At 74.9% G+C, this 57,671-nt stretch carries 18 protein-coding genes (2 of these 18 cut by a window edge); 7 read left to right on the forward strand and 11 right to left on the reverse strand.

From position 1 onward, the window contains the following. The 5 genes from ABTZ03_RS16160 to ABTZ03_RS16180 all read left to right on the forward strand — a co-directional run. A protein-coding gene (locus ABTZ03_RS16160) for a type I polyketide synthase (protein WP_350513591.1) crosses the window boundary here: on the forward strand, positions 1-6,491 show its 3' portion. It extends 9,835 nt beyond the left edge of the window; only the last 6,491 of its 16,326 coding nucleotides appear in the window; its start codon lies beyond the left edge, outside the window; the stop codon is at positions 6,489-6,491. An 81-nt stretch (positions 6,492-6,572) separates the two neighbouring features. Beyond that, positions 6,573-37,088, forward strand: coding sequence for an SDR family NAD(P)-dependent oxidoreductase (locus ABTZ03_RS16165; protein WP_350513592.1), 30,516 nt, complete (start codon positions 6,573-6,575; stop codon positions 37,086-37,088). A gap of 131 nt (positions 37,089-37,219) precedes the next feature. Continuing rightward, on the forward strand, positions 37,220-37,930 hold the full coding sequence (locus tag ABTZ03_RS16170) for a DUF6193 family natural product biosynthesis protein (RefSeq protein WP_350513593.1): 711 nt from the start codon (positions 37,220-37,222) through the stop codon (positions 37,928-37,930). Positions 37,931-38,041: 111 nt separating this feature from the next. Beyond that, entirely contained in the window at positions 38,042-38,749 is a 708-nt protein-coding gene (locus ABTZ03_RS16175; RefSeq protein WP_350513594.1) for a DUF6193 family natural product biosynthesis protein, read from the forward strand. 108 nt (positions 38,750-38,857) lie between these two features. Next, positions 38,858-39,727 (forward strand): N5-glutamine methyltransferase family protein, encoded by an 870-nt coding sequence (locus ABTZ03_RS16180; RefSeq protein WP_350513595.1) that lies wholly within the window; start codon positions 38,858-38,860, stop codon positions 39,725-39,727. A 36-nt stretch (positions 39,728-39,763) separates the two neighbouring features. On the opposite strand, the gene ABTZ03_RS16185 is transcribed toward ABTZ03_RS16180, so the two are convergent. Then, complete coding sequence (locus tag ABTZ03_RS16185; RefSeq protein ID WP_350513596.1) at positions 39,764-40,207, reverse strand: tetratricopeptide repeat protein; 444 nt, start codon at positions 40,205-40,207, stop codon at positions 39,764-39,766. 105 nt (positions 40,208-40,312) lie between these two features. Between ABTZ03_RS16185 and ABTZ03_RS16190 the strand changes: the two genes are divergently transcribed. Next, positions 40,313-40,996 carry a hypothetical protein gene (locus ABTZ03_RS16190; RefSeq protein ID WP_350513597.1) on the forward strand — a complete coding sequence of 228 codons (684 nt, stop codon included), beginning with the start codon at positions 40,313-40,315 and terminating at the stop codon, positions 40,994-40,996. Between the two features lie 27 nt (positions 40,997-41,023). Here the strand turns inward: ABTZ03_RS16190 and ABTZ03_RS16195 are convergent, their stop codons facing one another. The 10 genes from ABTZ03_RS16195 to ABTZ03_RS16240 all read right to left on the reverse strand — a co-directional run bounded on the left by ABTZ03_RS16195 (position 41,024) and on the right by ABTZ03_RS16240 (position 56,823). Further along, positions 41,024-41,410, reverse strand: coding sequence for a GNAT family N-acetyltransferase (locus tag ABTZ03_RS16195; RefSeq protein ID WP_350513598.1), 387 nt, complete (start codon positions 41,408-41,410; stop codon positions 41,024-41,026). 924 nt (positions 41,411-42,334) lie between these two features. Beyond that, the gene (locus ABTZ03_RS16200) at positions 42,335-43,192 is read right to left on the reverse strand and encodes an ABC transporter permease (protein WP_350513599.1); all 858 of its coding nucleotides are present in this window, start codon (positions 43,190-43,192) and stop codon (positions 42,335-42,337) included. Then, complete coding sequence (locus tag ABTZ03_RS16205) at positions 43,189-44,184, reverse strand: ATP-binding cassette domain-containing protein (protein ID WP_350513600.1); 996 nt, start codon at positions 44,182-44,184, stop codon at positions 43,189-43,191. The genes ABTZ03_RS16200 and ABTZ03_RS16205 overlap by 4 nt, the downstream gene beginning before the upstream one ends. A 47-nt stretch (positions 44,185-44,231) precedes the next feature. Then, positions 44,232-49,487, reverse strand: a complete 5,256-nt coding sequence (locus ABTZ03_RS16210; RefSeq protein ID WP_350513601.1) for a type I polyketide synthase — start codon at positions 49,485-49,487, stop codon at positions 44,232-44,234. A 33-nt stretch (positions 49,488-49,520) separates the two neighbouring features. Further along, entirely contained in the window at positions 49,521-51,800 is a 2,280-nt protein-coding gene (gene pabB, locus ABTZ03_RS16215; RefSeq protein ID WP_350513602.1) for an aminodeoxychorismate synthase component I, read from the reverse strand. 58 nt (positions 51,801-51,858) lie between these two features. Next, entirely contained in the window at positions 51,859-52,608 is a 750-nt protein-coding gene (locus ABTZ03_RS16220; protein ID WP_350513603.1) for a thioesterase II family protein, read from the reverse strand. Between the two features lie 97 nt (positions 52,609-52,705). Further along, a complete protein-coding gene (locus tag ABTZ03_RS16225) occupies positions 52,706-52,900 on the reverse strand; it encodes a ferredoxin (protein WP_350513604.1) in 195 nt (64 codons plus the stop codon). A gap of 47 nt (positions 52,901-52,947) precedes the next feature. Continuing rightward, a complete protein-coding gene (locus ABTZ03_RS16230) occupies positions 52,948-54,126 on the reverse strand; it encodes a cytochrome P450 (protein WP_350513605.1) in 1,179 nt (392 codons plus the stop codon). A gap of 70 nt (positions 54,127-54,196) precedes the next feature. Then, entirely contained in the window at positions 54,197-55,255 is a 1,059-nt protein-coding gene (locus ABTZ03_RS16235) for a DegT/DnrJ/EryC1/StrS family aminotransferase (protein ID WP_350513606.1), read from the reverse strand. Positions 55,256-55,419: 164 nt separating this feature from the next. After that, positions 55,420-56,823, reverse strand: a complete 1,404-nt coding sequence (locus tag ABTZ03_RS16240; protein ID WP_350513607.1) for a glycosyltransferase — start codon at positions 56,821-56,823, stop codon at positions 55,420-55,422. A gap of 806 nt (positions 56,824-57,629) precedes the next feature. On the opposite strand from ABTZ03_RS16240, the gene ABTZ03_RS16245 reads away from it, so the two are divergent. Then, on the forward strand, positions 57,630-57,671 hold the 5' end (the start) of the coding sequence (locus ABTZ03_RS16245; RefSeq protein WP_350513608.1) for a LuxR C-terminal-related transcriptional regulator. 654 nt of this gene lie beyond the right edge of the window; only the first 42 of its 696 coding nucleotides appear in the window; the start codon lies at positions 57,630-57,632; its stop codon lies beyond the right edge, outside the window.

The raw sequence follows: 57,671 nt of genomic DNA on the forward strand, positions 1-57,671 counted from the left end.
ACCTGGTCACCCGGCACGGCGTGCGGCACCTGCTGTTGGTCGGCCGTCGAGGCCTCCAGGCGCCCGGGGCGGGGGAGTTGAGCGCGGAACTGACCGCCCTCGGGGCCCGGGTCACGGTCGCCGGCTGCGACACCGCCGACCGCGCCGCACTCGCCGCCCTGCTCGCCGCCGTGCCCGCCGAGCACCCGCTGACCGCCGTGGTGCACGCCGCCGGCGTCCTCGACGACGGCGTGGTGGACGGCCTCACCCCCGACCGGCTCGCCGCCGTGCTGCGGCCCAAGGTCGACGCGGCCCACCACCTGCACGAGCTCACCCGCGGCCTCGACCTCGCCGACTTCGTGCTGTTCTCCTCCGCCGCTAACGTGTTCGGCTCACCCGGCCAGGGCGCGTACGCGGCCGCCAACGCCTGGCTCGACGCCCTCGCCCAGCACCGCCGGGTCGACGGACTGCCCGCCACCTCGCTGGCCTGGGGCCTGTGGGCCCAGGCCAGCACCATGACCGCCCACCTCGGCGCGACCGACCGCGCCCGCGCCCGGCAGTCCGGCGCGCTCACCCTCGGCACCCCCGACGGCCTCGCCCTGTTCGACGCCGCCCTCGCCGCCCGGCGCGCCCTGCTGGTGCCCGTCCGCCTGGACACCGCCGCGCTGCGCGGCCGCGGACCGGCCGAACTCCCGGCGCTGCTGCGCGAACTGGTCCGCACCCGGGTGCGCCGCACCGCCCAGAGCGGTCCGGCCGCCGACGGGCTGCCCGCCCGGCTGGCGGCGCTCGCCCCGGCCGACCGCCACGCGGCGCTGCTCGATCTGGTGAGCGGCTGCACCGCGGCCGTCCTCGGCCACAGCTCGGCCGAACAGGTCGACGCCGCACGGCCGTTCCGGGACCTCGGCCTGGACTCGCTGACCGCCGTCGAACTGCGCAACCGCCTCAACACCGCGACCGGCCTGCGGCTGCCCGCCACCCTGGTCTTCGACCACCCCACCCCCGGGGCGCTCGCCGAGCACCTGGCCGAGGGCCTCGGCGCCGGGAACGCCGCCGGCCCGGCGGCCGGCGCCGCGCCGGTCGGCACCGACGAGCCGATCGCGATCGTCGGGATGGCCTGCCGCTTCCCCGGCGCCGTCAGCTCCCCCGAGGAGCTGTGGACCCTGCTGGCCACCGGCACCGACGCCGTCGCCGACTTCCCCGCCGACCGCGGCTGGGACCTCGACCGGCTCTACGACGGCATCCCCGACCACCCCGACTCCTCGCGCACCCGCGAGGGCGGCTTCCTGGACGGCGTCGCCGGGTTCGACGCCGACTTCTTCGGCATCAGCCCCAACGAGGCCCTCGCCATGGACCCGCAGCAACGCCTGCTGCTGGAGACCTCCTGGGAGGCGATCGAACGCGCCGGCATCGACCCCGGCACCCTGCGCGGCAGCCGCACCGGGGTGTTCGCCGGCCTGTCCTCCGGCGACTACCTCGACCGGGTTGCCCGCGTCCCCGAGGAGGCCGCCCCGTACATCAGCACCGGCAACGCCTTCAGCGTCGTCTCCGGCCGGGTCGCCTACACCCTCGGCCTGGAGGGCCCTGCGGTCACCGTGGACACCGCCTGCTCCTCCTCGCTGGTCGCACTGCACCTGGCCGTGCGCGCGCTGCGCGGCGGCGAGTGCACCCTCGCCCTCGCCGGCGGCGTCACGGTGATGTCCACCCCGATGATCCCGGTCGACTTCGCCCGCCAGCGCGGGCTGGCCGCCGACGGCCGCTGCAAGCCCTTCGCCGAGGCCGCCGACGGCACCGGCTTCTCCGAGGGCGTCGGCGTGCTGCTGGTCGAACGGCTCTCCGACGCCCGCCGCAACGGGCACCCGGTGCTCGCGGTGGTGCGCGGCTCGGCCGTCAACCAGGACGGCGCCTCCAACGGGCTCAGCGCCCCCAACGGCCCAGCCCAGCAGCGCGTCATCCGGGCCGCCCTGGCCGACGCCGGACTGACGCCCGCCGAGGTGGACGCCGTCGAGGCGCACGGCACCGGGACGAGGCTGGGCGACCCGATCGAGGCCCAGGCGCTGCTGGCCGTCTACGGGCAGCAGCGTGAACTCCCGCTGCTGCTGGGCTCGGTGAAGTCCAACCTGGGCCACACCCAGGCCGCCGCCGGGGTCGCCGGGGTGATCCGGACGGTCCTGGCGCTGCGGCACGGCGAACTCCCGCCGAGCCTGCACATCGACCGGCCCACCAGCCATGTGGACTGGTCGCAGGGCGCGGTGGAACTGCTCACCGAGGCGCGCCGCTGGCCGGAGACCGGACGGCCGCGCCGGGCCGGCGTCTCCTCCTTCGGGCTCAGCGGCACCAACGCCCATGTGCTGCTCGAAGCGGCCGCCGAGCCGTCCGTCCCCGGGACCTCCGTTCCCGAGCGGTCCGTCCCCGGGACCTCCGTTCCCGAGCCGGTCGCCGACGCGCCGGTGACGCCGCCCTGGCTGCTCTCCGCCCGCAGCGCCCAGGCGCTGCGCGGCCAGGCCCGCGCCCTGCTCGACCACCTGGACCGCCTCGGGCACCCCGACGCCGCCGGCGCCCCCGCGCCGCTCGACCTCGCCCACTCGCTCGCCACCCGGCGCGCCCTGCTGGAGCACCGCGCCGCCGTGATCGGCACCGGCCCCGAGGAGCTGCGGGCCGCCCTGGCCGCCCTGGCTGAGGGCACCCCCGCCCCGGGCGTGGTCACCGGCCGGCACGCCGCCGGGCGGGACCGCCGGGCCGTCCTGCTGTTCCCCGGCCAGGGCTCCCAGTGGATCGGCATGGGCGCCGAACTCCTCGACAGCTCGCCGGAGTTCGCCGACGCCGTGACCGCCTGCGAACAGGCCCTGGCACCCTGGACGGACTGGTCGCTGAGCGCCGTCCTGCGCGGCGCACCCGACGCCCCGGCACTGGACCGGGTCGACGTCGCCCAACCCGCGCTCTGGGCCACCATGATCGCGCTGGCCGCCTGCTGGCAGGCCCACGGCGTCACCCCCGCCGCCGTCCTCGGCCACTCCCAGGGCGAGATCGCCGCCGCCTGCGTGGCCGGCGCGCTCTCCCTGGCGGACGGCGCCAAGGTGGTCGCCCTGCGCAGCCAGGCCATCGCCCGCGAACTCTCCGGCCACGGCGGCATGGTGTCCGTGCCGCAGGCCCACACCGAGGTGCTGGCCCGGATCGAGCCGTACGGCGGCCGGATCTCGGTCGCCGCCGCCAACGGCCCCGCCGGAGTCGTCGTCTCCGGCGAACCCGAGGCCCTCGACGACCTGCTGGCCGACTGCGAGCGCGACGGCGTACGGGCCAAGCGGATCCCGGTCGACTACGCCTCGCACTCCGCCCAGGTCGAGCGGATCGAGCGGACCCTGCTCACCGAACTCGACGGGATCACCACCCGGGCCGCCCGGATCCCGTTCTTCTCCACCGTCACCGCCGACTGGCTCGGCGACACCCCGCTGGACGCCGCCTACTGGTACCGCAACCTGCGCCGGACCGTCCGGCTGGAGGAGTCCGTGCGCGCCCTGCTCGCCCAGGGCCACGACGCCTTCCTCGAATGCAGCCCGCACCCCGTGCTGGCCATGGCCGTCGAGGACACCGCCGCCGACGCCGGCGCCCGGGCCGTGGTGCTCGGCACCGTCCGGCGCGAGGACGGCGGCTCCGCCCGGCTGCTCACCTCGCTCGCCGAGGCGCACGTGCACGGGGTGCGGATCGACTGGAGCCCCGCCCTGGCCGGCGGCCGCCCGGTGGACCTGCCCACCTACGCCTTCCAGCGCCGCCGCTACTGGCTCGACCGGTCCACCGCCGTCGCCGGGGCGAGCGACCCGTCCGGGCTCGACCGCGCCGTCCACCTCGCGGGCGGCGACACCGTGCTGCTCACCGGCCGGATCGGCACCGCGACCCACCCGTGGACCGCCGACCACCGGGTCCGCGGCGCCGCCGTCGTCCCCGCCACGGCCCTGCTGGACTGGGCCGTCCGGGCCGGCGACGAGGTCGGCTGCCCGACCGTCGCCGAACTCACCGCGCACGACCCGCTGGTCCTGCCCGAGCACGGCACCCTCGACCTCCAGCTCACCGTCGACCCGGCCGACGGCGAGGGCCGACGGCCGCTCACCGTCCACGCCCGCCCGACGGACGCGCCCGCCGACACCCCGTGGACCCGGCACGCCACCGGCACCCTCACGACCGGCAGGGTCGCCGGCACGCCGCTGGGCGACTGGCCGTCCGAGGACGCCCTGCCGCTGGACGTCGAGCCGGCGGACCACGGCGAGCGCTTCCGCACCGTCCGGGCGCTCCGGCAGCACGGCGACGAGCTGTACGCCGAGGTCGCCCTGCCCGAGGAGCACCGGGCCGAGGCGGTTGGCTTCCGCCTCCACCCCGCCCTGCTCCAGGGCCTGTTGGCCGCCACCCGGGACGGCGCCGCGGCCACCGCGGACTGGCGCGGCGTCACCCTGCACGCCACCGGCGCCGCCCTGCTCCGGGTCCGGCTCACCCCGGGCCCCGACGGCAGCCACGCGCTCAGCGCCGTCGACGCCGACGGCGCCCCCGTGCTCACCGCCGAGGCCGTCACCGTCCGCCCGATCGCCGCCGACGACCTCGGCCCGGCGACCGACCCCCTGTACGCGGTCGAGTGGCTCCCCGTGACCCCCGGCGCACCGCAGGGGAGCGTCGCGGTCCTGGGACCGGACGACGTGCCGGGCTTCCCCCGCTACGCCGACCTGGCCGCCCTCACCGCCGCCCTGGACGCCGGCGAGCCCGCCCCCGACACCGTCCTCACCCGCCTCACCGCCGTCGACGGCGACGACCCCGTCACCGCCACCCACCAGGCCGTCCGGGCCGCCCACCGCCTCGCCCGCGACTGGCTCGCCGAACCCCGGCTGGCCGGCTCCCGGCTCGCCCTGCTCACCCGGGGCGCCGAAGCCACCACCCCCGACGAGGACGTCACCGCGCTCGCCCAGGCCGCCGTGCACGGACTGATCCGCTCCGCCCAGTCCGAGGAGCCCGGCCGCTTCCTGCTGCTCGACCTCGACGACGACCCGGCCTCCGCGGCCGCCCTGCCCGCCGCCCTGGCCGTCCCCGACGAGCCCCGGCTCGCCCTCCGGCGCGGCGAACCGACCGCCCCCCGGCTGCGCCCGCTGCCGGTGTCCTCCGAGCTCCCCGTGTGGTCCTGGACCCCGGACGGCACCGTCCTGATCACCGGCGGCACCGGCACCCTCGGCGCCCTGGTCGCCCGCCACCTGGTCACCGCACACGGCGTCCGCCACCTGCTGCTCACCAGCCGGCGCGGCGACCAGGCCCCCGGGGCACGGGAGTTGAGCGAGCAGCTCACCGCCCTCGGCGCCACCGTCACCCTCGCCGCCTGCGACACCGCCGACCCGGCCGCCCTGACCGCCCTGCTCGCCACCGTCCCGGCCGAGCACCCGCTCACCGGGGTCGTGCACGCCGCAGGCGTCCTGCACGACGGCCTGCTCGCCAACCTGACCGACCGGCAGCTCACCGACGTGCTGCGCCCCAAGGCCGACGCGGCCTGGCACCTGCACCGGGCGACCGCCCACCTGGACCTGTCCGCCTTCGTGCTGTTCTCCTCCTTCGCCGCCACCGCCGGCGGACCGGCCCAGGCCAACTACGCCGCCGCCAACGCCTTCCTGGACGCCCTGGCCCACCGCCGCCGAGCCGAGGGCCGGCCGGCCGTCTCGCTCGGCTGGGGATACTGGGGAGAATCGAGTGCGATGACGTCCACCCTGGACGCCGTGGACATCGCCCGCTTCGCCCGCTCCGGCATGCTGCCGCTCCCGGCCGCCCAGGGCCTCGCCCTGCTCGACGCCGCGAGCACCGTGCCCCGCCCGCACCTGGCGGCCGTCCGGCTCGACCGGCACGCCCTGGCCACGGCCGGCGCACCGCCGCTCTTCGCCGACCTGCTGCCCCGGCGCGCCACCGTCCGGCGCACGGCCGCCGCCACCGCGGCGGCCACCGGCGAGCGGGGCGTCCTGGACCGGCTCGCCGGGCTCGGCGCCGCCCAGCAGGAGCAGCTGCTCCAGGGCCTGGTCGTCGGCCACCTGGCCGCCGTCCTCGGCCACGCCACCCCCGAGGCGGTCGAACCGGAACGGGGCTTCCTCGACCACGGGATGTCCTCGCTGGCCGCCGTCGAACTGCGCAACCGGCTGAACGCCGAACTCGGGCTGCGGCTGCCCACCACCACGATCTTCGACCACCCGTCACCCGTCGCCCTGGCCGGCCGGCTGCGCGAACTGCTCGGCGCACCGACCGGTGCACCGGCCGGCGCCACGGCACCGGAGCGGCCCGTCTTCGCCGAACTGGACGGCTTGGAGGCCGCGCTCTCCGCCGCCGAGCTCGACCCGGACTCCCGCGCCCGGCTGCTCAGCCGCCTCAAGAGCCTCCAGTGGCGGCTCGACGACGGCGCGGCGGAACCGGCCGACGCCGCCGCCGACCCGGACACCGGACTCGACGGCACCACCGACGACGAGATGTTCGACCTGATCGACCGCGAACTCGGACTCGCCTGACCGGCGCGGCAGCACCCGCCCCGCCCCGCGCCACCGGCCGCCGACCCGTACCACCCTTCCGAACTGCGAGGTTTCCCACCCATGGCCAGCACCTCCGAGGACAGGCTCCGCGACTACCTCAAGAAGGTCACCGCGGACCTGCGGCGCACCAGGCTGCGGCTGGAGTCCGTCGAGGCCAGGGACGCCGAGCCGATCGCGATCATCGGGATGGCTTGCCGCTACCCCGGCGGCGTGCGCACCCCGGAGGACCTGTGGCGGCTGGTCGCCGACGGCGCCGACGCCATCGGCGAACTCCCCGCCGACCGCGGCTGGGACACCGAGGCGCTCTACGACCCCACCCCCGGCACCCCCGGCAAGAGCTATGTGCGGCACGGCGGATTCCTCGACGGCGTGGCCGACTTCGACGCCGAACTGTTCGGCATCGCCCCGCGCGAGGCCCTCGCCATGGACCCGCAGCAGCGGCTCCTGCTGGAGTCCGCCTGGGAGGCGATCGAACGCGCCCGGATCGCCCCCGCCGCGCTGCGCGGCAGCGACACGGGTGTGTTCATCGGCGGCGCCGACACCGACTACGGCTCGCTGGCCCGGCAGGCCGAGGAGACCGAGGGCCACCTGCTCACCGGCGGAGCCGTCAGCGTGCTCTCCGGCCGGATCTCCTACACCCTCGGCCTGGAGGGCCCGGCCGTCACCGTCGACACCGCCTGCTCCTCCGCCCTGGTCGCCCTCCACCTCGCCGTCCGCGCGCTGCGGGCCGGCGAATGCTCGCTGGCCGTCGCGGGCGGCGTCGCCGTCATGCCCACCACCCGGCTGTTCACCGAGTTCTCCCGGCAACGCGGGCTCGCCCCCGACGGCCGGTGCAAGCCCTTCGCGGAGGCGGCCGACGGCACCTCCTGGGCCGAGGGCGTCGGCGTCCTGCTGGTCGAACGGCTCTCGGACGCCCGACGCCTCGGGCACGAGGTGCTGGCCGTGGTCCGCGGCACCGCCGTCAACCAGGACGGCGCCAGCAGCCGCCTGACCGCCCCCAACGGACCCTCCCAGCAGCGGGTCATCCAGGCCGCCCTGGCCAACGCCCGGCTCACCCCCGACCAGGTCGACGCCGTCGAGGCGCACGGCACCGGCACCACCCTGGGCGACCCGATCGAGGCCCAGGCCCTGCTGGCCACCTACGGCCGGAACCGGCCCGCCGACCGGCCGCTGTACCTCGGCGGCGTCAAGTCCAACCTCGGGCACGCCCAGGCGGCGGCCGGCGTGGCGGGCGTGATCAAGACGGTGATGGCCCTGCGCGCCGGGGTGCTGCCGCGCACCCTGCACGTCGACGAGCCCTCCTCGCACGTGGACTGGACGGAGGGGGCCGTCGAACTGCTGGCCGAGGCCCGGGACTGGCCGGAGACCGGCCGCCCGCGCCGGGCCGGGGTGTCGGCGTTCGGGATCAGCGGGACCAATGCGCACGTGGTGCTGGAACAGGCCGAGGAGGCGGCCGACGTGGCGGCTCCCGAGGACGCGGCACCGGCGCCGGGCGTGCTGCCCTGGGTGCTGAGCGGCCGGACCGGGGACGCGCTGCGCGCCCAGGCGGCACGGCTGCTGGACGCCGGTGCGGCCGGACAGCCGACCGGGGACCTGGCGTGGTCGCTGGCGACCAGCCGGTCGCTGCTCAACCACCGGGCCGTGGTGGTGGGTTCGGGGCGGGAGGAGCTGCTGCGCGGGCTCGGCGCACTCGCGGCGGGTGTGGCGGCGGGTACGGCGGCGGGTACGGGTGCGGCCGGGGTCGTCGAGGGTGTGGTGCGAAGTGGCGGGACGGCGTTCCTGTTCTCCGGTCAGGGCTCGCAACGGCTGGGCATGGGACGGGAGTTGTACGAACGGTTCCCGGTGTTCGCGGCGGCCTTCGACGAGGTGTGTGCCGCGCTGGACCTGCCGGTGCGCGAGGTGGTGTGGGGCGACGACGCGGAACTGCTGAACCGGACCTCCTTCGCCCAGGCGGGGCTGTTCGCGGTGGAGGTGGCGCTGTTCCGGCTGGTCGAATCGCTGGGCGTACGGCCGGAGTTCGTGGCCGGGCATTCGATCGGCGAGGTGGCGGCGGCGCACGTGGCCGGGGTGTTCTCGCTCGCGGACGCCTGCACCCTGGTGGCGGCCCGGGGCCGGTTGATGCAGGCCCTGCCCTCCGGTGGGGCCATGCTCGCCGTGCAGGCCACGGAGGAGGAAGTCCGCCCGCTGCTGGGCGAGTCGGTGTCGATCGCGGCCGTGAACGGCCCTCGGTCCGTCGTCGTCTCCGGCACGGAGGAGGCCGTCGAGGCGATCCGTCAGCACTTCGCCGACCGGAAGACCACCCGGCTGCGCGTCTCGCACGCCTTCCACTCCCCGCTGATGGACCCGATGCTGGACGACTTCCGTACGGTCCTCAACGGCCTGACGTACCAGGCCCCTTCGATCCAGGTCGTCTCCAACCTGACCGGCGGGATCGCCCGCGACCTCCAGTCGCCTGAGTACTGGGTGCGGCACGTCCGCGAGGCCGTCCGCTTCGCCGACGGCATCCGCGCGCTGGAGGCGGCCGGCGTCACCCGCTTCCTGGAACTCGGCCCGGACGGTGTGCTCACCGCGATGGCGGCCGACTCCCTCACCGGCGAAGCCGTGCTGGCCTCCGTCCTCCGCAAGGACCGGCCCGAGGAGCCCGGCGTCCTCACCGCGCTCGCCCGACTGCACGTCACCGGCGCGACCGTCGACTGGGCCGCCCTGTTCACCGGCACCGCCGTCCGCACCGTGGACCTGCCCACCTACGCTTTCCAGCACCGCCGCTACTGGCCCACCCCCGCGCCGACCGGCACCGGCGACCTGGGCGCCGCCGGCCTGGCCGCCGCCGACCACCCGCTGCTCGCCGCCGCCCTCGAACTCTCCGACGACGGCGGCCTGTTGTTCACCTCCCGGCTCTCCCGGCAGACCCACCCCTGGCTCGCCGACCACGTCGTCCGCGGCGAGGTCCTGCTGCCCGGCACCGCCTTCCTCGAACTCGCCGTCCGGGCGGGCGACGAGGCCGGCTGCGACCGCGTCGAGGAACTCACCCTGGCCGCGCCGCTGGTGCTGCCCGAGCACGGCGGCGTCCAGCTGCAACTGCGCGTCGGCGCGGCCGAGGAGAACGGCCGGCGCACCTTCGTGATCGCCTCCCGCTCCGAGGGCGCCGACGGCCGCGGCTGGGACCAGCACGCGACCGGCGCCCTGGCCGTGGGCGACACCCGCACGGCCTTCGACACCTCGACCTGGCCGCCCATGGACGCCGAGGCGGTCGACCTGACCGGCCTGTACGAGGGCATGGCGGACGGCGGGTACGCCTACGGCCCGGCGTTCCAGGGCCTGCGGGCGGCCTGGCGCCGTGGCGACGAGGTTTTCGCCGAGGTCGCGCTGCCGGAGGGCACCGAGGGCGCCGGCTACGGCCTGCACCCGGCGCTGCTGGATGCCGCCCTGCATGTGACGGCCGTCAACGGCATGCCGCACGGCGTGGTGCCCTTCGTCTGGGAGGAGGTGTCGCTGCACGCCTCCGGAGCCTCCGCGGTGCGGGTGCGGGTCACCCGGACCGGTGAGGAGTCCGTCGCGGTGGCGGTCGCCGACACCGAGGGACTGCCGGTGGCCTCGGTCGGGTCGCTGGCCCTGCGGGCGGCGGCCCCGGCCGGGGCGGCGACGGCCGCGGGCCGGGACGCGCTGTTCCGGGTGGACTGGGTGCCGGTGGAGCCGGTCGCGGCGGAGTTCGTGGCGGTGGCCTCGCTGGCGGAGGTGCCGGGGGAGGTGCCGCCGGTGGTGGTCGTGCGACCGGTTGTCGAGGGGGTGCACGAGCGGTCGGCGTGGGCCCTGGAGTTGGTGCAGGGCTGGTTGGCGGAGGAGCGGTTCGCCGGGTCCCGGCTGGTGTTTGTGACGCGTGGCGTGGTGGCTGGTGAGGACCTCGCCGGAGCTGCTGTGTGGGGCCTGGTGCGATCCGCGCAGTCGGAGGAGCCGGGCCGGTTCGGGCTCGTGGACATCGCGGGGGAGGGCGAACTGACGCCTGCCGCCCTCGGGTTGGACGAGCCGCAACTGCTGCTCCGGGACGGCCGGGTGCTGGCCGCCCGGCTGGCGCGTGCCGCCCGCGGCACGGACGAGCCGGTGGCCTGGGCCGGTGCGGGCGCCGTCCTGATCACCGGCGGGACGGGCGGCCTGGGCCGGGTCATCGCCCGGCACCTGGTGGCCGAGCACGGCGTGCGCAGCCTGCTGCTGGTGAGCCGACGCGGCCCGGCCGCCGAGGGTGTCGACGAACTGCTCGCCGAGCTGGCCGAGTCGGGAGCCGAGGCGGCCGTCGAGGCCTGCGACGTGGCCGATCGGACGGCCGTCGCGGAGCTGTTCGCCCGGCACGAGATCCGTGCGGTGGTCCACACGGCCGGGGTCATCGACGACGGCGTGATCGGCTCGCTCACCCCCGACCGGCTGTCGGCCGTGCTGCGCCCGAAGGCGGACGCCGCCTGGAACCTCCACCAGGCCACCGAAGACCGCGAGTTGGCGGCCTTCGTGCTGTTCTCCTCGGTCTCCGGCGTGTTCGGCGGCCCGGGCCAGGCCGCCTATGCGTCGGGCAACGCCTACCTGGACGCCCTGGCCGTGCACCGCCGCTCGCTCGGCCTGCCCGCCGTCTCCCAGGCCTGGGGCCCGTGGACCCGCGACGGCGGCATGACCGCCACCCTCGCCGAGGTCGACCTGCACCGGATCGCCCGCTCGGGCCTGCCGGAACTCACCCCCGCCGAGGGCGCGGCTCTCTTCGACGCCTCGCTCGCGACCGGCGAGCCCGCGATCCTGCCCGTGCGCCTGGACCTCGCCGTGCTGCGGACCCAGGAGCCGGTGCCCGCGCTGCTGCGCGCCCTGGTGCGCGGCCGGGTCCGACGCGCGGTGGTCGCGGGGTCGGCCGGGTCGGCGGCGCTGGCGCAGCGGCTGTCCGCGCTGGGCGGTGACGAGCGGCGCTCGGCGGTGCTGGAGCTGGTGCGTGACCAGATCGCGGTGGTGCTGGGACACGAGGGCGGCGCGGCGGTCGACCCGTCGCGGGCGTTCCAGGACCTCGGCTTCGACTCGCTGACGGCGGTCGAGCTGCGCAACCGGCTGCGATCGGTGACCGGTCTCCAGCTGCCGGCGACGGTGGTGTTCGACTACCCGACGGCGGGCGCGCTGGCCGGCTTCCTGCTGGAGGGCCTGTACGGCGCCGAGACCGTGATGGAGACTCCCCGGGCGGTGCTCGCGCCGTCGGAGGATCCGATCGTGATCGTCGGTATGGCCTGCCGCTACCCGGGCGGGGTGCGCTCGCCCGAGGAGCTGTGGCGGCTGGTGGCGGACGGCGTGGACGCCGTGTCGGAGTTCCCGACGAACCGCGGCTGGGACCTCGACGCGCTGCACAGCGAGGACCGGTCGGCACCGGGCACCTCGTACACCCGGATGGGCTCCTTCCTGCACGACGCCGGGGAGTTCGACCCCGAGTTCTTCGGGATGAGCCCGCGCGAGGCGCTGGCCACGGACGCCCAGCAGCGGCTGCTGCTGGAGACCTCCTGGGAGGCGTTCGAGCGGGCGGGCATCGACCCGGTGTCGCTGCGCGGCAGCCGGACCGGTGTGTTCGCGGGTGTCATGTACACCGACTACCGCGCGCTGCTGGACGGCGAGGAGTTCGAGGGCTTCCGGGGCAACGGCAGCGCCCCGAGCGTCGCCTCCGGGCGGGTCTCCTACATCTTCGGGTTCGAGGGTCCGGCGGTGACGGTGGACACGGCGTGCTCGTCCTCGCTGGTGGCGATGCACCTGGCGGCCCAGGCGCTGCGCGGCGGCGAGTGCTCGTTGGCGCTGGCCGGCGGCGTGACGGTGATGTCGACGCCGGGCACTTTCGTGGAGTTCTCGCGGCAGGGCGGGCTGTCGGCGGACGGGCGGTGCCGGTCGTTCGCGGAGGCGGCGGACGGGGTCGGCTGGGGCGAAGGCGTCGGGGTCGTGGTGCTGGAGCGGCTGTCGGACGCCCGGCGCAACGGGCACCGGGTGCTGGCGGTGCTGCGCGGCTCGGCCGTCAATCAGGACGGTGCGTCCAACGGGCTGACGGCGCCGAACGGGCCTTCGCAGCAGCGGGTGATCCGGCAGGCGTTGGCGAGTGCGGGGCTGTCGACGGCGGACGTCGACGCCGTCGAGGCGCACGGGACCGGGACGACGCTGGGTGATCCGATCGAGGCGCAGGCGCTGCTGGCGACGTACGGGCAGGACCGTGAACTGCCGTTGCTGCTGGGGTCGATCAAGTCGAACATCGGGCACGCCCAGGCGGCGGCCGGTGTGGCGGGCGTGATCAAGATGGTGCTGGCGATGCAGCATGGGACGCTGCCGCGCACGCTGCACGTGGATGCGGCGTCCTCGCACGTGGACTGGACGGCGGGTGCGGTCGAGCTGCTGGCGGAGGGTGCGGCGTGGCCGGCCACCGACCGTCCGCGTCGGGCGGGCGTGTCCTCCTTCGGGATCAGCGGCACCAACGCGCACGTGATCCTGGAGCAGGCCGAATCCGAGGCCGTACCAGACGCTGCGGTCGTGGCGGGATCGATGCCCTGGGTGGTATCGGCGAAGACGCCGGAGGCACTGGAAGCGCAGCTGGTGCGGTTGACTGAGCCTCGTGAACTCCCGGCTGCGGATGTGGCGTTCACCCTGGCGGGGCGGTCGCGGTTCGCGCACCGCGCGGTGCTGGTGGACGGTGTCGAGGTGGCACGGGGGACGGCGGCGGAGGGCAGGAGTGCGTTCCTGTTCTCCGGGCAGGGCTCGCAGCGGCTCGGGATGGGCCGGGAGTTGTACGGCCGGTTCCCGGTGTTCGCGGCGGCCTTCGACGCGGTGTGCGAGCAATTCGAGCTGCCGCTGCGGGAGGTCGTGTGGGGCGAGGACGAGGAGCTGCTGAACCGGACCGACTACGCCCAGGCCGGGCTGTTCGCGGTCGAGGTGGCGTTGTTCCGGTTGGTCGAGTCGCTGGGTGTGCGGCCGGAGTTCGTGGCCGGGCACTCGATCGGCGAGGTCGCGGCGGCGCATGTGGCCGGGGTGTTCTCGCTGGCGGACGCCTGTGCGTTGGTCTCCGCCCGTGGCCGGCTGATGCAGGCGCTGCCGTCCGGTGGGGCGATGCTCGCGGTGCAGGCGACGGAGGAGGAAGTTCGGCCGCTGCTCGGCGAGTTGGTGTCGATAGCGGCCGTGAACGGCCCTCGGTCCGTCGTCGTCTCGGGCACGGAGGAGGCGGTGACCGGGATCGAGGCGCACTTCGCCGACCGGAAGACCACCCGGCTGCGGGTCTCGCACGCGTTCCACTCGCCGCTGATGGACCCGATGCTGGACGACTTCCGGGACGTTCTCAACGGCCTGACATACCAGGCTCCTTCGATCCCGGTCGTCTCCAACCTGACCGGCGGGATTGCTGAGGACCTTCGGGCGCCGGAGTACTGGGTGCGGCACGTCCGCGAGGCCGTCCGCTTCGCCGACGGCGTCCGCGCGCTGGAGGCGGCGGGAGTCACCCGCTTCCTGGAGCTCGGCCCGGACGGTGTGCTCACCGGCATGGCCGCCGGTTCGCTCTCCGGTGACGCCGTACTGGCCACGGCGCTCCGCAAGGGCCGGCCCGAGGACACGACCATCCTGACCGCCCTGGCCCACCTGCACGTCTCCGGCGCGCCCGTCGACTGGTCCGCGCTGTTCACCGGCACCGCCGCCCGGCACGTCGACCTCCCGACGTACGCCTTCCAGCACCGCCCGTACTGGCCGGCGGTCACGCTCACCCGTGGCGGCGACGTCCGGCTCGCGGGCCTCGGTGCGGCCGAGCACCCGCTGCTCGGCGCCGCCGTCGAGCTCGTCCACACCGACGGCTACCTGTTCACCGGCCGCCTGTCGGTGGCGATGCACGGGTGGCTGGCGGACCATGTGGTGCACGGGTCGGTGCTGGTGCCGGGCACAGCGCTGGTGGAGCTGGCGGTGCGGGCCGGCGACGAGGTCGGCTGCGACCTGGTCGAGGAACTGACCCTTGCGGCGCCGCTGGTCCTGCCCGAGCGGGGCGGGGTCCGGGTGCAGGTGTGGGTCGGTGAGCCGGACGCGTCCGGACGGCGCGCCGTCACCGTGCACGCCCGGCCGGACGGCGAGGAGGGGGCCGACTGGACCCTGCACGCGAGTGGTGTGCTGGGGACGGGTGCGGCGCCGGTGGCCTTCGATGCCTCGGTGTGGCCGCCGGTCGGTGCCGAGGCGCTGGACCTGACGGGTCTGTACGAAGGCCTGGCGGAGGCCGGGTTCGGGTACGGTCCGGCGTTCCGGGGTCTGCGGGCGGCCTGGCGTCGTGGGGACGAGGTGTTCGCCGAGGTGGCCCTGCCGGAAGGGGCCGAGGGGGCCGGTTACGGCCTGCACCCGGCGCTGTTCGATGCCTGCCTGCACGGCTTCGCGCTGGCGGACTCGGGCGGGGACGGTGGTGTGCCGTTCGCCTGGGAGGACGTGGCGCTGCACGCCTCGGGGGCTTCGGCGGTCCGGGTGCGGCTGACGCCGACGGCGGGTGGCGGGATGTCGCTGGCGGTCGCCGACACCGAGGGGCGCCCGGTGGCCTCGGTCGGGTCGCTGGTCGTCCGGCCGGTGGCGACGGGTGCGGTGGCGACGGTCGGCCGCAACGACCTGTTCCGGGTGGACTGGGTGCCGGTGGAGCCGGTCGCGGCGGAGTTCGTGGAGGTGGCCTCGCTGGCCGAGGTGCCGGCCGTGGTGCCGCCGGTGGTGGTGGTCCGGTCCGTCGCCGGGGAGGTGCACGAGCGGACGGCCCGGGCGCTGGAGCTGGTGCAGGGCTGGTTGGCGGAGGAGCGTTTCGCCGCCTCCCGGTTGGTTTTCGTGACGGGTGGCGTGGTCGCCGGGGAGGACCTGGCGGGCGCAGCGGTGTGGGGTCTGGTGCGGTCGGCGCAGTCGGAGGAGCCGGGCCGGTTCGGTCTGGTGGACCTGGTCGGCGAGGGCGACCTGTCCTCCGCCCTGGGCCTGGATGAGCAACAACTACTCCTCAGGCAGAGCGAGTTGTCCGCCGCCCGGCTGGTCCGGACGGAACCGGCGACGGAACCGGTGGTGTGGCCGAGCGAGGGCACGGTCCTGATCACCGGCGGCACGGGTGGCCTGGGCCGGTTGGTGGCGCGGCATCTGGCGGGCGAGCACAGCGTGCGCAGCCTGCTGCTGGTAAGCCGACGCGGCCCGGCAGCTGAGGGTGTCGACGAACTGCTGGCCGATCTGGCCGAGTTGGGTGCCGAGGCGGCCGTCGAGGCCTGCGATGTGGCCGATGAGGCCGCCGTGGCGGAGTTGTTCGCCCGGCACGAGATCCGTGGGGTCGTTCACACGGCCGGGGTGCTCGACGATGGTGTGGTCGGTTCGCTGACTCCCGAGCGGTTGTCGGCGGTGCTGCGTCCGAAGGCGGACGCGGCGTGGAACCTGCACCGGGCGGCGGAGAGCGCCGAGGTCTTCGTCCTGTTCTCCTCCATGGCCGGTACCTTCGGCAGCGCGGGTCAGGCCGCCTACGCGGCGGGCAACGCCTACCTGGACGCTCTGGCGGTGCACCGTCGTGCGCAGGGCCGGCCGGCGGTCTCGCTGGCCTGGGGACCGTGGTCCGGCGTGGCCGGGATGACCGGCACCCTCACCGACGCCGAGGCCGAACGGATCGCCCGACTCGGCCTGCCGTCGATCTCCCCGGACCAGGGCGTCGCCCTCTTCGACGCCGCGCTCTCCACCGGCCACCCGGCCGTCCTGCCCGTCCGCCTCGACCCGGCCGCGATGGCCGCGCACGGCGAGGTGCCCGCGCTGCTGCGGGGCCTGGTCCGGGGACGGGTGCGGCGCGCGGTGGTCGCCGGATCGGCCGTGGCGGCGGGCCTGGCGCAGCGCCTGGCCGCCCTCGGTGGCGAGGAGCGGCGCTCGGCGGTGCTGGAGTTGGTGCGCGAGCAGATCGCGGTGGTGCTCGGGCACCAGGGCGGTGCGGCGGTCGACCCGTCGCGGGCGTTCCAGGACCTCGGCTTCGACTCGCTGACGGCGGTGGAACTGCGCAACCGGCTGCGGACCGTGACCGGCCTCCGGCTCCCGGCGACCGTGGTGTTCGACTACCCGACCGCCCTCGCCCTCGCCGGTTTCCTGCTGGACGGCCTGTTCGGCACCGAGAGCGTGGTCGACGTCCCCGAGACGTTGCCGCCCCTGTCGGACGACCCGATCGTGCTCGTGGGGATGGCGTGCCGCTACCCCGGCGGGGTGACCTCGCCCGAGGACCTCTGGCGGCTGGTGGCCGACGGCGTGGACGCGGTGTCCGACTTCCCGACCGACCGCGGCTGGGACGTCGGAGCACTGTACGACCCGAACCCGGACCACACCGGCACGTCGTACACGCGCTCCGGTGGATTCCTGTACACGGCCGGGGAGTTCGACCACGAGTTCTTCGGGATGAGCCCGCGGGAGGCGCTGGCCACGGACGCGCAGCAGCGGCTGCTGCTGGAGACGTCCTGGGAGGCGTTCGAGCGGGCGGGCATCGACCCGGTGTCGCTGCGCGGCAGCAAGACCGGTGTGTTCGCGGGCGTGATGTACGCCGACTACGCGAGCCTGCTCGGCGGTGGCGAGTTCGAGGGGTACCAGGGCAGCGGCAGTGCGGGGAGCGTGGCCTCGGGCCGGGTGTCGTACACGCTGGGCCTGGAGGGCCCGGCGGTGACGGTCGACACCGCCTGCTCGTCCTCGCTGGTGGCGATGCACCTGGCCGCCCAGGCCCTGCGCAGTGGTGAGTGCTCGTTGGCGCTGGCCGGCGGTGTGACGGTGATGTCCACCCCGAACACCTTCGTGGAGTTCTCGCGGCAGGGCGGGTTGTCGGCGGACGGGCGGTGCCGGTCGTTCGCGGAGGCGGCGGACGGGGTCGGCTGGGGCGAGGGCGTCGGCATGGTCGTGCTGGAGTGCCTCTCGGACGCCCGGCGCAACGGGCATCGCGTACTGGCCGTTCTGCGTGGCAGTGCGGTCAACCAGGACGGCGCGTCGAACGGTCTGACCGCGCCGAACGGGCCCTCGCAGCAGCGGGTGATCCGGCAGGCGCTGGCCAGTGGCGGACTCTCACCGGCCGATGTCGACGCCGTCGAGGCGCACGGGACCGGGACGACGCTGGGCGACCCGATCGAGGCACAGGCGCTCCTCGCGACCTATGGCCAGGACCGTGAACTGCCCCTGCTCCTCGGCTCGATCAAGTCGAACATCGGGCACGCCCAGGCGGCGGCCGGTGTGGCCGGCGTGATCAAGATGATCCTCGCCATGCAGCACGGGACTCTTCCCCGCACCCTGCACGTGGACGCGCCGTCCTCGCACGTGGACTGGACGGCGGGCGCGGTGGAACTGCTGACCGAGGGCACCGCGTGGCCGGCCACCGACCGTCCGCGTCGGGCGGGCGTCTCCTCCTTCGGGATCAGCGGCACCAACGCCCACGTGATCCTGGAGCAGGCCGAACCCGAGGCCGCGCAGGAGGCTTCGGTCGCCCCGGCGGCGATGCCCTGGGTGGTCTCGGCCAAGTCCGAGGCCGCACTCGACGGCCAGGCCGCGCAACTCGCGGAGCTCGACGGCGTGTCGGCTCTGGACGTGGGTCTGACGCTCGCCGGTCGGTCGCGCTTCGTGCACCGCGCGGTGCTGGTGGACGGTGTCGAGGTGGCTCGGGGTGCGGCTACGGAGGGTCGTAGCGCAGTCCTCTTCTCCGGGCAGGGATCGCAACGGCTCGGGATGGGACGGGAGTTGTACGCTCGCTTCCCGGTGTTCGCGGCGGCCTTCGACGCGGTGTGCGAGCAGTTCGAGCTGCCGCTGCGGGAGGCGATGTGGGGTGCGGACGAGGAGCTGCTGAACCGGACGGACTACGCCCAGGCCGGGCTGTTCGCCGTCGAGGTGGCGCTGTTCCGACTCGTCGAATCGCTGGGGGTGCGGCCGGAGTTCGTGGCCGGTCACTCGATCGGCGAGATCGCGGCCGCACACGTCGCCGGGGTGTTCTCGCTGGCGGACGCCTGCGCGCTGGTCGCGGCTCGTGGCCGCCTGATGCAGGCGCTGCCGTCCGGCGGCGCGATGCTCGCCGTACAGGCCACGGAGGACGAAGTCCGGCCGCTGCTGGGTGACTTGGTGTCGATTGCGGCCGTCAACGGTTCTCTGGCCGTCGTCGTCTCGGGCGCGGAGGAGTCCGTCGCCGCGATCGAGACGCACTTCGCCGATCGTCGGACGACCCGCCTGCGGGTCTCGCACGCCTTCCACTCGCCGCTGATGGACCCGATGCTCGACGACTTCCGCGCAGTCCTCAACGGCCTGACGTTCCAGGCGCCTTCGATCCCCGTCGTCTCCAACCTCACCGGCGGCATCGCCGAGGACCTCCAGTCGCCCGAGTACTGGGTGCGCCACGTCCGCGAGGCCGTCCGCTTCGCCGACGGCATCCGCACCCTCCACGATCACGGCGTCCGCCGCTTCCTGGAGCTCGGCCCCGACGCCGTCCTCACCGCCCTCACCGCGAGCGCGCTGCCAGACGGCGAGGCCGACGACGCCGTCACCGCCCCGGCCCTGCGCCGGAACCGCCCCGAGGAACACACCCTCGTGGAGGCCCTCGCCCACCTCTACGTTGACGGCACGAAGGTCGACTGGGCCGCCCTGTTCGCCGACACCGGCGCCCGGCGCGTCGACCTCCCGACCTACGCGTTCCAGCGCCGCCGCTTCTGGCCCGCCCCGCGACCCGCCCACGGCGGCGACGTCCGCGCCGCCGGCCTTGCGGCCAGCACGCACCCGCTGTTCGGCGCTGCGGTCGACCTGGCCGACGAGGACGGATTGGTGCTCACCGGCCGCCTGTCGACGGCCTCCTTCCCGTGGCTGGCCGACCACGTCGTCCAGGGCCGGGTCCTGCTGCCCGGCGCCGGCCTGCTGGAACTCGCGCTGCGCGCCGCCGCCGAGGTCGGCTGCGAGCTGGTGGAGGAACTGACCCTGGCCGCGCCGCTGCTGCTGCCCGAGCAGGGCGCCGTCCAACTGCAACTGCGGGTCGGTGGACCGGATGCGGCCGGTCGGCGGGAGTTGGGTATCCACTCCCGGCCGGACAGTGATCCGGACGCCGGGTGGGTGCAGCACGCGGCGGGTTCGCTGGCCGAATCCGCAGTCGGGACGGGGGAGTTCGACGCCTCGGTCTGGCCGCCGACCGGTGCGGAGACCCTGCCGCTGGAGGGCGCGTACGAGCGGATGGCCGAGGCCGGGTTCGGCTACGGCCCCGCCTTCCAGGGGCTCCGCGCGGCCTGGCGTCGTGGGAACGAGCTGTTCGCGGACGTCGAACTCCCCGACGGCGTCGGCTCGGAGGGCTTCGGCGTGCACCCCGCCCTCCTCGACGCGGCCCTGCACGTCGCCATCGTGGACGCCGGGAGCGACGACACCGTGGTCCCGTTCGCCTGGACGGGCGCGGCGCTCCGCGCCGTCGGTGCCTCAGCGGTCCGGGTGCGGATCGTCCGGCTCGACGGTGGCGGGCTGCGGCTCGACCTCGCCGACCCGGCGGGCGCTCCCGTGCTGACGGTGGACGCCGTACAGGGCCGCGCCGTGTCGGCGGAGCAGCTGGGCTCGGCCGATCCGCTCTACGCGGTCGACTGGTCCGAGCTGCCGGCCGCCCCGGAGCCGGCCACGGCGTGGACCGCCTGGAATGATCTGCCCACCGAGGGCCCGGCGCCCGCCACGGTCGTCCTGGACTGCTCGACCGTGACCGTATCTGCGGACGATGTCCCTGCCGCCGTCCGCGAGGTGACGGACCGCGTCCTGCGCGTGGTGCAGAGCTGGCTGGTGGAGGAGCGGTTCGCGGCCTCCCGGTTGGTCGTGGTGACGCGTGGCGCGGTGGCGGTGCGCGAAGGCGAGCCGGTGGATGTGGTGCAGGCGCCGGTGTGGGGTCTGCTGCGGTCGGCGCTGGCCGAGAACCCGGGTCGTTTCGCGCTGCTGGACACGGACGGCGAGGTGGTGGTCACCGCCGAGCCGGAGTCCGCCGTCCGTGCCGGTGAGGTCCTCGTGCCGCGCCTGACCCAGCTCCCCACGCAGGACGGTCCGTTGTCCGTCGGTGCGGAGGACACGGTGCTGATCACCGGCGGCACCGGCGGCCTGGGCGCCGTCGTGGCCTGTTACCTGGCCACCGAGCGTGGCGTGCGGAGTCTGGTGCTGACGAGCCGCCGGGGCCTGGAGGCTCCGGGTGCGGCGGAGTTGGTCGCGGAGTTGTCCGCGCTCGGCGCGTCCGTTGAGGTCCGTGCTTGTGACATGGCTGACCGAGAGGCCGTCGCGGCGCTGGTCGACGCGATCCCGGCACTGTCGGCCGTGGTGCACGCCGCCGGTGTCGGTGACAACGGTCTGGTCGGGGCGCTGACGCCCGAGCGGATGGACGCCGTCCTCGCCCCGAAGGCCGACGGCGCCTGGTACCTGCACGAGCTGACGCAGGACCGCCGCCTCAACGCCTTCGTCCTCTTCTCCTCCGCCGGCGGTCTCGTCCTGACCGCCGGCCAGGGCAACTACGCGGCCGCGAACGTCTTCCTCGACGCCCTCGCCGCCCACCGCCACGCGCTCGGCCTGCCCGCCACCTCCCTCGCCTACGGCCTGTGGGACGTCGGCGCCGGCCTCGGCCGCGACCTCGCCGAGGTCGACCGCCACCGGATGGCCGTCCAGGGCGTCCCCGTCCTCGACCACGACGCCGGTCTGGACCTGTTCGCCGCCGCCCTGCGCACCGAGCGCGCCGCCGTCGCCGCGATCCGGGTCGACCGGGCCGCCCTGCGCGCCCGCACCGACGAGCTGCCCGCCCTGCTGCGCGGCCTCGCCGCCCCGCGCCGCCGGCCCGCGCTCCCCGCGAGCGGCCGCGCCGCCGGGACCGGTCTCGCCCAGCGCCTCGCCGGGCTGGGGGAGAGCGAGCGCCGCCGCCTGGCGCTGGACCTCGTGCGGACGGAGGTCGCGGCCGTGCTCGGCCACGCCTCCGCCGAGGAGGTCACGCCCGAGCGCGCGTTCCAGGAGCTCGGCTTCGACTCCCTCGCCGCCACCGACCTGCGCAACCGCCTCAACCAGCGCACCGGACTGCGGCTGCCCGCCACCCTCGCCTTCGACCACCCCAACGCCCGGGCCGTGGCGGCCCACCTCCTCGACCTGGCCGGGGCGGGCGAGGAACCGGCGCCGACGGACGGGACACACCCCCGGCCGGACACCTCCGACGACCCGATCGCGATCGTCGGCATGGCCTGCCGCTACCCCGGCGGCGCGGCCTCGCCCGAGGCGCTGTGGCAGCTCCTGACGGACGGCGTCGACACGGTGACCGAGCTGCCGACCGACCGCGGCTGGGACCTCGGGAGCCTCTACGACCCCGAGCCCGGCAAGGAGGGCCGCAGCTACACCCGCCACGGCAGCTTCCTGCACGACGCCGGCGACTTCGACCCCGGCCTGTTCGGGATCTCCCCGCGCGAGGCCCTCTACATGGACCCGCAGCAGCGGCTCCTGCTGGAGACCTCGTGGGAGGCGCTGGAGCGGGCGGGCATCGACCCGCTGTCGCTGCGGGGCAGCCGGACCGGCGTCTTCGCCGGCCTGATGTACCACGACTACGCGCTCAACACGAACCCCTCGGGCACCAGCGGCGGCAGCGTGGTCTCGGGCCGGGTCTCGTACACGCTGGGCCTGGAGGGCCCGGCGGTGACGGTCGACACGGCCTGCTCCTCCTCGCTGGTCGCCCTGCACCTGGCCGTCCAGGCGCTGCGCAGCGGCGAGTGCTCGCTGGCCCTCGCGGGCGGCGCCACGGTGATGGCGACGCCGGGCATGTTCATCGAGTTCTCCCGGCAGCGCGGCCTGTCGGCGGACGGCCGGTGCAAGGCCTTCGCCGGTGCGGCGGACGGCGTGGGCTGGTCCGAGGGCGTCGGCGTGCTGCTCGTGGAGCGGCTCTCCGACGCGCGGCGGAACGGCCACCGGGTGCTGGCGGTGATCCGTGGCACGGCCGTCAACCAGGACGGCGCGAGCAACGGGTTCTCGGCGCCGAACGGGCCGTCGCAGCAGCGGGTGATCCGGCAGGCGCTGGCGAGTGCCGGACTGTCGACGGCGGACGTCGACGCGGTCGAGGCGCACGGCACCGGGACGACGCTGGGCGACCCGATCGAGGCGCAGGCGCTGATCGCGACGTACGGCCAGGACCGTGAACTGCCGTTGCTACTCGGCTCGATCAAGTCGAACCTCGGGCACGCCCAGGCGGCGGCCGGGGTGGCCGGCGTGATCAAGATGGTGCTGGCGATGCAGCACGGCGTCCTGCCGAAGTCCCTGCACATCGACCGGCCCTCGCCGCACGTGGACTGGTCCGAGGGCGCGGTCGAGCTACTCGCCGAGGCCCGGGACTGGCCGGAGACCGGCCGGCCCCGGCGGGCGGGTGTGTCCGCGTTCGGGATCAGCGGGACCAACGCCCATGTGATCGTCGAGCAGGCACCCGAGGCGGCGCCCGCACCCGCGCCCGAAGCGACCGCCGACCGGCCGGAGTCGGGCACCCTGCCCTGGCTGCTCGCCGCGGCGACACCGGACGCCCTCCGGGCACAGGCCGGGCGGCTCGCCGCCTTCCTCGGCGCGCGCCCGGAACTCGACGCCCTCGACGTCGCGCACTCCCTGGCGGCCACCCGCTCCGCGCTGGAGCACCGGGCGGTGCTGCTCGGTACGGACCGGGCGGAGCTGCTGGCCGGGCTGGACGCGCTGAGCCGCGGTGAACTCCTCCCCGGCACGGCCGTCTCGTCGGCCCGGGCGGGCGGGGCGACAGCGTTCCTGTTCTCCGGGCAGGGGTCGCAACGGCTGGGGATGGGGCGGGAGTTGTACGGCCGGTTCCCGGTGTTCGCGGCGGCCTTCGACGAGGTGTGTGCCGCGCTGGAGGTTCCGGTGCGGGAGGTCGTCTGGGGGACGGACCAAGAGCTGCTGAACCGGACGGAGTTCGCCCAGGCCGGGTTGTTAGCGGTCGAGGTGGCGTTGTTCCGGCTGGTCGAATCGCTGGGTGTGCGGCCGGAGTTCGTGGCCGGGCACTCGATCGGCGAGGTCGCGGCCGCGTACGTGGCCGGGGTGTTCTCGCTGGCGGACGCGTGTGCACTGGTGGCGGCCCGTGGCCGGTTGATGCAGGCCCTGCCGGAGGGCGGGGCGATGCTCGCGGTGCAGGCCACGGAGGAGGAAGTCCGGCCCCTGGTCGGTGAGTTGGTGTCGATCGCGGCCGTCAACGGACCGACGTCCGTGGTCGTCTCGGGTGCGGAGGAGGCTGTCGCGTCCATCGAGGCGCACTTCGCCGATCGTCGGACGACCCGGCTGCGGGTCTCGCACGCCTTCCACTCCCCGCTGATGGACCCGATGCTGGACGACTTCCGCGCGGTCCTCAACGGCCTGACGTACCAAGCCCCTTCGATCCCGGTCGTCTCCAACCTGACCGGCGGGATCGCCCACGACCTCCAAGCCCCCGACTACTGGGTGCGGCACGTCCGCGAGGCCGTCCGCTTCGCCGACGGCATCCGCACGCTGCACGAGGCAGGGGTTCGCCGGTACCTGGAGCTCGGCCCCGACGCCGTCCTCACCAACCTGGTGCAGGGCGTCCTCGACGACCCGACCGCCGCCGGCACCTGCGTCGTCGCCGCCCTGCGCGGCGCGGACCGGGACGAGCCGGCCGGCCTGGTCGCCGCGCTCGGCCGGCTGCACACGGCCGGGGCGGTGGTGGACTGGTCCGGCCTCTTCGCCGGTCGCGGCGCCCGGACGGTCGAGCTGCCCACCTACGCCTTCCAGCACCGCCGCTACTGGCTCGACGCGACGACCCCGCTCGGTGACCCGGGCGCGGTGGGCGTCGACACCGTGACGCACCCGCTGCTCGGCGCCTCCGTCGACCTGTCGCACACGGACGGCTTCCTGCTCACCGGCCGGGTGTCGCTGGACTCGCACCCGTGGCTGGCGGACCACGAGGTCCTGGACACCGTGCTGGTACCGGGTGCGGCCCTGGTCGAGCTCGCGCTGCGCGCCGCCGCCGAGGCCGGGTGCGAACTGCTGGAGGAACTGACCCTGGCCGCGCCGCTGCTGCTGCCCGAGCAGGGCGCCGTCCAACTGCACGTACGGGTCGGTGGGCCGGATGCCGCCGGTCGGCGGGAGTTGGGGATCCACTCCCGGCCGGACGGTGATCCGGAGGCCGGGTGGGTGCGGCACGCGGCGGGTTCGCTGGCCGAATCCGCCATCGGGACGGGGTCGTTCGACGCGTCCGTCTGGCCGCCGGTCGGTGCGGAAGCCCTGCCGATGGACGGCGCGTACGAGCGCCTGGCGGAGGCCGGGTTCGGCTACGGTCCGGTCTTCCGGGGGCTCCGCGCGGCCTGGCGGCGCGGGGACGAGCTGTTCGCCGAGGTCGCGCTGCCGGAGGACGTCGAGGCCGACGGCTTCGGCGTGCACCCGGCGCTGCTGGACGCGGCGATGCACGCCGCGATCCTGGCCGGCGGCGAGCGGGAGACCATGATCCCGTTCGCCTGGACCGGGGTGTCGCTGTCCGCCGCCGGTGCCTCGGCGGTCCGGGTGCGGATCGTCCGGCTCGACGGTGGCGGGCTGCGGCTCGACCTCGTCGACCCGGCCGGCGGCCCGGTGCTCGCCGTGGACTCGATGGTGGGCCGGGCGGTGTCGGCGGAGCGGCTGGGCTCGACCGACCCGCTGTACGGGGTCGAGTGGTCGGAGCTGCCGAACTCGGCTGCGGTGGAAGGCTCCTGGGCGTGCTGGGAGGACGTCTCCGGCTCCTCGGAGCCCGCGCCGGCCGTCGTCGTCCTCGACTGCGGCGACCTCGCGGTGTCCACGGACGTCCCGACGGCGGTCCGCACGTACGTCCACACCGTGTTGGGTGTCGTCCAGGACTGGCTGGCGGAGGAGCGGTTCGCGGCTTCGCGGTTGGTCGTGGTGACGCGTGGCGCGGTGGCGGTGCGGGAGGGTGAGCCGGTGGAGGTGGCGCAGGCTCCGGTGTGGGGTCTGCTGCGCTCGGCGGAGGCCGAGAACCCGGGCCGTTTCGCGCTGCTGGATCTGGACGCCGATGGCGAGGTGGTGGTGACCGCCGAGCCGGAGTCGGCCGTACGCGCCGGTGCGGTCTTCGTGCCGCGACTGGCTCAACTCGCGCCTTCGGAGCGGCCGTTGCCGGTCGGTGCCGAGGACACGGTGCTGATCACCGGCGGTACGGGCGGCTTGGGTGCGGTGGTGGCCCGGTACCTGGTCGCCGACTGCGGTGTGCGGAGCCTGGTGCTGACCAGCCGTCGTGGCCCGGAGGCCCCGGGTGCCGTCGAGTTGGTGGCGGAGCTGTCCGCGCTGGGCGCGGTCGCCGAGGTCCGTGCGTGCGACCTGTCCGACCGTGCGGCCGTGGCGGCCCTGGTCGAGGCGATCCCGGCCCTGTCGGCGGTCGTCCACGCCGCCGGGGTCGGTGACAACGGTCTGGTCGGCGCGCTGACGCCCGAGCGCATGGACGCCGTCCTCGCTCCGAAGGCCGATGGTGCCTGGTACCTGCACGAGTTGACCCGGGAGCACCGGCTCAACGCCTTCGTCCTGTTCTCCTCCGCCGGCGGGCTGGTCCTGACCGCGGGGCAGGGCAACTACGCGGCCGCGAACGTCTTCCTCGACGCCCTCGCCGCCCACCGCCACGCCCTCGGCCTGCCCGCCACCTCCCTCGCCTACGCGATGTGGGACGTCGGGGCCGGCCTCGGCGAGCACCTGCGGGAGCTCAACCGCAACCGGATGGCCGCCCAGGGCGTCCCGCCGCTCGGCCACGACGCCGGTCTGGCCCTGTTCGCCGCCGCACTGCGCAGCGAGCGAGCCGCGCTGGTGCCGATCCGGGTCGACGGGGCCGCGCTGCGTGCCCGCACCGACCAGGTCCCGGCCCTGCTGCGCGCCCTCGTCCCGACCGCTCGCCGCACGGCGGCCCACACCCCGGCACCGGCCGCGCCGACCGGCGGCCTCGCCGCCCGACTCGCCGGGCTGCCGGAGGCCGACCGGCGACGCACCGTCCTCGACCTCGTCCGGGCCGACGTGGCCGCCCTGCTCGGCCACGAGTCCGGCGACGCGATCGAACCGGACCGCGCGTTCCAGGAACTCGGCTTCGACTCCCTCGCCGCCACCGACCTGCGCAACCAGCTCAACACCCGCACCGGACTGCGGCTGCCCGCCACCCTCGCCTTCGACCACCCCAACGCCGAGGCGGTCACCGACTGCATCCTCGCCGAACTGGCGGCGGTCGCCGGAACCGCGACCGCCGACGGGCTGCGCGCCGAGGCCGAGGTGCGGGCCGCCCTGCAGTCGATCCCGACCCGCCGGCTCCGCGACGCGGGCCTGGTCGACGCCCTGCTCGACCTCGCCGAGGACCGGGTCCGTCCCGCCGTCCAGGTGACGGCGGTGGATGCCGAGGCACCGGCCGCCGTTCACCACGACCCGATCGCGATCGTCGGCATGTCCTGCCGCTACCCGGGCGGGGTGACCACCCCCGAGGAGCTCTGGCGGCTGGTGACCTCCGACGCGGACGCGATCTCGCCCTTCCCCGCCGACCGCGGCTGGGACCTGTCCACGTTCCGCACCGAGGACGGCGCCCACGCCCTGGAGGGCGGATTCCTCGACGGCGCGGCCGAGTTCGACCCCGACTTCTTCGGAATCTCCCCGCGCGAAGCCCTGGCGATGGACCCGCAGCAGCGGCTCACGCTGGAGCTCGCCTGGGAGGCCCTGGAGCGAGCCGGCATCGACCCGACCGGCCTGCGCGGCAGCCGCACCGGCGTCTTCACCGGCGTGATGTACCACGACTACCCGGGCAGCGACGGCAACGGCAGCGTGGTGGCCGGCCGCGTCTCGTACAAGCTCGGACTGGAGGGCCCGGCCGTCGCGGTGGACACCGCCTGCTCCTCCTCCCTGGTCGCCCTGCACCTGGCCGTCCAGGCGCTGCGCCAGGGCGACTGCTCGCTCGCGATCACCGGCGGCGTGACCGTGATGGCCACGCCGGGGGTGTTCGCCGAGTTCGGCCGACAGGGCGCGCTCGCCTCCGACGGGCGGTGCAAGTCCTTCGCCTCCGCCGCCGACGGCACCGGCTTCGCCGAGGGCGCCGGATTCCTGGTCGTCGAACGGCTGTCGGACGCGCTGCGGCACGGGCACCCGGTGCTCGCGGTGGTGCGCGGCAGCGCCGTCAACCAGGACGGCGCCTCCAACGGCCTGACCGCGCCGAACGGTCCCTCGCAGCAGCGGGTGATCCGCCAGGCGCTGGCCAACGCGCGGCTCGGCGCCGACCAGGTCGACGTGGTCGAGGCACACGGCACCGGAACGCGACTGGGCGACCCGATCGAGGCCCAGGCCCTGCTCGCCACCTACGGCCAGGACCGTGAACTGCCCCTGCTGCTGGGCTCGATCAAGTCGAACATCGGCCACACCCAGGCCGCGGCCGGGGTGGCCGGCGTGATCAAGATGGTGCTGGCGATGCACCACGGCGAACTGCCGTCGACGCTGCACGTCGACGAGCCGAGTGCCCAGGTGGACTGGACGGCCGGATCGGTCCGGCTGCTGACCGAGCGCCGGGCCTGGGCGCCGGGCGACCGTCCGCGGCGCGCCGGTGTGTCCTCCTTCGGCATCAGCGGCACCAACGCCCACGTGATCATCGAGGAGGCCCCGGCCGTGCTGCCGGCGGCCGACACCCGCCCGTCGAACCCGGTCGAGCCGGCAGCCGTCCCCTGGCTGCTGTCCGCCGCCACCCCGGAGGCGCTGCGCGCGCAGGCCGAACGGTTGCTGACGGCGGTCGGCGATGCCCGTCCGGTGGACGTCGGGTACTCCCTGGCGACCACCCGCGCCGCGCTCGAACACCGCGCGGCGGTGGTCGGCGACGGGGCGGCGGAACTCCTGTCCGGCCTGCGGGCGATCGCCGACGGCCGGGAGCCGGGCGGTGTCGCCACGGGCGGACGGACCGCGTTCCTGTTCTCCGGGCAGGGGTCGCAACGGCTGGGCATGGGGCGAGAGTTGTACGGCCGGTTCCCGGTGTTCGCCGAGGCCTTCGACGCGGTGTGCGCCGTGCTGGACGTGCCGGTGCGGGAGGTGGTGTGGGGCGAGGACGAGGAGCTGCTGAACCGGACGGAGTTCGCCCAGGCGGGGTTGTTCGCGGTCGAGGTGGCGTTGTTCCGGTTGGTCGAGTCGCTGGGTGTGCGGCCGGAGTTCGTGGCCGGGCACTCGATCGGCGAGATCGCGGCCGCCTACGTGGCCGGGGTGTTCTCGCTGGCCGACGCGTGTGCATTGGTGGCGGCGCGGGGCCGGTTGATGCAGGCGCTGCCCTCCGGCGGGGCGATGCTCGCGGTGCAGGCCACGGAGGAGGAAGTCCGGCCGCTGCTGGACGAGTTGGTGTCGATAGCCGCCGTCAACGGGCCGACCTCCGTGGTCGTCTCCGGTGCGGAGGAGGCCGTCGCGGCGATCGAGGCGCACTTCGCCGACCGGAAGACCACCCGCCTGCGGGTCTCGCACGCCTTCCACTCGCCGCTGATGGACCCGATGCTGGACGACTTCCGCGCGGTCCTCAACGGCCTGACGTTCCAGGCGCCTTCGATCCCCGTCGTCTCCAACCTGACCGGTGGGATCGCCGAGGACCTGCAGTCGCCCGATTACTGGGTGCGCCACGTCCGCGAGGCCGTCCGCTTCGCCGACGGGATCCGCACCTTGCACGCCGCCGGCGTCCGCCGGTTCCTGGAGCTCGGCCCCGACGCCGTTCTCACCGCCCTCACCGCGAGCGCGCTGCCCGACGGCGAGGCCGTCCCGGTCGCGACGCTCCGCCGCGGACACGGCGAGGAGCGGACCTTCGTCGAGGCCCTGGCGCGTCTCCACGTGCTCGGCGCACCGGTGGACTGGTCCGTCCTCCACGCCGGGACGGGCGCGCGCCGGATCACCCTGCCGACCTACGCCTTCCAGCACCGCCGGTTCTGGACGGACGCCCCGGCGTTCCTGCCCTCGGCCGAGTCCGCCGGCCTCCGGGACGCCGGGCACCCGCTGCTCACCGGCTCGCTCGAACTGGCCGACTCCGCCGGCCTGGTGTTCACCGGCCGCCTGTCGGCGGCGATGCACGGGTGGCTGGCGGACCATGTGGTGCAGGGGTCGGTGCTGGTGCCGGGTACGGCGCTGGTGGAACTGGCCGTCCGCGCCGGGGACGAGGCCGGCTGCGACCTGGTCGAGGAACTGACGATGCACGCACCGCTGGTGCTCCCGGCGGATGGCGCGGTCCGCCTCCAGGTACGGCTGGCCGAGCCGGACGAGTCCGGCCGTCGCGCCGTCGGCATCCACTCCACGGCGGACACCGGCCCGGACCCGGTCTGGACCCTGCACGCGAGTGGTGTGCTGGGGACGGGCGCGGTACCGGTGGTGTTCGATGCCTCGGTGTGGCCGCCGGTCGGTGCCGAGGCGCTGGACCTGTCCGGTCTGTACGAGGGGCTGGCGGAGGCCGGGTTCGGGTACGGTCCGGCGTTCCGGGGCCTGCGGGCGGCCTGGCGGCGTGGTGAGGAGCTGTACGCCGAGGTCTCCCTGCCCGAGGGCACCGAGGGCGCGGGTTTTGGTCTGCACCCGGCGCTGTTCGACGCCTGCCTGCACGGCTTCGCGCTGGCCGGGTCGGGCGAGGGGAGCGGCGGAGTGCCGTTCGCCTGGGAGAACGTGGCGCTGCACGCCTCCGGGGCGTCGGCGGTTCGGGTGCGGCTGAGCCGTACGGCCACCGGCGCGTCGGCGCTGTCCGTGGCCGATGCCGAGGGCAGGCCGGTCGCGTCGGTCGGCGCGCTGACGGTGCGGCCGATCGCGGCCGAGCAGCTCGCGGGCGCGCCGCGGGTGGGCCGGGACGAGCTCTTCCGGGTGGACTGGGTGCCGGTGGAGCCGGTGTCCGCCTCGTTCGTGGAGGTGGCTTCGCTGGCGGAGGTGCCGGGGGAGGTGCCGCCGGTGGTGGTGGTCCGATCGGACGCCGGCTCCGGCGTGCACGAGCGGTCGGCGTGGGCCCTGGAGTTGGTGCAGGGCTGGCTGGCGGAGGAGCGGTTCGCCGCCTCCCGGCTGGTCTTCGTGACGCGCGGCGCCGTGGGCGGCGACGACCTCGCCGGAGCCGCTGTGTGGGGGCTGGTGCGGTCGGCGCAGACGGAGGAGCCGGGCCGGTTCGGTCTGGTGGACCTTGCGGGGGAGGGGGACCTGCCCTCCGCCCTGGGCGTTGACGAGCCGCAACTGTTGTTCCATGACGGTGAGTTGCTCACCCCCAGGCTCGCTCGGACGGCCCCCGGTTCCGAGCGTCCGGTGTGGCCGAGCGAGGGCACGGTCCTGGTCACCGGTGGCACGGGCGGCCTGGGCCGGCTGGTGGCGCGGCATCTGGCGGGCGAGCACGGTGTGCGCAGCCTGCTGCTGGTGAGCCGGCGCGGCCCGGCCGCCGAGGGTGTCGACGAACTGCTGGCCGAGCTGGCGGAGTTGGGAGCTGAGGCGGCCGTCGAGGCCTGCGATGTGGCCGATGAGGACGCCGTCGCCGAGGTGTTCGCCCGGCACGAGATCCGTGGGGTCGTGCACACGGCCGGGGTGCTGGACGACGGTGTGGTCGGTTCGCTGACTCCCGAGCGGCTGTCGGCGGTGCTGCGTCCGAAGGCGGACGCGGCGTGGAACCTGCACCGGGCGGCGGAGAGCGCCGAGGTCTTCGTCCTGTTCTCCTCCATGGCCGGCACCTTCGGCAGTGCGGGCCAGGCCGCCTATGCGGCGGGCAACGCCTACCTGGATGCCCTGGCGGCGCACCGTCGTGCGCAGGGCCGGCCGGCGGTCTCGCTGGCCTGGGGCCCGTGGTCCGGGGTCGCCGGGATGACCGGCACCCTCACCGACACCGAGCGGGTCCGGATGACCCGGGCCGGGGTGCCGCCGTTCGACCCGGAGCACGGGTTGGCACTGTTCGACGCGGCGGTCGCCACCGTCGAGCCGGTCGTCCTGCCGGTCCGGCTCGACCTGCCCACCCTGCGTGACCGGGGCGAGGTCCCCGCCCTGCTGCGCGGCCTGGTCCGGACCCCGGTGCGCCGGGCGGCCGCGGCTCCCGCCGCGACCGACCTGACCCGGCGGCTCTCGGGCCTGGGCGCGGAGGAACGTCACGCGGCCGTCCTCGACCTGGTGCGCGACCAGATCGCCCTGGTGCTGGACCACGAGAGCCGGTCGACGGTCGACCCGTCGCGGGCGTTCCAGGACCTCGGCTTCGACTCGCTGACGGCGGTGGAACTGCGCAACCGGCTGCGGTCGGTGACCGGTCTCCAGCTGTCGGCCACGGTGGTGTTCGACTACCCGACCGCCCACGCCCTGGCCGGTTTCCTGCTGGAGGGCATGTTCGGCGCCGAGCGGACGACGGAACTCCCGGCCGTGCTGCCCGTGCCGTCGGACGATCCGATCGTGATCGTCGGCATGGCCTGCCGCTACCCCGGCGGCGTCGCCTCGCCCGAGGACCTCTGGCGCCTGGTGGCCGACGGGGTGGACGCGGTGTCGGACTTCCCGGCGGACCGCGGTTGGGACGTCGAGACGCTGTACGACCCGGACCCCGACCACGCCGGCACCTCCTACACCCGGACCGGCGGGTTCCTGCGCGAGGCGGCCGCGTTCGACGCCGGCTTCTTCGGGATGAGCCCGCGGGAGGCGCTGGCCACGGACGCCCAGCAGCGGCTGCTGTTGGAGACCTCCTGGGAGGCGTTCGAGCGGGCGGGCATCGACCCGGTGTCGCTGCGCGGCAGCCGGACGGGCGTGTTCGCGGGCGTGATGTACGCCGACTACGCCAATCTGCTCGGTGGCGGCGAGTTCGAAGGCCACCAGGGCAGCGGCAGCGCGGGGAGCGTGGCCTCGGGCCGGGTGTCGTACACGCTGGGCCTGGAGGGCCCGGCGGTGACGGTCGACACCGCGTGCTCCTCCTCGCTGGTGGCGATGCACCTGGCTGCTCAGGCCCTGCGCGGCGGCGAGTGCTCGCTGGCGCTGGCCGGCGGTGTCACGGTGATGTCCACCCCGGCGACCTTCGTCGAGTTCTCCCGCCAGCGCGGCCTGGCCGCCGACGGTCGCAGCAAGGCCTTCGCGGAGGCGGCGGACGGGGTGGGCTGGGGTGAGGGTGTCGGCATGGTCGTGCTGGAGCGGCTGTCGGACGCCCGCCGCAACGGGCACCAGGTGCTCGCGGTGCTGCGCGGGTCGGCCGTCAATCAGGACGGCGCGTCGAACGGTCTGACCGCGCCGAACGGGCCCTCGCAGCAGCGGGTGATCCGGCAGGCGCTGGCGAGTGCCGGGCTGTCGACGGCTGACGTCGACGCCGTCGAGGCGCACGGCACCGGGACGACGCTGGGTGACCCGATCGAGGCACAGGCGCTGATCGCCACCTACGGCCAGGACCGTGAACTGCCCCTGTTCCTGGGCTCGATCAAGTCGAACATCGGACACGCCCAGGCGGCGGCCGGTGTGGCGGGCGTGATCAAGATGGTGCTGGCGATGCAGCACGGGACGCTTCCCCGCACACTGCACGTGGACGCGCCGTCCTCGCACGTCGACTGGACGGCGGGCGCGGTCGAGCTGCTGACCGAGGGCGCCGCGTGGCCGGACACCGACCACCCGCGTCGGGCCGGTGTGTCCTCCTTCGGGATCAGCGGCACCAACGCCCACGTGATCCTGGAACAGCCGGAGCCGGTGGCGTCGGCGGAAGCCGCTGCGGTCGACGGCTTGGTGCCGTGGGTGGTGTCCGCCAAGTCGGAGGCGGCGCTCGACCTCCAGCTGGACCGGCTCGCCGAGGCGGCCGAACTCCCCTCCACCGATGTGGCGTTCACGCTGGCCGGGCGCTCGGGCTTCCCGCACCGCGCGGTGCTGGTGGACGGTGTCGAGGTGGCGCGGGGAACGGCGGCCGAGGGCAGGAGTGCGTTCCTGTTCTCCGGCCAGGGCTCGCAACGGCTCGGGATGGGGCGGGAGTTGTACGGCCGGTTCCCGGTGTTCGCCGAGGCCTTCGACGCGGTGTGCGAGCAGTTCGAGCTGCCGCTGCGGGAGGTCATGTGGGGCGAGGACGAGGAACTGCTGAACCGGACCGACTACGCCCAGGCCGGGCTGTTCGCCATCGAGGTCGCGCTGTTCCGACTCGTCGAATCGCTGGGGGTGCGGCCGGAGTTCGTGGCGGGGCACTCGATCGGCGAGATCGCGGCCGCGCACGTGGCCGGGGTGTTTGCCCTGGCCGATGCCTGCGCCCTGGTGGCGGCGCGGGGTCGGCTGATGCAGGCCCTGCCGTCCGGCGGGGCGATGCTTGCGGTGCAGGCCACGGAGGACGAAGTCCTACCGCTGCTCGGCGAGTTCGTCTCGATCGCCGCCGTCAACGGCCCGACCTCCGTCGTCGTCTCCGGCACGGAGGAGGCCGTCGCGTCGATCGAGGCGCACTTCTCGGACCGCCGGACGACCCGCCTTCGGGTCTCCCACGCCTTCCACTCCCCGCTGATGGACCCGATGCTCGACGACTTCCGCACGGTCCTCAACGGCCTGACCTACCACGCCCCGTCGATCCCCGTCGTCTCCAACCTCACCGGCGAGGTCGCTCACGACCTCCGGACACCCGACTACTGGGTGCGCCACGTCCGCGAGGCCGTCCGCTTCGCCGACGGCATCCGCACCCTGCACGAGGCCGGCGTGCGCCGGTACCTCGAACTCGGCCCCGACGCCGTCCTCACCGCCCTCACCGCGAGCGCGCTCCCCGAGGCCGACGACACCGTCACCGTCCCGGCGGCCCGCCGGAACCGGGCCGAGGAACACACCCTCGTGGAAGCCCTCGCCCACCTCCACGTGCACGGCACGACGGTCGACTGGCGCGCGCTGCTCGCCGGAGCCGGTGCCCGGCACCTTCCCGACCTCCCGACCTACGCCTTCGAACACCGGGACTACTGGCCGACCGGGCTGCCCGTCGGCCGGGGAGCCGAGTCCGCCGGCCTCAAGAACGCCGAACACCCGCTGCTCACCGGCTCCTTGGAGCTGGCCGACAGCGACGGCGTGCTGTTCACCGGCCGCCTGTCGACCCGCTCCCACCCCTGGGCCGGGGACCACGTGGTGCTGGGTTCGGTCCTGGTGCCGGGCACGGCGCTGGTCGAGCTGGCCGTCCGGGCCGGGGACGAGGTCGGCTGCGACCGGGTCGAGGAACTGACCCTCGCCGCGCCGCTGGTGCTGCCCGGGACGGGCACCGTACAGCTCCAACTCGCCGTCGGGGCGCCGGACGACGCGGGCCGGCGGCCCGTGACCGTGCACTCCCGCCCGGCCTCGGGCGGCCTGCAGCCGTGGACCCTGCACGCGAGCGGTGTCCTCGGGACGGGCGCGGCACCGGCGGCGTTCGACGCCTCCGTCTGGCCGCCCGCCGGTGCCGAGGCGCTGGACCTGACCGGCCTGTACGAGGGCCTGGCCGAGGCCGGCTTCGGCTACGGACCGGCCTTCCAGGGCCTGCGGGCCGCCTGGCGGCACGGCGAGGAGCTGTACGCCGAGGTCGCCCTGCCCGAGGACGTCGAGGGCGGCGCGTACGGCCTGCACCCGGCCCTGTTCGACGCCTGCCTGCACACGCTCGCCGCGGGCGGCGGGAACGGCGACGGCGGTGGCGCCGGGGTGCCGTTCGCCTGGGAGGACGTCGCACTGCACGCCTCCGGCGCGTCCGCGCTCCGGGTCCGGCTGACGCCGTCCGCGTCCGGGGGACTGGCGCTGGCCGCGGTGGACGCGGACGGGCGCCCGGTGGCCTCGGTGGGCTCGCTCGCGGTCCGGCCGGTCACCGCCGAGCAGCTGGGCGCCGCCGCCCGACCGGCGGGCCACGACGCGCTGTTCCGGGTCGACTGGGTGCCGGTGCAGCCGTCGGACGAGGCGGAGCTCGCCTTCGTCTCCGTCGAGCCGACCGCGCAGGCCTTGACCGAGCTGGCCCTGCAGGCCGCAGGATCCGATCTTCCCGGCGTCGTGGTCGCCGAACTCCCGGTCGGCGGCGCCGAGTCGGTGCACGAGCGGACGGCCGCCGTCCTCGACATGGCGCAGACCTGGCTCGCGCACGACGCGTTCGCCGCCGCCCGGCTGGTCCTCGTCACCCGGGGTGCGGTGTCCGGCGGCGACCTCGCCGGGGCCGCCGCCTGGGGCCTGGTGCGATCGGCGGCCTCGGAGGAGCCGGGCCGGTTCGGCCTGCTCGACCTCGCCCCCGGCGAGACCGGGTTCCGGCCCGCCGTACTCGGTGTCGACGAACCGCAACTCCTGCTCCGTGACGGAGAGTTGTTCGTCGCCCGACTGGTCCGGGAGGAGCTCCCGAGCACCTCCCCGAGCTGGCCGACCGACGGCACGGTGCTGGTCACCGGCGGCACCGGCGGTCTCGGCCGCCTGGTGGCCCGGCACCTGGCCGCCGAGCACGGCGTGCGCAGCCTGCTGCTGGTCAGCCGCAGCGGCGCCGCCGCGGAGGGCGTGGCCGAGCTGGTCGCCGAACTGGCGGGGCTGGGCGCCGAGGCCGTGGTCGAGGCCTGCGACGTGGCCGACGGGGCCGCTGTCGGCGGCCTGTTCGCCCGCCACGACATCCGCGCGGTGGTGCACACCGCGGGCGTCCTGGACGACGCGACGGTCGGCTCCCTCACGCCCGAGCGGATCTCCGGGGTCCTTCGGCCCAAGGCGGACGCCGCATGGCACCTGCACCGCGCCACCGAGGGCCTGGACCTCACCGCCTTCGTGCTGTTCTCCTCGGCGGCCGGCACACTCGGCAACCCGGGCCAGGCCAACTACGCCGCCGCCAACGCGTTCCTGGACGCGCTCGCCCGGCACCGGCGCTCGCTCGGCCTGCCCGCCGTCTCGCTGGCCTGGGGCCCGTGGACCGGCACCGACGGCATGACCGGCGCCCTCACCGCGGCCGAGGCCGAACGACTGGCCCGGGCCGGCCTGCCGCCGCTCACCCCGGACCTGGGGCTGGCGCTGTTCGACGCCACCACGGCGAGCCCCGAGCCCGCCGTACTGCCCCTGCGCCTGGACCCGGCCGCCCTGCGGCAGCGCGGCGAACTGCCGCCGCTGCTGCGCGGACTGGTCCGGATGCCGGTGCGACGCGGTACGGCCGCAGGCGCGGACGGCGTGCCGGGCGGCGGCGCCGCGTTCGTCCGGCAGCTGTCCGAACTGCCGGGCGCCGAACGCGGCGAGGCGCTGCTGGAGGCGGTCCGCCGCCAGGTGGCCGCCGTCCTCGGGCACACCGAGCCGTCAGCGGTCGATCCGCAGCGGGCCTTCCAGGACCTCGGCCTGGACTCGCTGACGGCGGTCGAACTCCGCAACCGCCTCGGGGCGTTGGTGGACCTGCGACTGCCCGCCACCCTGGTCTTCGACCACCCGACGGTCGCGGACCTGGCCGACCACCTCTTCGACCGACTCGGCCTGGCCCCCGAACCGACCGCCGGCCCGGCCGCACTGCTGGCCGAACTCGACCGCCTGGAGCAGGCGTTCGGCGCGAACGGGGTCGACGGCTCGGATGAGGAACTGTTCGACCAGGTGGCCGCCCGGCTGGAGGTACTGCGCGCCAAGTGGCTCGCCGGCCGGGCTGGCGCGGCCGAGGGGGGCTTCGACTTCGACTCGGCCTCGGACGACGAGATGTTCGCCCTCCTGGACAACGAACTGGGCCTGTCCGACTGACCGGCCCGCCGCGTTCCCCGCCCGGCCCCGGCCCCGCCCGCGCGGGACCGGGGCCGGGCCCGTGCCCCGGTCATGTCGAGCACGCGGCGGTCACGGCCGCACGGCGGGAGCGGTTCGGGCAGACTGGGACGATGAACACCGGGGTGGGGCACGGCAAGGTCGACTGGAACGAGGACGGGGCGCTGCGCGCCGCATTGGGGCGCACGGCGGAGGAGCTCGGGCTCGCGCTGCCCGAGCCGGACGGGACGTCGGGCAGCCTCGCGGAGTACGTCGACGCGGGCGGCGGTCGGCGCGTGACGGTGTACCCGTGGGGCGGGCGGCGACAGGTCTTCGAGGTGGGCTTTCGGCTGAAGGGCCCGCGCCTGGCCTTCGGGAAGACCGGGGACCTGGCCGAGGTGGTCAGGGCGACGGCGGCGTGGACGGGCGGCGCCGGGCTGGCGGAGACCCGGGCGCGTGCCCCGTTCGTCCGGTTCCGGCCCTGGGCCCTCGCGCACGAGCAGGAACCCCTCGGGAAGGTCGAGTTGACCTGGAGCCTCAAGCTCGACCGCATCCACATGCCGCCGTTCGACCGGCACCCTCGCGCCCACGCCGTGCTGGCGGCGGCCTACGCCCAGCCGGTGCTGCGCCGGCTGATGCCCGTCAACAGCCACTACAACCTGTGGTTCTCGACCAGTGTCGAGGAGCCCGGGAAGGCCCGGGTCGGGCACGTCCTCCTCCCCTACGACGAGGGGCGCTACGGGGTGTGGAACCGCGGAGAGCCGATCGCGCGCACCGAGACGGCGGAGGAGGCCGTCGCCCTCGTGGTGGCCGCCCTCCCGGAGGGGCTCGGGCCGGCGAGCTGAGGCGAGGCACATCCACAGCCGGAGGCCACCGGTCGAACGAGCCGTCGCCTCCGTAAGACTTCCAGACCGGCCGCGGCCGCACGGTGGGAGCGGTTCGGGCAGACTGGGACGATGAACACCGGGGTGGGTCACGACGAGGTCGACTGGGACGAGGACGGGGCGCTGCACGCCGCGTTGGGGCGTACGGCGGAGGAACTCGGGCTGGTGCTGCCCGAGTCGGACCGGGAGTGGCGGCGCCTCGCGGAGTACCGCGCCGCCGATGGCGGGCGGCGCGTGACGGTGTGCCCTCCCGACGAGCGCCGGGGGGCCTTCGAGGTGAGCTTCCAGCAGCACGGCCCGCGCCTGGCCTTCGGGAAGACCGGGGACCTGACGGAGGTGGCCAGGGCGACGGCGGCCTGGACGGGCGGCGCGGGACTGGAGGAGACCCGGGCGCGCGCCCCGTTCGTCCGGTTCAGGCCCTGGGCCCTCGCCCACGAGCAGGAGCCTTTCGGTGCCGTCGAATTGACGTGGCAGCTCAAGCTCGACCGCGTCCACATGCCGCCGTACGACCGGTTCCCGCGGGTCCACGCCCTGCTGGCGGCGGCGTACGCCCAGCCGGTGCTGCGCGGGCTGATGCCGGTCAACAGCCACTTCAACCTGTGGTTCTCCACCGGTGTCGAGGAGTTCTGGAAGTCCCGGGTCGGGTACATCGTCTGCCCGAACGACGAGGGGCGCTACGGGGTGTGGGACGGCCAGGAGCTGATCGCACGCACCGAGACGCCGGAGGAGGCCGTCGCCCTCGTGGTCGCCGCCCTCCCCGAAGGGGTCAGGGCGGTGTAGCGGGTCCCTCCGGACGCCAGTTCTGGCAGCTCACCTAGCCTCCCCGGCCGCACAGTGGGCGGCAACGTGCGGCGGAGGGTGCCGCTCCACACAGCCGGGAGGCGCAGGATGAGACCGACAGTGCTCGGGGACGTGCTCGACGAGGCGGTGCCGGCCCTGCGGGGCGTGGCGCGGGCGGAGGCGCGGCGCGAGGCGGCGGAGTTGGCCGGGCGGGTGCTCGGGGTGGAGCCGGAGGGGCTGGATCCGGCGCTCCTGCTCGACGGCCGGGCGGTGCGGCGGTTGCGGGAGCTGGTGCGCCGCAGGTCCGAGGGCGTACCGCTCGGCCATCTGACCGGACGGGCCGTCTTCGCGGACCTCGAACTCGTGGTCGGGCCCGGGGTGTTCGTGCCCCGGGTGCACAGCGAGCTGGTGCTGGCGGCCGGCCGGAAGGCCGTCGAGGGGATCGCCGGTCCGACGGTGGTGGACCTGTGCGCGGGCTCGGGCGCGCTCGGGCTGGCCCTCGCCCACGTGCGGCCGGACGCCCGGGTGCACGCGGTCGAATTCGACCCGGTCGCCGTGGACTTCACCCGCCGCAACGCGGCCCGGCGCGCCGCGCTCGGCGACACCGAGGTCACCGTCCACGAGGGCGAGGCGGCCCGGGCGGGCGTACTGACCGGACTGGACGCCGCGGCCGACCTGGTGCTCGCCAACCCGCCGTTCATGCCGGACGCGGCCGAGGTGCCGGACGAGTTCGGCCGCTACCAGCCCCGGCAGGCGGTGTTCGGTGGCGCCGACGGCCTGCGGGTGGTCCGCCAGGTGGTGGAGGCGGCGGCCGGCCTGCTGCGGCCGGGCGGTGTCCTGGTGGTGGAGCACGGCCACCTGCACGGCGCGACGGTCCCGGCCCTGCTCCGCGAGTCGGGGTGCTTCACCGACGTGACCTGCCGCCCGGACCACGACGGCTGGCCGCTGTTCTCCTCCGCCGTCCGGACCGCCTCCTGACGCACCCGCGGCGGCAGTCGGGGGGCTGCCGACCCGTCAGTTCGTCCCACCCACGCGCTCAAGGTCCGCGCGGGTCCGCAGGAACCCGAGGTACTTGGGGTCGTCCTCGTCGAAGATCCCGGCTCCGCCGCCCGTGTAGGCCCTGACCAGCTCGTCCGCGGCCCGGTCGTGGTCGCCCAGCTCGAAGGTGGTCTGGCCCAGCCGAAGGTGGATGTACGGGTTGCCGAGCCCCTCCGGGCACTGGACGGCGTTGTGGAAGCACCGGTACGCCCGGTCGTGCACGCCGAGCCGGAAGTGCACGTCCCCGAGCGCGACGTAGATCCAGGTCGAGGCCGCCCAGTCGCGGGGGTCGCCCGGCAGCAACCGCAGCGCCTCGACGTAGCGCTGCTTGGCCTCGACGAACTCGCCCATCCCGGCGAGGGTGTCGCCCTCCCGGCACAGCTCCGTGATCTCGGCATGGACCTCGTCCGGCAGCTGCATGGGTCTTCCCCGTCGTCGATCGTCTTCTCTCTCTTCCAGCGTCGGTCATCTGCCACCCAAGAACAAGACTGCAATTTTCAGGCGGAGACCGGGACCATGGCACGCGTGACCTCTCCTTCCTCGGACTCCGAGACCAGCAGAGAACTGTCCGATCGACTCGCCCACGTCCGCTGGCTCGCCGGCGGTACGGGCTCCGGCAAGAGCACGCTCGCCCACCTACTGGCCGACCGGTACGACGTCGAGGTCTACAACGGCGACCGCGCGGAGCACAGCTGGCTGACGCGATGCACGCCGCAGCGCCACCCGCGCCTGGCCGCGATGCGTGGCATACCGCCGGGCGGGATGTGGGCGGGCCGCACCGCACAGGAGGTGTTCCGGGCGATGGCGAGCCTGCACGGAGAGACGACCGGCTTCCTCGTCGAAGACCTCCTCGCCATGCCCGCCGATCACATCGTCCTGGTGGACTACTTCGGGATCCTGCCCAACCACCTCGCACCGCTGCTGTGCCGACCCGACCAGGCGGTCTTCCTCCTGCCCGCACCCCCGTTCCGGCAGGCCGCACTCGGCGCGCGCTACGCGGACCCGGCCCGCGCGAGAGCCACCTGGGGCAGGAACGACCCCGCGACCATGCTGGTCAAGCGCCTCACCCGAGATGCCCTCTGGGACGAGGAAGTCCGCAGACAGGCCGACGACCACCGCCTCGACACCATCACGGTCGACGGCAGCACTCCCGCCACCGATCTCGCCGATCAGCTGGCAGCACGCTTCGGCTTGGCCCGCAGAACGTGACGCCCGCCGGGCCGGCGCCGGCCCCGCTCACAGCCGCATGAGTCCGGCGGCGGTCGGCCGGAACCCGCACCGGGCGTAGAAGGACTCCAACTGCGGCTCGTAGTCCACGTGCAGCCATTCGGCACCGCGCGCCCGCGCCTCCTCGGCGGCTGCCCGCACCAGCCGCACCCCGAGCCCCCGCCGACGCTCATCGGGGTGCACGGTCGTGTCCAGGATGAAGGCGTGCACCCCGCCGTCGCCCGCGACGTTCACGAACCCGACCAGCCGATCCCCTCGACGCGCCGCGACCCAGGCCAACACCGCCCCGAACGACCCCGGCCGGTGCCCCGGCCACGACGCACCGAACAACTCGTCGAGCTCGTCATCCGCCAGCTCAGGACATACCGTCAACGCCACATCACCACTGCTCACCATGCAGGGAACCCTGCCACGCGCCCCGGCCGGCGTGCAGCACCTGCTGCACCGCGCGAAGTGGGCGCCGTCCCCGGACCGCGGGGTGGGTGGGGTGGCGCGCAGGAAGTCGAATGGGCCGACTTCCTGCGCATGCGGCGATGGGTGGTGCGGCGTGAGCGTGGGGGATGCGGTGCCGGGGGTGTGAGAGTTGCCGGCTGGGTGCCGTCCCCGGGCAGCGGGGTGGGTGGTGTGCTGCGTAGGACGTCGGACGGGCTGACTTCCTGTGCGCGGTGGCGGCCGGGAGGTGCGGCGTCAGCGTGGCGTTGTGGAGGAGCGCGGGTCTGGCGGTGCGCAGGAAGTCGGATGGGCCGACTTCCTGTGCGCAGCCGCCACTGTGGGGCAGTCGGTCGCCAGAAGCCGAGTGTGGTGGGCCAGGCGCCGAGCAGCAGTGCGGGTGCGGCGGTGCATAGGAAGTCGGCGGGGTCGTCTTCCTATGCAGGGCGGTCGTGGGCGTTGCGGCGTGAGCGGGGGTGGCGTGGGCAACTGAGGCTTGCGGGCCGGGCACTGGGCAGTGGTGAGCCTGCGGCGGGCCGGGAGGCGGGGTGGTGTGGTGCGCAGGAAGTCGGACAGGTCGACTTCCTGCGGAGGGCGGCTTTGGGCGGTGCGGCGTCAGCGGAGGGTGGGTGGTTCCCGGCGGGTGAGGGGTTCGAGTTCGGTGCCGCCCCGGGCCTCGGTGGCGCTCGGCAACGGTGTGGGCATGCCCGGGTTGGGGCGGGCGCGGGAAGTCGGACGGGTCGACTTCCTGCGGAGGACGGCCTTGGGTGGTGCGGCGTCAGCGGTGGGTGGGCGGCGGCTCGTGGCGCCTGGGGTGCGGTGGGCCGGGGTTGGGGTGGGCGCAGGAAGTCGGGTGGGCCGACTTCCTGCGCGGCGCGGGCCGATGCCCTGTCAGCGGGGGGTGAGGGGGCGGCGGAAGCCTCGGGTGGCGAGCCAGGCGCCGGTGGCGGCGACGGCGGTGCCGAGGAGGAGGGCCGGGATGGCTGAGCTGGTGCCGGGGAGGCCGAGGGCCAGGGCGCGGGTGGTGTCGATCGCGTAGGTGAGCGGGTTGACGTCGGCGATCGCGGCGAGCCAGTCGGGGAGGTCGGCGGTGGGGACGTAGGCGCTGGAGGCGAACATCAGCGGCAGCACGGCGATGATGGCCAGGTTCTGGATGGGTTCGGCCCGGCGCAGCCAGGCCGCGGCGGCGATGAAGAGCCAGCCGAGGGCCCAGCTCATGAACAGGGTCAGCCCGATCGAGGCGGTGACCGCGACCACCCCGCCGCGCGGGTGGTAGCCGAGCACGAGGGTGCCCAGCAGCAGGATGATCACGGCCTGCACGGCGGCGCGCACCAGAGTGGTGAGGCTGCGCGCGACCAGCAGCGAGCCCGGGGCGACGGGCAGGCAGCGCAGCCGGGCGACGATGCCGTTCTGGAGGTCCTCGACCAGCCCGACCCCGGACTGCACCGCGGACTGCACCGCGTTGTCCACCAGGACGGCGGGCAGCACGAAGTCCAGGTACGTGACGTCCGGCGGGAAGTGCGGGGGCAGGCCCATCCGGCTGAACACCTGGGAGAGCACCACCAGGGTGATGACGGGCTGCAGCAGCCCGAACAGCAGCACAGCGGGGTCGGTCACGAGCGCGCGCAGCGAGCGGCCGGTGAGGATGCGGATCTGGGTGAGCCGCGAACTGCCCTGCCAGGCGGGCGGGTTGGGCAGGACGGGCGTCGCCCCTGGGGGCGGTGCGGTCGCGGTGGTCGGGGTGGTCACCGGGTGGATCCTTCCGAGCGGTCCGAACGGTCGAGACGGTCGGGGCGGTGGGCCAGGGCGAGGTAGACGTCTTCGAGGCCGGGTTCGCCGAAGGTCAGCTCGGCGGCCTCGATCCCCACCCCGTCGAGGGCCCGGACGACCGCCGCGACCTCGCGGGTGGCCTCGATCGGGACGACCAGTGCGGTGCCCTCCCGGCCGGTGACCGGTGCGAAGCCGGCCTCGCGCAGGGCGAGGGCGGCGCGGTCCGGGTCGTCGGAGGGTTCCAGGACGAGGGTGACGGTGCGCCGGCCGACCCGGGCCTTGAGTTCGGCGGGGGTGCCGTCGGCGACGACGGTGCCGCCGGAGAGCACGGTGATGGAGTCGGCGAGCCGGTCGGCCTCGTCCAGGTACTGGGTGGTGAGCAGGACGGTGGTGCCCTCGGCGACCAGCCCTTCGACGATCTCCCACAGGCCGAGCCGGCTGACCGGGTCCAGGCCGGTGGTCGGCTCGTCGAGGAACACCACCTCGGGCCGGCCGACCAGGCTCGCGGCCAGGTCGAGGCGGCGGCGCAGCCCGCCCGAGTAGCCGCGGGCGGGCCGGTCGGCGACGTGCCCGAGGTCGAACAGGCCGAGCAGTTCGTCGGCCCTGGCCCGGGCGGCGCGGCGGCCGGCACCGAGCAGTCCGGCGAGCAGGAGCAGGTTGTCCCGGCCGCTGAGCCGTCCGTCGACGGTGGCGTACTGGCCGGTGAGGCCGATCCGCCGGCGGACCTCGGTGGGTCGCTCGCGGACGTCGTACCCGGCGACGCTGGCCCGGCCGGTGGTGGGTGCGAGGGCGGTGGTCAGGACGTTGACCAGGGTGGTCTTGCCGGCGCCGTTGTGGCCGAGCAGGGCCAGCACGCTGCCCCGGGGGACGGCGAGGCTGACCGAGTCGAGGGCGCGCACGTCGCCGAAGGTCATGCCGACGTCGACCGCCTCGATCACGCGGTCGTCGGTGCCCGGGGGCGTGGGGGTCATGGCCGGATCTCCGTAGGGCGATGGTGGGTTGAGTGGGGCGCGGCGGGTCAGTCGAGGGCGTCCATCAGCCGGAACAGCTCCTCGTCGGTGGCCGAGCCGACGCCGGAACCGGCCTCGGTCCCGGAACCGCCGTTCCGGCGGAGCGACCCGCCCAGCGCGCCGCTGCGCCGGGCGAGTTCGCGCAGCCGGGTGGCGTCGGCCGGGTCGAGGGTCTCGCCGGTGGCGAGCAACTCAACCAGCAGGTCGACCAGTTCGCCCGCGGTCCGGGGCTGCCCGGTGCCCCGGGCGAGGTGGGCGCCGACGGCGCGGACCACGGCGTCCGGGGACGGGTGGTCGAACACCAGGGTGGCCGGGAGCACGGTGCCGGTGGCGGCGGCGATCCGTTCGCGCAGTTCGATCGCCTTGACGGAGGTGACGCCGAGGGCGGCGAAGGGCTGCGCGGCGTCCAGTTCGGCGGCGGAGCGGCCGAGCACGCTCGCGGTCTCGGCGAGGACGAGCCGGCGCAGCACACCGTCCCGCTCCTCGGGGCCGGCCGGAAGCCGCGCCGACGGCCCGTCCGGTACGGGCATGGCCGCGGGCGGCGGTGCGGCGGCCGCGAGCCAGTACGTCTGCCGCTGGAACGGGTACGTCGGCAGGGGCGCGGGCCGGGCGCCGGGCAGTACGGCGTCCCAGTCCACCGGCACGCCGTGCAGATGCAGGCGGCCGACGGCGGCGAGCAGCGCCCGGGTCTCGTCGGCCCGGTCCGTCGCACCAGGCACACCAGGCACACCGCTCGTACCGCTCGTACCGGTCGTCAGGACGGCGGCCGCGAGGCCCGCGTCCTCGGCGGCCAGGCACTCGCCGACCATCGGCGCGAGCGCGGTGGCCGGGCCGAGTTCCAGGTAGGCGTCGACGCGTTCGGCGCGCAGTCGCAGGACGGCGTCCCGGAACCGGACCGGTTCGCGGGCCTGCCGGACCCAGTGGCCGGGGTCGCGGGCCTGGTCGGCGGTCAGCGGCAGGCCGGTGACGCCGGAGATCAGGGGTACGGCGGGGGCGGCGAAGGCCAGGCCCTCGACCACGCCCCGGAACTCGTCCAACACCGGTTCCAGCAGCGGGGAGTGGAAGGCGTGCGAGACCCGCAGCCGGGTGGTCCGGCGGTCCGCGAAGTGCGCCTCGATCGCCGCGACCGCGGCCTCGGTGCCCGAGACGACCACCGATGTCGGCCCGTTCACCGCCGCGAGCGAGACGAACTCTCCGAGCAACGGCCGGACTTCGTCCTCGGTGGCCCGGACGGCGAGCATCGCGCCTCCGGTCGGGAGGGCCTGCATGAGCCGTCCCCGGGCGGCGACCAGGGTGCAGGCGTCCGCCAGCGACAGCACCCCGGCCACGTGGGCGGCGGCGAGCTCGCCGACCGAGTGCCCGGCCAGCAGGTCGGGCCGGACGCCCCAGGACTCCAACAGCCGGTACAGCGCGACCTCGTGGGCGAACAGTGCGGGCTGGGTGAACTCGGTGCGGTCCAGCAGTTCCGGCTCGTCGTGGAGCGCGGCGCGCAGCGGCCGGGTGAGCAGGGGGTCGAGTACGGCGCACACCTCGTCCAGTGCGGCGCCGAACCGCGGGAAGGCGGTGGCGAGTTCGCGCCCCATGCCGGGCCGCTGGCTGCCCTGCCCGGCGAAGACGAGGGCGAGTCGCCCGCCGCTGTCCCGGCGGCCGGTGGCCGGGAGCACCGGTCCGGGTTCCCCGGCGGCGAACTGCCTTAGTGCGTCGACGAGTTCGGACCGGTCGGTGCCGACCAGCAGGGCCCGGTCCCGGTGCACGGCGCGGGTGGTGGCCAGCGCGTGGGCGAGGTCCGGGAGCGGGTGCGCGGGGTGGGCGGCGACGTGTGCGGCCAGCCGCCCGGCCTGCTCCCGCAGGGCCCGCTCGTCCCGGGCCGAGAACACCAGTGGCACCGGGCCGTCGGCCCCGGGGCGCGACGCGGCCGGCTCGCCCGGCTCCGGCCCCTCCGCGGCAGGCTCGCCCGGCCCCGCCCCCGGCCGCTCCGCGGCGGGCGCCTCCTCCAGCACCACGTGCGCATTGGTCCCGCTGATCCCGAACGAGGACACCCCCGCCCGCCGCACCCGGTCGGCGTCCCGGGGCCACGGCCGGTCCTCGGTCAGCAGCCGGACCGCGCCCGAGGACCAGTCCACCCGGGTGGTCGGCTCGGTGACGTGCAGCGTCCTCGGCAGCAGGCCGTGCCGCAGCGCCTGCACCGTCTTGATCACCCCGGCCACCCCGGCCGCCGCTTGGGCGTGCCCGAGGTTGGACTTGACCGACCCCAGCCACAGCGGCCGGTCCGCGGGGCGGGCGCCGCCGTGGACGGCGAGCAGCGCCTGGGCCTCGATCGGGTCGCCCAGCGCCGTCCCGGTGCCGTGCGCCTCGACGGCGTCCAGGTCGCCGGGGCCGAGGCCCGCGTCGGCGAGCGCGCGCCGGAGCACCCGCTGCTGGGCGGGGCCGTTGGGCGCGGTGATGCCGTTCGAGGCGCCGTCCTGGTTCACCGCCGAGCCGCGTACGAGGGCGAGCACCGGGTGCCCGTTGCGCCGGGCGTCGCTCAGCCGTTCCAGGACGAGCAGGCCGACGCCCTCCGACCAGGCGGCGCCGTCGGCGTCGTCCGAGAAGGACTTGCAGCGGCCGTCGGGGGAGAGCCCGCGCAGCCGGGAGAATTCGACGAACGAGGTCGGGGTGGCCATCACCGCGACGCCGCCGGCCAGCGCGAGCGAGGACTCGCCGGAGCGCAGCGAGCGGCAGGCGAGGTGCAGCGCGACGAGCGAGGAGGAGCACGCGGTGTCGACGGTGAGCGCCGGGCCCTCCAGACCGAAGGAGTACGAGATCCGCCCGGCCAGCGCGCTGCCGGCGGTGCCGATCCCGAGCAGTCCCTCCAACTCGGCCGGGGCGCCCGCGCCGTAGTCGTGGTACATCGCGCCGGTGAACACCCCGGTCCGGCTGCCGCGCAGCCCGGTCGGGTCGATGCCGGCCTGCTCCAGCGCCTCCCACGCCGTCTCCAGCAGCAGCCGCTGCTGCGGGTCGGCGGCCAGCGCCTCGCGCGGCGAGAACCCGAAGAAGGCGGCGTCGAACCGTCCGGCGCCGTCCAGGAATCCGCCTCGGCGGACGTAGGACGTGCCGGGGTGTTCCGGGTCGTCGTGGAACAGGCCGTCGAGGTCCCAGCCACGGTCGGCGGGGAAGTCCGAGTCGGTGTGGGTGCCGTCGGCGAGGAGCGTCCACAGGTCGTCGGGGGAGGCGATGCCGCCGGGGAGCCGGCAGGCCATGCCGACGATGGCCACCGGCTCGTCGGAGGCGGCGCCCGGTTCCTCTGCCGCCCGCTCGGGGGCCGCGCCGGAGAGCAGCAGGGCGACGGCGGCCGGGGTGGGGTGGTCGAAGCCCAGGCTGACCGGCAGCGGCCGGCCGATGGCCTCCACCAGCAGGTTGCGCAGCCGAATGGTGCGCACCGAGTCGAGCCCGTACGCGCGGAACGCGGTGTCCGGGCCGATCGGCTCCTCGGCCGGGCCGCGGCCCGCCACCTCGGCCGCGCACCCGCGCACCAGGTCGAGCGCCTCGCCGTAACCGAGCGGGGCCGGCCCGGCCGCACCCTCCGGCATCCCGATCGATGGACCCGCCGCCGAACCCGCCGAACCCGCCGCCGAACCCGCCGCCGAACCCCCGACCGACTCCTGCGCCCCCGGCTGCTCCCGCGCCACCAACTGCTCCAGCGCCAGCCGGTGCAGCTTCCCGGCCGGGGTGCGCGGCAGCTCGTCGACGGTGACCAGCTCCAGCGGGATCTTGTAGTCGGCGGTCCCGCGCCCCTGGAGGTAGGCGGTCACGGCCCGCAGCCCGATGCCCGGGTCGGCCCCGCGGGTGAGCACCAGGCAGGGGATCTCGCCGAGCCGGGCGTCCGGCCGCGCGACGACGGCCAGCGGCCCGATGCCCGGTAGCGCGGCCAGCAGCTCCTGGACCTCGGTGGCGTCGAACTTGCGCCCGCCAACGTTGATCAGTTCCGCCGACCGGCCGTGGAAGGAGAGCTGCCCGTCCGGGCCGAGGCTGGCCCGGTCGCCGGTGCGCAGCCAGCCGTCCGCCGTGATCACGGCGCCGGTCAGTTCGGGCTCCCGGTGGTAGCCGCGGAACATGCTCGGGCTGCGGTACTGGAGTTCACCGGTCTCGCCCGCGGGCAGTTCCGCGCCGTCCCGGTCGACGATCCGGACCCGGGCGCCGGGGGTCGGCCGTCCGACGCCGCGCGCGACGGCCGGCTCGTTCGGCAGGGTCCGGGTGCCGGTGCCCAGTTCGGACATGCCCCAGACCACCACCAGCTCGCTCCCGAGCACCGACCGGACGTCGGCGGCCAGCGCGGACGGGATGGCCGCCCCGGCGGTGCGCACCTGGTGCGGCCGGAAACCGGCCGGCTCGTCGCCGCGGGCCAGCGCGGCGACGATGTCGTGCAGCTGCGCCGGGACGGCGAAGACCGCGCTCGGCGCGGTGCGCCGGGCCAGGGCGAGGAAGCGCTCGGGGTCCCAGCCGCGCAGCAGCACCTGCGGGCAGGCCCGGAACAGCGCCGTGTGCAGCGACTGGAGGCCGAACAGGTGGGTGAGCGGGCAGGCCGCCAGGATCGCCCCGGCGAAGGCGGAGCCGCCCTCCGCGGCGATGGGGGCCGTGTTGGAGAGCAGCCCGTCGTGGCTGTGCAGGCAGATCTTGGGCCGGGCCGAGGTGGTGCCGGAGGAGGGGATCAGGACCAGCGGCTGGTCCGGCCGGACCTCCACCGGGTGCGGCTCCAGCCCTGCCCGCTCGGCCATCGCCCGGGCCAACGAGTGTGCCCCGGAGGGCAGTTCCTCCGGGGTCGGCCCGTCGTCCCCGGCGATCAGGACCGCCCGCAGCGAGGGCACGGCGGCCGCCAGCGCCGTGGCGGTGTCCGCCGCCTCCGGCGCGAGCAGGACGGCGGTCGGGTCCACCCGGCCCAGCAACGCCCGGACGTCGGCGGGCCCGTAGCCGGCGTGCACCGGCAGCATGACCGCGCCGATGGCGGCGATGGCCACGTGCGCGGTCGGGTACTCCCAGCAGTTGGGGAGCTGGACCGCGACCACGTCGCCCGGGCCGGTGCCCAGCTCCTGGAGCACCCGGGCCAGCGCGGCCACCTCGGCCTGCCACTGCCGCCAGGTCAGTTCGCGTCCGCCGTCCACCAGCGCGACCGCGTCGGGCGCGCGCCGGGCGGCCGCGGCGAACACCCCGGGCAGGGTGTGCCCGCCCAGGGCCCCGGGACTGCCCGCGGCCGGATCGATCGCGTAGTCATCGCTGTGGACGGACACCTTCACTCCCGGGGTCGGTGGCGGCTACCGCTGTCATCCTCGGCCGGACGCCGCCGGGAAAGCCCTAGAGGCTGAGCCGGCCCCGGCCCCGGAGTCGGCATCAGCTCCAGCTCCAGTTCCAGCCGCAGCCGCAGCCGCAGCCCCGGCACCGACCCCGGACCCGCGCCGCGCCCGCGGCGGAGCGGACGGCTGCTGCCCGGGGAACGGGGTCCCCAGCAGCGCCAGCAGCGGCCGCGCCTTCACCACCGTCTCGTCGAACTCGCCCTCGGCGTCGGACAAGGCGATGATCGCGCCGCCGACCCCGTAGCGCAGCCGCCCGCCGCTCAGCACGGCGGTGCGGATCACGATGCTCAGGTCGGCCGCGCCGGTCAGCGAGAAGTAGCCGATCGCACCGGAGTAGATCCCGCGCGGACCGTTCTCCAGCCGGTCGATGATCTGCATGGTGCGGAGCTTCGGGGTGCCCGTCATCGAGCCGCCGGGGAAGGCCGCGCGGACGCCGTCGACCGCGCTGCGCCCGGAGCGCAGCCGCGCCCGTACGGTGCTGACCAGCTGGTGGACGGTGGCGTAGGTCTCGACGTCGAACAGCGGCTCGGCGACCACGGATCCGGTCTCGGCGCAGCTGCCGAGGTCGTGCCGGACCAGGTCGACGACCATCAGGTTCTCGGCGCGGTCCTTCTCGCTGGCCGCCAGGTCGGCGATCAGCAGGGTGTCCTCCACCGCGGTGGCGCCGCGCGGCCGGGTGCCCTTGATCGGCTTGGACTCCATCACCCCGTCGGGGCCGATCCGCAGGAAGCGCTCGGGGGAGGAGCTGAGCACGGACAGCCCGTCGAAGCCGAGGAAGGCGGCGAACGGGGCCGGGCTGATCCGGCGCAGGGCCCGGTAGGCCTGCCAGGGGTCGGCGGGGGCGGGGCCGTCGATCATGTTGGTGAGGCAGACCTCGTAGGTCTCGCCCGCGCTGATCTCGTCCTGGCAGGCGTCGATGAGCTGGAGGTAGGTCCGGCGGCGGTGGCGCAGGCGCAGCGGGACGGGCTCGCCGGGCCGCACGGGGGCCGGGTCGGGCAGGACGGCGGCGGGGCCGGCCAGCAGGGCGGCGGTCATGTTCAGCCAGGCCGCGGCGGAGCGGTCCCGGCCGTCCTCCCGGTCGTCCGCGCCTGCCTCGTCCCGCCCCTCCTCGACCAGCGCGAGCAGGTGGACGGCGCCGGTGCCGTGGTCCACGACCACCGCCCGGTCGGCGAACACCATGACCGCGTCCGGGTCGGGCGAGCGGTGGGCGCGGTCGCCGCCGCACTCGGCCTTGAGCTCGTAGCCCAGGCAGCCGACCCAGCCCAGCGCGAAGTCGAAGGGCAGCTCGGGCACTTCGGTGCGCAGCGAGCGCAGGTCGGCGTCGAGCCAGTCCAGGAAGGCGCCGCGCACCACCTCGACGGTGTCGCCGGAGCGCACCGTCACGGTGCCGCGGTTGACGTCGGCGGTGGCCACCCGGGCGAGCGGGCCGGAGGCGTCGCCCATGACGGAGATCCGGCCGAGCCGGCCGCCCGGGAGGCTGCTGTCCAGCCAGAACGGGTGGTCGCCGGTGCGGAAGAGCCGGTCGAAGACGGCCTCGGCGTCCCACCGGGTGTCGACCGTGCGGCTCAGCACGGTCAACCGCCGGGTGGCGGGTGCGGCCGGTACGGCCGGTACGGCCGGCACGGGGACGGCGGAGGGGAGCGGCCGGGGCCCGGGCCGGTGCGTCCGGTTGAAGTCCTCGGCGAGGTCGCGGAAGTTGGCGAGCAGCTGGTGCCCGGCCTCGGTGCCGATCGACTCGGGGTGGAACTGCACGCCCCACAAAGGGAGTTCGTGGTGCTGGAGGGCCATCACCACGCCGTCGTCGGTGGCCCAGGCGACCGGGTCCAGCCCGGGGGCGAGCGCGGTGACGGCCAGCGAGTGGTAGCGGACGACCTCCAGCGGGTTGGGCAGTCGGCGGAACAGCCCGGTGCCGGTGTGCCGGACGGCGGAGGTCCGGCCGTGCCGGGGTGCGGGCGCCCGGCCGACGGCGGCGCCGTGGGCCAGCGCCAGGCCCTGGTGCCCGAGGCAGACGCCGAGTACGGGCAGCCGCCCCTCGCGGGCGATCGCGGCGCAGTGGCCGAAGTCGGCGGGGTTGTGCGGGGTGCCGGGCCCGGGGGAGAGGACGACGGCGTCGAAGCCGTCGAGCAGTTCGGGCCGCCAGGACGGGTCGTCGTTGCGGATGACCTCCGGCTCCCGGCCGGTGACCTCGGCGAGGTAGTGGAAGAGGTTGTAGGTGAAGGAGTCGTAGTTGTCGACCAGGAGAGTGCGCATCAGGGGTCCTTGTCCTGCCGCGGCCGCCCGCGCGGGGCGTGGTTCGGCGGGCGGTTGGTCAGCGGAGCCCGGCGAGCTCGGCGGAGATCTCCCGCAGGACCGCCGTCTGCTGCTCGGCCAGGAAGAAGTGGCCCCCGGGGAGGACTTCGAGTCGGAAGCCGCCGGTGGTGTGGTCCTGCCAGGCCTCGGCCTCGGCGACGGTGGTGCGCGGGTCGGCGTCGCCGGTGAGCGCGGTGATCGGGCACCGCAGCACCCGGCCCGGCTCGTAGGCGTAGCGTTCGACGGCGCGGTAGTCGGCGCGGATCGCGGGCATCGACATCCGCAGGATCTCCTCGTTCGCCAGGGCCCGGGCGTTGCTGCCGTCGAGCAGCCGGAGTTCGGCCAGCACGCCGTCGTCGTCCCGCTGGTGGACGGTCTCGGAGCGGCTGGTGGAGGGCGCCCGGCGGCCGGAGGCGATGATGCCGCGGGGGGCGTGGCTGCCCTTCTGCTCCAGTCGCCAGGCGGTCTCGAAGGCGAGGACGGCGCCCATGCTGTGGCCGAAGTAGAGGGTCGGCCGGTCGTCCAGGGTCAGCAGCTCGTCGGTGATCCGGTCGGCCAGGGCGGCTATCGAGTCGAGGCAGGGCTCGGTGCGGCGGTCCTGGCGGCCCGGGTACTGCAGGGCGACCACCTCGGTGTCGGCGGCCAGGGCGGCGGAGACCGGGTGGTAGTAGCTGGCGGAGCCGCCGGCGTGCGGGAAGCAGACGAGCCGCACCGGTTGCGCGTCCGCGGGATGGAAGCGGCGCAGCCACAGGGTGCTGGGACTGGTCATGGGGTCGGTCCTCTCAGGGGCGGGAGTCGGGGCCGGCGGGCGGTTCGGCCCGGTGGACGGTTCGGTCCGGCAGGCGGTTTCGGTCCCGTTAAGCGGTTCAGTCCCGGTGCACGGTGATGGCGGCGGACGGGCAGAGCGTGGCGGCCAGGGCGACGGCCTCCGGGTCGGCCGCGGCGGCCGCGGGGTCGTGGACCTCGACCACGCCGTCGTGGTCCTGGTCGAACACCGCGGGGGCGTTCAGCACGCACTGGCCCGCGCCGACGCAGCGGTCGGTGTCGACGGTGATGCGCATGGTCGGTTCCCTAGGAATGTGAGGCGGTCCAGGAGGACCGGGTGTGGTCACCAGCGGACCGGCAGCGCGTGCAGGCCGCACAGCACGCCGTCGTACTTGTACGGGAGTTCCTCGGCCGGCACCGCCAGGCGCAGGTCCGGGATGCGTTCGAAGAGCCTGCGGTAGGCGATCTCCATCTCGACCCGGACCAGGTTCTGGCCCAGGCACTGGTGGACGCCGTAGCCGAAGGCCACGTGGTGGCGCTCGGTGCGGGCCGGGTCGAAGGCGTGCGGGCAGGCGAAGGCCCGTTCGTCGTGGTTGGCGGCGGCCACCAGGGCCACGATGCCCTCGCCGGCCCGGACCGGCTGGCCGCCGATCTCGACGTCCTCGACGGCGACCCGCAGCGAGACCAGGTCCGCCACCGAGTGGAAGCGCAGGGTCTCCTCGACCACCCGGGGGTCGCCGATCCACTCCGGGTGGGCGAGCAGCGTCACCACGCCGAGCGCGATGTTGTTGGCGGTGGTCTCGTGGCCGGCGATGAGCAGCAGCATCAGCACCCCGGACATCTCCCGGGGTTCGATCGCGCCGGTCGCCAGCAGCCGGCTGATCAGGTCGTCGCCCGGCCACTGCTGCTTGATGGCGACCAGGCGGTTGATGTAGCGCAGCAGTTCGCGCGAGGCGGTGTCGCGCTGCTGGTCGGTGGAGGAGCGGATGGCGACCAGCGTGCGGGTGCGGGACTCGAAGAAGTCCCGGTCCACCGGCGGGACGCCGAGCAGCGCGGAGATCACCAACGAGGGGACGGGCAGGGCGAAGTCGGCGACCAGGTCGGCCTCGGAGCCGGCGGCCAGCAGGCCGTCGATGCACCGGTCGACGGTCTGCTCGACCGCGGGGCGCAGCTCGCGGACCCGGCGGACGGTGAACTCGGGGATGAGCGCCTTGCGGAAGCGGTCGTGCTCGGGCGAGTCCAGGCCGACGAACCAGCCGGGGATCTGCTCCTGGCGGGGCACGCCCATGGTCTGGCTGATGTTGGGGAACCCCGGGTGGTCGGGGTTGGAGCTGATCCGGCGGTCGGTCAGGACGGCCCGGACGTCCTCGTGCCGGGTCACCAGCCAGACCCGGTTGCCGTTGGGCAGGTGGCACACCACCAGGCCCTGTTGTCCGCGGTAGTCCTGGTAGCGGGGCGGCGGGAAGGCCTCGCCGGGCCGGCGCAGCGGGAAGTCGACCACCCGCGGTCCGGTGCTCGTCATGTCGTCGGGTCTCCCTCGGGCGTGCGGATCAGGGCGTTCGGTCAGGACGTGCGGGTTCGGCGTCCCCGGGTCAGTCGACGCCGTGGAAGGCGCGGACCCGGTCGATCACCCGGTCCTGGTCGGCCGGGGTCAGCGAGGTGTAGGTGGGCAGGTAGAGGCCGTCGGCGGCGAACCGGGTGGCGTTGAGGCCGGGCCAGGCCGGGTCGAGGTAGCCGGGCTGGCGGCTCATCGGCTGGAAGAACAGCCGGGTCTCGATGCCCTCGGCGGCCAGGAAGTCGCGCAGCTCCGCGCGGCGTTCGGCGCGCAGGTCGTACATCCACAGCACGTCCCGGGGCGGCATCAGGGTGATCCCGGGGACGTCCTTGAGGCCCTGGTCGTAGCGGCGCTCGATCTCCCGGCGGGCGGCGAGGATCTCGTCCAGCCGTTCGGTCTGGGCGAGGGCGACGGCGGCCTGCATGGCCGTCATCCGGAAGTTGTAGGCGAGCTTCTTGTGCAGGAAGCTGTGGTCGGTGGTGAAGGCCATGGCCCGCAGGTGGGCCAGCTGGTCGGCCAGCCGGGGGTCGTCGGTGAGGCAGATGCCGCCCTCCCCGGCGGTGATGATCTTGTTGGCGAACAGCGAGAAGCAGGCGATGTCGCCGACCGGGCGGACGCCGTGGGCCTCGGCGGAGTCCTCCACCACCCGCAGGTTGTACTGGTGGGCGAGGTCCATGATCGCGGTCATGTCGCAGCGACGGCCGTAGATGTGCACCGGCATGATCACCTTGGTGCGCGGGGTGATCCGCTCCTCGATCCGGGCGACGTCGATGTTCAGGTCGTCCGCGCAGTCCACGAAGACCGGGGTGGCGCCGGTGTAGGTGACCGCCCAGGCCGAGGCGATCATGGTGAACTCCGGCACGATCACCTCGTCCCCGGGGCCCACGCCGAGCGCGCGCAGCGCCAGGGTGAGCGCGGCGGTGCCGGAGGAGCAGGCGACGCCGTGGGCGGAGCCGTTGTACTCGGCGAAGGCCTCCTCGAACCGGTGGACGTACGGGCCCTGGGACGAGATCCAGCCGTCGCCGATCGTGCGGTTGACGTACTCCAGCTCGCGTCCGTCGAGGCTGGGGCGGGACACGGGGATGGTGAAGGGCATGGGTCCTCACTCGTGGGCGTGACATGGCGTGGCGTGGCCTTGACGCGGGCGCGGCCTCGGGCCTGTCCGGCAGGATCCGCCGGACAGGCCCTGGACCCGGGCGGTGGTGCGGGCACCTACGGGGGCACGTACGGGGTGCGTACGAGCCCGCGGACGGGGAGCGGTCAGGCGAGGGCCGGCAGCCCGAGCAGCAGGTCGGCCGCGGCGGCCCGGCCGCCCGCCGCGCGCTGGGCGGTGCCGATCCGCTCGGCCCGCTCCCGGAAGGAGCGGTCGCCGAGCACCCGGGTGAGCTTGTCCACGACGTCGGCGGGGTCGAAGTCCCGCGGCCGGTCCAGGGTCAGGCTGATCCCGAAGTCCCGTCCGCGCACCGCCTGGTCGTAGCAGTCCACCCACAGCGGCCGGACCACCAGCGGCTTCCCGAAGTAGACGCCCTCGTGGAAGCCGTTGCCGCCGCCGTGGGTGAAGAACAGGTCGACGTTGGGGTGGGCCAGCACGTCCAGTTGGGACGGCAGCCAGCTCTCGATCCGCAGGTTGTCGGGGAGTTCGCCGCGCGGCGGCAGCAGGTGCTGCTGCTCGGCCGGCAGCCGCCACAGCACCTGGTGCCGGCCGTCCAGCCGGCGGGCGACCTCCACCAGGTCGCGGACCTGGGGGGCGGTCAGCCGGGTGATGGTGCCGAAGCCCATGTAGACCACGGAGGACTGGGCGTCCAGCCAGTCCATCACGCCGGTCCCGTCGTCGGCCGGCGTGGACTCCGGCAGCGGCGGCACCATCGCCCCGACCAGCCGGACCTTCCCCGGCAGGTCGAACGGGTAGTCCAGCTCCGGAACGGAGTTGCAGAGCACCAGCTCGGCGCGGTCGATCCGGGTCATCGGGCTGGGCTTCGGCAGGCCGAGCTCCTTGCGCAGCCGGGCGTCCTCGGAGAGCACCTTGCCCATGGTGGGGTTGAGGAAGAGCGCGAGCGTGCGGAGCTTGAAGAGCCGGTTGCGCAGCCGCTGGCCGGCCGACATCGGGTAGGGCAGTCCCGAGTGCGGGACGGGGAAGTCCTTGGGCGTGTAGGAGGGCCCGAACGGGCTGTGCGAGGTCAGCACGTTGCTCGGCAGGAACGGGACGCTGAGCACGAAGGGGATCCCCCGGGACAGCGCCAGGTCGACGGCGAAGGCGCTGACGCAGTCGATCACCATCAGGGCCGGCTCGCACTTGTCCACCACGGCGGCGAGCCGGCGGTACTTCTCGGCCTGGAGGTCGGGCCGGTAGGACTGGTGGATCACCGCGCGGTGCGCCTTGAACCGGGACTCCTGGGTCACCCGGCGGTACACCTCGTCGCTCCAACTGACCGCCGACAGTTCGGAGAAGACGTCGCCGAGCGAGGCGAACTCGACCGCCGACCGGTCGGCGAGGGCCGTCACCTCGCCGCGGCGGGGCTCGTCGGTGGCGAACCAGAGGTCGGGCACGCCCCGGCGGGCCAGTTCTCCGGCCAGCACCAGCAGGGGGTTGAGCAGGCCGCTCTCCGGGAGGCTGACAAACAGGATCGGCCGGCGCGCGGTGCTCGGCCGTGGCGGGGCGTTCATCGGACTCCCTCGGGGCGGGGTGGCGACTGGGACTGCACCCCACCTTGGTCCCATGCCAGGTTCCGGGAATTCCTTAGTCCTGACCGGTCCTGACCGGGAGTTGGGTCTGATCATCCGCTTGTGTCCTGTTTTGGACGGCGGCCGGTGGGCAAAGAGACTCCAACGCTTTCTCATGCAATTCCCAGACAACCCCCCAGGGGCTCGAACAGCGACCGGTCGGTTGTCCGAACCTGGCCGGATCCGGATCGGGATGCTTCGGATGCTTGCCTGCTTCTTGACGTGTCCCATATATTCTTGCTCAGACCGGCCCGGGTACGCTGATTCCAGGTCAGTCGCTTTTGCGGTTCGCTCACCGGGATCGCCCCGGGATATCGGATCCGTCTGCGCTCGGGAGGTGCAGGAGTTCGTGTCGTCAGTGTGGAGAATTCCGGCATCGGCCGCCGACCGGGGATCCGGGGAGACGGCGTCGAGATCCCGGCGGACACCCACCGGTAGGGCGGTGAGCGGCGATCCTCTGCCGCGGAACCGGCCCTCCGAGCCTGACGGCACCTTCCTCGGCAGCCGCTGAGCTGCGGAGGGACCGACCTCACCGACCGTTCCACCGAGGGACGGGGACCCCACCCGCCCTCGTGTCACATGTTCAGGGATTCGACCGGCCGCAGGCCGGTCGCGGCCGACCGGAATGTCGGCCGATTCCTTAAGTTTCGCGAACAGTTCGATGTACGGACGTGATCGCCCGGGTTTCGCCCCGGGTATTTCGAACGTTTATCCGTCCGTACTTTCGCCCCGAAGGGAACCGACTTTCCGTGGTGATTTCCCATTCTGCCCAGCCGAATTCCGTCCGGACC

Origin of the sequence: Kitasatospora sp. NPDC096077 (genome assembly GCF_040303245.1) — a bacterium.
In the GTDB taxonomy this organism is placed as follows: Bacteria; Actinomycetota; Actinomycetes; order Streptomycetales; family Streptomycetaceae; genus Kitasatospora.

What these genes read in the sequence shown, in the direction of transcription:
- ABTZ03_RS16185 (WP_350513596.1), bottom strand. Translation starts at nt 40,207, where the DNA reads ATGCAGCTGCCGGACGAGGTCCATGCCGAGATCACGGAGCTGTGCCGG.
- ABTZ03_RS16240 (WP_350513607.1), bottom strand. Translation starts at nt 56,823, where the DNA reads ATGAACGCCCCGCCACGGCCGAGCACCGCGCGCCGGCCGATCCTGTTT.
- ABTZ03_RS16220 (WP_350513603.1), bottom strand. Translation starts at nt 52,608, where the DNA reads ATGACCAGTCCCAGCACCCTGTGGCTGCGCCGCTTCCATCCCGCGGAC.
- ABTZ03_RS16230 (WP_350513605.1), bottom strand. Translation starts at nt 54,126, where the DNA reads ATGACGAGCACCGGACCGCGGGTGGTCGACTTCCCGCTGCGCCGGCCC.
- ABTZ03_RS16165 (WP_350513592.1), top strand. Translation starts at nt 6,573, where the DNA reads ATGGCCAGCACCTCCGAGGACAGGCTCCGCGACTACCTCAAGAAGGTC.
- ABTZ03_RS16175 (WP_350513594.1), top strand. Translation starts at nt 38,042, where the DNA reads ATGAACACCGGGGTGGGTCACGACGAGGTCGACTGGGACGAGGACGGG.
- ABTZ03_RS16180 (WP_350513595.1), top strand. Translation starts at nt 38,858, where the DNA reads ATGAGACCGACAGTGCTCGGGGACGTGCTCGACGAGGCGGTGCCGGCC.
- ABTZ03_RS16225 (WP_350513604.1), bottom strand. Translation starts at nt 52,900, where the DNA reads ATGCGCATCACCGTCGACACCGACCGCTGCGTCGGCGCGGGCCAGTGC.
- pabB (WP_350513602.1), bottom strand. Translation starts at nt 51,800, where the DNA reads ATGCGCACTCTCCTGGTCGACAACTACGACTCCTTCACCTACAACCTC.
- ABTZ03_RS16205 (WP_350513600.1), bottom strand. Translation starts at nt 44,184, where the DNA reads ATGACCCCCACGCCCCCGGGCACCGACGACCGCGTGATCGAGGCGGTC.
- ABTZ03_RS16170 (WP_350513593.1), top strand. Translation starts at nt 37,220, where the DNA reads ATGAACACCGGGGTGGGGCACGGCAAGGTCGACTGGAACGAGGACGGG.
- ABTZ03_RS16195 (WP_350513598.1), bottom strand. Translation starts at nt 41,410, where the DNA reads ATGGTGAGCAGTGGTGATGTGGCGTTGACGGTATGTCCTGAGCTGGCG.
- ABTZ03_RS16235 (WP_350513606.1), bottom strand. Translation starts at nt 55,255, where the DNA reads ATGCCCTTCACCATCCCCGTGTCCCGCCCCAGCCTCGACGGACGCGAG.